General features: G+C 42.0%; 50 protein-coding genes, 1 other RNA gene and 2 pseudogenes (1 of these 53 running past the window's edge). 28 read left to right on the plus strand and 25 right to left on the minus strand.

What is annotated here, in order from left to right; genetic code table 11:
- The 3 genes and pseudogenes from tuf to rimI all read left to right on the plus strand — a co-directional run.
- Positions 1-203: pseudogene (tuf, locus tag C3420_RS07450) on the plus strand (elongation factor Tu); the annotation flags it as partial.
- A gap of 212 nt (positions 204-415) precedes the next feature.
- Positions 416-1,297: a metal-dependent hydrolase gene (locus tag C3420_RS07455; RefSeq protein WP_004811165.1), complete on the plus strand. Its 882-nt coding sequence runs from the start codon at positions 416-418 to the stop codon at positions 1,295-1,297.
- Positions 1,298-1,402: 105 nt separating this feature from the next.
- A complete protein-coding gene (gene rimI, locus C3420_RS07460) occupies positions 1,403-1,861 on the plus strand; it encodes a ribosomal protein S18-alanine N-acetyltransferase (RefSeq protein WP_004811162.1) in 459 nt (152 codons plus the stop codon).
- A gap of 34 nt (positions 1,862-1,895) precedes the next feature.
- On the opposite strand, the gene C3420_RS07465 is transcribed toward rimI, so the two are convergent.
- The 3 genes from C3420_RS07465 to trxB form a co-directional block, all read right to left on the minus strand.
- Positions 1,896-2,711 carry an arginyltransferase gene (locus C3420_RS07465; protein ID WP_004811160.1) on the minus strand — a complete coding sequence of 272 codons (816 nt, stop codon included), beginning with the start codon at positions 2,709-2,711 and terminating at the stop codon, positions 1,896-1,898.
- 21 nt (positions 2,712-2,732) lie between these two features.
- Complete coding sequence (aat, locus tag C3420_RS07470) at positions 2,733-3,464, minus strand: leucyl/phenylalanyl-tRNA--protein transferase (RefSeq protein ID WP_004811158.1); 732 nt, start codon at positions 3,462-3,464, stop codon at positions 2,733-2,735.
- Between the two features lie 83 nt (positions 3,465-3,547).
- Entirely contained in the window at positions 3,548-4,510 is a 963-nt protein-coding gene (gene trxB, locus C3420_RS07475; protein WP_004811157.1) for a thioredoxin-disulfide reductase, read from the minus strand.
- A 261-nt stretch (positions 4,511-4,771) separates the two neighbouring features.
- Between trxB and C3420_RS07480 the strand changes: the two genes are divergently transcribed.
- Positions 4,772-7,915, plus strand: coding sequence for a DNA translocase FtsK (locus C3420_RS07480; RefSeq protein ID WP_103800454.1), 3,144 nt, complete (start codon positions 4,772-4,774; stop codon positions 7,913-7,915).
- A 64-nt stretch (positions 7,916-7,979) separates the two neighbouring features.
- Here the strand turns inward: C3420_RS07480 and C3420_RS07485 are convergent, their stop codons facing one another.
- The 6 genes from C3420_RS07485 to C3420_RS07510 form a co-directional block, all read right to left on the minus strand.
- Positions 7,980-8,267, minus strand: coding sequence for a PA4642 family protein (locus tag C3420_RS07485; protein WP_005221110.1), 288 nt, complete (start codon positions 8,265-8,267; stop codon positions 7,980-7,982).
- A 304-nt stretch (positions 8,268-8,571) separates the two neighbouring features.
- Positions 8,572-8,844, minus strand: a complete 273-nt coding sequence (gene minE / locus C3420_RS07490; RefSeq protein WP_004811152.1) for a cell division topological specificity factor MinE — start codon at positions 8,842-8,844, stop codon at positions 8,572-8,574.
- 2 nt (positions 8,845-8,846) lie between these two features.
- Positions 8,847-9,659 (minus strand): septum site-determining protein MinD, encoded by an 813-nt coding sequence (gene minD, locus C3420_RS07495; protein ID WP_004811150.1) that lies wholly within the window; start codon positions 9,657-9,659, stop codon positions 8,847-8,849.
- A gap of 68 nt (positions 9,660-9,727) precedes the next feature.
- Entirely contained in the window at positions 9,728-10,450 is a 723-nt protein-coding gene (gene minC / locus C3420_RS07500) for a septum site-determining protein MinC (RefSeq protein WP_103800455.1), read from the minus strand.
- Positions 10,451-10,571: 121 nt separating this feature from the next.
- Positions 10,572-11,627: a preprotein translocase subunit SecA gene (locus C3420_RS07505; RefSeq protein WP_168381989.1), complete on the minus strand. Its 1,056-nt coding sequence runs from the start codon at positions 11,625-11,627 to the stop codon at positions 10,572-10,574.
- Positions 11,628-11,646: 19 nt separating this feature from the next.
- Positions 11,647-12,567, minus strand: coding sequence for an acyltransferase (locus C3420_RS07510; protein WP_103800456.1), 921 nt, complete (start codon positions 12,565-12,567; stop codon positions 11,647-11,649).
- A 242-nt stretch (positions 12,568-12,809) separates the two neighbouring features.
- On the opposite strand from C3420_RS07510, the gene C3420_RS07515 reads away from it, so the two are divergent.
- The 9 genes from C3420_RS07515 to C3420_RS07555 all read left to right on the plus strand — a co-directional run bounded on the left by C3420_RS07515 (position 12,810) and on the right by C3420_RS07555 (position 22,043).
- Complete coding sequence (locus tag C3420_RS07515) at positions 12,810-13,460, plus strand: OmpA family protein (protein ID WP_103800457.1); 651 nt, start codon at positions 12,810-12,812, stop codon at positions 13,458-13,460.
- A 127-nt stretch (positions 13,461-13,587) separates the two neighbouring features.
- Positions 13,588-15,627, plus strand: coding sequence for a UvrD-helicase domain-containing protein (locus tag C3420_RS07520; RefSeq protein WP_005179787.1), 2,040 nt, complete (start codon positions 13,588-13,590; stop codon positions 15,625-15,627).
- Between the two features lie 31 nt (positions 15,628-15,658).
- Positions 15,659-16,111, plus strand: coding sequence for a dUTP diphosphatase (gene dut / locus C3420_RS07525; protein WP_103800458.1), 453 nt, complete (start codon positions 15,659-15,661; stop codon positions 16,109-16,111).
- A 183-nt stretch (positions 16,112-16,294) separates the two neighbouring features.
- Positions 16,295-17,719 carry a phosphomannomutase/phosphoglucomutase gene (locus C3420_RS07530; protein WP_103800459.1) on the plus strand — a complete coding sequence of 475 codons (1,425 nt, stop codon included), beginning with the start codon at positions 16,295-16,297 and terminating at the stop codon, positions 17,717-17,719.
- Between the two features lie 10 nt (positions 17,720-17,729).
- The gene (gene argB / locus C3420_RS07535; protein WP_103800460.1) at positions 17,730-18,638 is read left to right on the plus strand and encodes an acetylglutamate kinase; all 909 of its coding nucleotides are present in this window, start codon (positions 17,730-17,732) and stop codon (positions 18,636-18,638) included.
- A 279-nt stretch (positions 18,639-18,917) separates the two neighbouring features.
- On the plus strand, positions 18,918-19,766 hold the full coding sequence (locus C3420_RS07540; protein ID WP_008305539.1) for a class II glutamine amidotransferase: 849 nt from the start codon (positions 18,918-18,920) through the stop codon (positions 19,764-19,766).
- 276 nt (positions 19,767-20,042) lie between these two features.
- Positions 20,043-20,498: a bacteriohemerythrin gene (locus C3420_RS07545; RefSeq protein WP_103800461.1), complete on the plus strand. Its 456-nt coding sequence runs from the start codon at positions 20,043-20,045 to the stop codon at positions 20,496-20,498.
- 139 nt (positions 20,499-20,637) lie between these two features.
- Positions 20,638-21,717 (plus strand): hypothetical protein, encoded by a 1,080-nt coding sequence (locus C3420_RS07550; protein ID WP_103800462.1) that lies wholly within the window; start codon positions 20,638-20,640, stop codon positions 21,715-21,717.
- Positions 21,717-22,043, plus strand: a complete 327-nt coding sequence (locus C3420_RS07555; protein ID WP_103800463.1) for an RnfH family protein — start codon at positions 21,717-21,719, stop codon at positions 22,041-22,043. The genes C3420_RS07550 and C3420_RS07555 overlap by 1 nt, the downstream gene beginning before the upstream one ends.
- Before the next feature lie 109 nt (positions 22,044-22,152).
- Here the strand turns inward: C3420_RS07555 and C3420_RS07560 are convergent, their stop codons facing one another.
- Positions 22,153-22,551: an outer membrane protein assembly factor BamE gene (locus C3420_RS07560; RefSeq protein WP_004811126.1), complete on the minus strand. Its 399-nt coding sequence runs from the start codon at positions 22,549-22,551 to the stop codon at positions 22,153-22,155.
- Between the two features lie 112 nt (positions 22,552-22,663).
- On the opposite strand from C3420_RS07560, the gene fur reads away from it, so the two are divergent.
- Positions 22,664-23,101, plus strand: coding sequence for a ferric iron uptake transcriptional regulator (gene fur, locus C3420_RS07565; RefSeq protein WP_004811125.1), 438 nt, complete (start codon positions 22,664-22,666; stop codon positions 23,099-23,101).
- A gap of 75 nt (positions 23,102-23,176) precedes the next feature.
- On the opposite strand, the gene C3420_RS07570 is transcribed toward fur, so the two are convergent.
- Positions 23,177-24,298: a PilT/PilU family type 4a pilus ATPase gene (locus C3420_RS07570; RefSeq protein WP_048881346.1), complete on the minus strand. Its 1,122-nt coding sequence runs from the start codon at positions 24,296-24,298 to the stop codon at positions 23,177-23,179.
- Between the two features lie 30 nt (positions 24,299-24,328).
- Positions 24,329-25,366, minus strand: a complete 1,038-nt coding sequence (locus C3420_RS07575) for a type IV pilus twitching motility protein PilT (protein WP_004811122.1) — start codon at positions 25,364-25,366, stop codon at positions 24,329-24,331.
- A 123-nt stretch (positions 25,367-25,489) separates the two neighbouring features.
- On the opposite strand from C3420_RS07575, the gene C3420_RS07580 reads away from it, so the two are divergent.
- Positions 25,490-26,176 carry a YggS family pyridoxal phosphate-dependent enzyme gene (locus C3420_RS07580; protein ID WP_103800464.1) on the plus strand — a complete coding sequence of 229 codons (687 nt, stop codon included), beginning with the start codon at positions 25,490-25,492 and terminating at the stop codon, positions 26,174-26,176.
- Between the two features lie 45 nt (positions 26,177-26,221).
- Here C3420_RS07580 and C3420_RS07585 read toward each other — a convergent pair whose 3' ends face one another.
- Genes C3420_RS07585 through C3420_RS07595 form a run of 3 tightly spaced genes read right to left on the minus strand, consistent with a single transcriptional unit; the run spans position 26,222 to position 32,199 of the window.
- Positions 26,222-27,328, minus strand: coding sequence for an acyltransferase family protein (locus tag C3420_RS07585; protein ID WP_103800465.1), 1,107 nt, complete (start codon positions 27,326-27,328; stop codon positions 26,222-26,224).
- 5 nt (positions 27,329-27,333) lie between these two features.
- Positions 27,334-30,939, minus strand: a complete 3,606-nt coding sequence (locus C3420_RS07590) for an AAA family ATPase (protein ID WP_103800466.1) — start codon at positions 30,937-30,939, stop codon at positions 27,334-27,336.
- 9 nt (positions 30,940-30,948) lie between these two features.
- Positions 30,949-32,199, minus strand: a complete 1,251-nt coding sequence (locus tag C3420_RS07595) for an exonuclease SbcCD subunit D (protein WP_103800467.1) — start codon at positions 32,197-32,199, stop codon at positions 30,949-30,951.
- A 519-nt stretch (positions 32,200-32,718) separates the two neighbouring features.
- Here C3420_RS07595 and C3420_RS07600 point away from each other — a divergent pair.
- Entirely contained in the window at positions 32,719-33,174 is a 456-nt protein-coding gene (locus tag C3420_RS07600) for an ABZJ_00895 family protein (protein WP_004811109.1), read from the plus strand.
- Positions 33,175-33,354: 180 nt separating this feature from the next.
- On the plus strand, positions 33,355-34,266 hold the full coding sequence (locus tag C3420_RS07605; RefSeq protein ID WP_103800468.1) for a TIGR01777 family oxidoreductase: 912 nt from the start codon (positions 33,355-33,357) through the stop codon (positions 34,264-34,266).
- Here C3420_RS07605 and thiO read toward each other — a convergent pair.
- Together thiO and hemB are read right to left on the minus strand one after the other, a co-directional pair.
- On the minus strand, positions 34,246-35,367 hold the full coding sequence (gene thiO, locus C3420_RS07610; protein WP_048881352.1) for a glycine oxidase ThiO: 1,122 nt from the start codon (positions 35,365-35,367) through the stop codon (positions 34,246-34,248). The two genes, C3420_RS07605 and thiO, sit on opposite strands and share 21 nt — an antisense overlap.
- Positions 35,368-35,443: 76 nt before the next feature.
- Entirely contained in the window at positions 35,444-36,457 is a 1,014-nt protein-coding gene (gene hemB / locus C3420_RS07615) for a porphobilinogen synthase (RefSeq protein WP_103800469.1), read from the minus strand.
- Between the two features lie 107 nt (positions 36,458-36,564).
- Here hemB and C3420_RS07620 point away from each other — a divergent pair, with 107 nt between their 5' ends.
- Positions 36,565-37,056 (plus strand): thioesterase family protein, encoded by a 492-nt coding sequence (locus C3420_RS07620; protein WP_103800470.1) that lies wholly within the window; start codon positions 36,565-36,567, stop codon positions 37,054-37,056.
- Between the two features lie 50 nt (positions 37,057-37,106).
- On the opposite strand, the gene glpK is transcribed toward C3420_RS07620, so the two are convergent.
- A complete protein-coding gene (glpK, locus tag C3420_RS07625; protein ID WP_103800471.1) occupies positions 37,107-38,591 on the minus strand; it encodes a glycerol kinase GlpK in 1,485 nt (494 codons plus the stop codon).
- A gap of 130 nt (positions 38,592-38,721) precedes the next feature.
- On the opposite strand from glpK, the gene ssrA reads away from it, so the two are divergent.
- Positions 38,722-39,082: a transfer-messenger RNA gene (gene ssrA / locus C3420_RS07630) on the plus strand.
- A 98-nt stretch (positions 39,083-39,180) separates the two neighbouring features.
- On the opposite strand, the gene C3420_RS07635 is transcribed toward ssrA, so the two are convergent.
- From C3420_RS07635 to C3420_RS07655, 5 genes are all read right to left on the minus strand, one after another.
- Positions 39,181-40,350: a site-specific integrase gene (locus tag C3420_RS07635; RefSeq protein WP_103800472.1), complete on the minus strand. Its 1,170-nt coding sequence runs from the start codon at positions 40,348-40,350 to the stop codon at positions 39,181-39,183.
- Between the two features lie 497 nt (positions 40,351-40,847).
- Complete coding sequence (locus tag C3420_RS07640; protein WP_103800473.1) at positions 40,848-41,456, minus strand: HAD family hydrolase; 609 nt, start codon at positions 41,454-41,456, stop codon at positions 40,848-40,850.
- 125 nt (positions 41,457-41,581) lie between these two features.
- Positions 41,582-42,328 (minus strand): hypothetical protein, encoded by a 747-nt coding sequence (locus C3420_RS07645; protein ID WP_103800474.1) that lies wholly within the window; start codon positions 42,326-42,328, stop codon positions 41,582-41,584.
- A gap of 19 nt (positions 42,329-42,347) precedes the next feature.
- Positions 42,348-42,680 carry a hypothetical protein gene (locus C3420_RS07650; protein ID WP_103800475.1) on the minus strand — a complete coding sequence of 111 codons (333 nt, stop codon included), beginning with the start codon at positions 42,678-42,680 and terminating at the stop codon, positions 42,348-42,350.
- 634 nt (positions 42,681-43,314) lie between these two features.
- The gene (locus tag C3420_RS07655; RefSeq protein WP_103857227.1) at positions 43,315-44,076 is read right to left on the minus strand and encodes a hypothetical protein; all 762 of its coding nucleotides are present in this window, start codon (positions 44,074-44,076) and stop codon (positions 43,315-43,317) included.
- Positions 44,077-44,704: 628 nt separating this feature from the next.
- Here C3420_RS07655 and C3420_RS07665 point away from each other — a divergent pair.
- On the plus strand, positions 44,705-45,628 hold the full coding sequence (locus C3420_RS07665) for a MobA/MobL family protein (protein ID WP_103857228.1): 924 nt from the start codon (positions 44,705-44,707) through the stop codon (positions 45,626-45,628).
- Between the two features lie 42 nt (positions 45,629-45,670).
- Here the strand turns inward: C3420_RS07665 and C3420_RS07670 are convergent.
- A pseudogene (locus C3420_RS07670) lies at positions 45,671-45,957 on the minus strand (IS3 family transposase); the annotation flags it as partial.
- Between the two features lie 329 nt (positions 45,958-46,286).
- Between C3420_RS07670 and C3420_RS07675 the strand changes: the two are divergent.
- From C3420_RS07675 to C3420_RS07695, 5 genes are read left to right on the plus strand one after another with little or no spacing between them, the layout of a single operon-like run.
- On the plus strand, positions 46,287-47,855 hold the full coding sequence (locus C3420_RS07675) for a type I restriction-modification system subunit M (RefSeq protein ID WP_103800969.1): 1,569 nt from the start codon (positions 46,287-46,289) through the stop codon (positions 47,853-47,855).
- The gene (locus tag C3420_RS07680; RefSeq protein ID WP_103800968.1) at positions 47,855-49,102 is read left to right on the plus strand and encodes a restriction endonuclease subunit S; all 1,248 of its coding nucleotides are present in this window, start codon (positions 47,855-47,857) and stop codon (positions 49,100-49,102) included. Before C3420_RS07675 ends, C3420_RS07680 begins: the two co-directional genes overlap by 1 nt.
- A gap of 10 nt (positions 49,103-49,112) precedes the next feature.
- Positions 49,113-49,964 (plus strand): HNH endonuclease, encoded by an 852-nt coding sequence (locus tag C3420_RS07685; protein ID WP_103800967.1) that lies wholly within the window; start codon positions 49,113-49,115, stop codon positions 49,962-49,964.
- A 17-nt stretch (positions 49,965-49,981) separates the two neighbouring features.
- Positions 49,982-50,893, plus strand: coding sequence for a DUF5655 domain-containing protein (locus tag C3420_RS07690; protein WP_103800966.1), 912 nt, complete (start codon positions 49,982-49,984; stop codon positions 50,891-50,893).
- Positions 50,894-50,921: 28 nt separating this feature from the next.
- A complete protein-coding gene (locus C3420_RS07695; protein ID WP_103800965.1) occupies positions 50,922-53,798 on the plus strand; it encodes a type I restriction endonuclease subunit R in 2,877 nt (958 codons plus the stop codon).
- 196 nt (positions 53,799-53,994) lie between these two features.
- On the opposite strand, the gene C3420_RS07700 is transcribed toward C3420_RS07695, so the two are convergent.
- Entirely contained in the window at positions 53,995-54,243 is a 249-nt protein-coding gene (locus C3420_RS07700) for a hypothetical protein (protein ID WP_004730515.1), read from the minus strand.
- 129 nt (positions 54,244-54,372) lie between these two features.
- Here C3420_RS07700 and C3420_RS17490 point away from each other — a divergent pair, with 129 nt between their 5' ends.
- From C3420_RS17490 to C3420_RS07715, 3 genes are all read left to right on the plus strand, one after another.
- Positions 54,373-54,585, plus strand: a complete 213-nt coding sequence (locus tag C3420_RS17490) for a hypothetical protein (protein WP_213064671.1) — start codon at positions 54,373-54,375, stop codon at positions 54,583-54,585.
- Between the two features lie 216 nt (positions 54,586-54,801).
- Positions 54,802-56,535, plus strand: a complete 1,734-nt coding sequence (locus tag C3420_RS07710; protein WP_004730510.1) for an AAA family ATPase — start codon at positions 54,802-54,804, stop codon at positions 56,533-56,535.
- A gap of 443 nt (positions 56,536-56,978) precedes the next feature.
- On the plus strand, positions 56,979-57,671 hold the 5' portion of the coding sequence (locus C3420_RS07715) for an SAVED domain-containing protein (protein ID WP_004730507.1). Its footprint extends 870 nt past the window's final position; 693 of the gene's 1,563 nt are visible here — the first part of the coding sequence; its start codon is at positions 56,979-56,981; its stop codon lies beyond the right edge, outside the window.

Here is a 57,671-nt window from a genome sequence, read left to right on the forward strand (position 1 = left end):
GTCCACAGTTCTACTTCCGTACAACTGACGTAACTGGTGCGATCGCGCTTAAAGAAGGCGTTGAAATGGTTATGCCTGGTGACAACGTTGAGATGTCAGTAGAGCTGATCCACCCAATCGCAATGGACGCAGGCCTTCGCTTCGCGATCCGTGAAGGTGGTCGTACAGTTGGTGCTGGTGTAGTGTCTCGTGTTACTGCATAATCACTGATTGTGTAAAAAAAGCGTCCCTTTGGGACGCTTTTTTTTGTTTATCTAAAGTGAAAAATAAATTGTCTAACAAAATTAGAGTGCTGTCCTAAAGTGATATTCAGCTGACCTTAACTGCAATGATGTCAAGCAGATAACTGAGTAAGATACCAATAAGAAAATAGAAAAATAGGGCCGGGTCGAGAAGATCTGTCAGGAGGCGTTATATGAATGCTGAAGTAAAAATTACTCATCGTGCCGGTGCAAGTTTTCCTGTACGTCGCATGAACTTTGATTTTGAACAGGTTCCAGAATACTGGATGAATGGTTCAGCCGGGCTGACTCATTTTATGACAGCATTGTCTGCCTTGTTTCCCGCAGGTGAAAAATTCTTTATCGACAGTGTGCGTGCGGTACGTAATCATCCCAAGCTTAAAGACAATGAAGTACTGCAAAAAGAAATCTCTGCTTTCATTGGGCAAGAAGCGATGCATACCCAGGAACATGTCGGCTTCAATGCCTCAGCGCAAAAATACGGTCATGATGTTGATACCTTGGATCGTTATACGGATAAAGTCATTCAAACAACGCGTAAAGTCATGGCAAAATTAGCCAAGCCTGTGGGAATTACTCAGGAAATGGTAGATTTGACTGCAACGACCGCACTTGAACATTTTACTGCGACTATTGCCTCTCAGTTGCTGACCAATAGTCATATTCAGGAACTGATGAAAGATGACACCATGAAAACCATGTGGTTGTGGCATGCCATTGAAGAAAATGAGCATAAAGCTGTGGCCTATGACGTGTTTGAAGGCGTGTTTGGAAAAGGCTTAAAGTCATATCTGTTACGTACCAGTTCACTGGTAATTGCTATGGTGACTTTGTTCTTTGTGCAAAGCTATTTTGTCATGCGTTTGCTAAAGGAAGATCGTCAGTTAAACCTGGAATCCCTCAAGGACATTTACGAATATGGTTATAGTCCGTCCAAAGGTGTAATTACTGGTATGGGGCGTGAAATGGCGATGTACTTCAAACCGGGTTTCCATCCAAATGACCATGATACACACAGTTTGCTGACACACTGGAAAGGCAAACTTGGTCTTTAATCCGAGACTAAAAAAGGGCGATTGAAATCGCTCTTTTTTTTTACTCGATTTTCAGTATAAAGTTTCTATAATGCGCAGGAGATTTTTATTGATAGATGAACGAACATGATTCGTTTGATGCAAATAGCAGATATAGATGCGGTCACCCAGATTGAGCAACAAGTGCAATCTCATCCTTGGACCAGAACCCAGTTCGAGGAAGCCGTTAGTGCTTATCAGAGCACTATTATTGAATATGCAGGTAAAGTGGTGGGTTTTTGTATTTTGCAACCGGTATTGGATGAAGCCAATTTATTACTCATGGCAATTGACCCAAGCCAGCAGGGTAAAGGTCTTGGTTTTCAGTTGCTAGAAAAATCTATCCAGTTACTGAAAAATAATCCGGTACAGATTTTCCTGGAAGTACGTAAATCAAATACAGCTGCAATTCGTCTTTATGAAAAGGCTGGTTTTCACCAGATTGACCTGCGCAAGAATTACTATCCAAACTCGGGCGGTGGTCGTGAACATGCCATTATTATGGTGAAGGCATGTACAGACGATTTTGCCAGCCTGTTTAAATAAATCAGATTAAAGCTTCTTTTTAGTGACGACCATCTTACTTGATGATGGGATTATTCCATCCGGAGGGTAGGGTCGTCATCAAGGAGTTTCCCAGGTGTTCAATCTCCGCCGCATTGAGCGAGTGGTTTAACCGACGCCATTGGCCATCAATCAGCAATTCAAGCGGCAGGTATTGAGACTTGTAATTCATCTTGCTGGAATGCGGGACCCAGTAACCCAGATAAATAAAAGGCAGCTCTAATTTCTGAGCATGTTCAATCTGTTTTAGAATTGCAAAAACACCGAGTGAACGTCGATTTTCATCCGGATCAAAGAAGGTATAAACCGCAGAAATTCCGTCATCGAGCAGATCACAGGTCGATACACTGATCAGCCGGTCATCTTTCCAGAGTTCCAGGAAAAAGCTATCGGTACAGCTTTGCAACAAAAACTTTTCAAACTGATCCCGGCTTGGTGGATACATATCACCATCGGCGTGGCGTTCATTGATATAGCGTTCATACAGCGCATAATGGCTATCATTTGCCTGCTGCGGTGCAGTAATGCGCAGGCTTAAGTCCTGATTTCTTTTCCATGCCTTTTTTTGTGAACTGTTCATGTTGAATTCACGCACGGGTACACGAGAGGAGAGGCATTGACGGCACAGGTGACATTCAGGACGATATACAAAATCGCCACTACGGCGGAAACCGGTACGGGATAATTCAGAAAGTGTCACCACATCTATGCGATGTGAGGGATCGAGAAAAACCATACGTGCAGACTTGTTGGGCAGATAGCTGCAATCATGTGGCGGGGTAATATAATACTGTAAATCGTTCAGTAGGGATTTTGGTTGATAGGAGTTCATGACAAATTCCCTCTGTTATTTTCATTCATTTAATCGCGCATTTAACGCTATTGTTTTACTTGAAAATACACCCTCCTGATACTTTTGCCAATTGATAGGTGGGCGTTTTATCACATCCTGTAACGAATTAAGATACGCTTGGCGAGAAATTGTACTGGCACCGAGGCTTAACAGGTGGTCATTGACCAACTGGCAGTCAATCCAAGGAAGCTGATTTTCCTGACCTATCAGCATTAAAGTATAAAATGCCATTTTCGAGACATCTGTCTGGGTGCTGAACATGGATTCACCAAAACAGCCCTGTCCAATGGTGACGCCATATAATCCGCCCACCACTTGATCTTCATCCCAGACTTCAATGCTATAGCCATAACCGGCGTCAAACATATCACAGTAACCCTGAATAATATCTTCGCTAATCCAGGTGTCATCGGCATAAGCACGAGGCAGTGAGCAGGAACGGATAACCCGTTCAAAAGCATGATTCACAGTAATTTTATAATCATACTTTTTCATATTTCGAATCAGGGATTTACTTGGATGATAATCCTGTGGTCGGATAATGCAACGTGGTTCCGGGCTCCACCAGCAGATTGGATCACCTTCAGAAAACCATGGAAAAAGGCCATGTGAATAGGCTTCAAACAGGGTAGATGGAGTGAGATCGGCGCCAATACAAATCAGGCCTTCTCCTTCAAGATCCACTTCTACAGGATTGGGGAAAATGAACTGTGAAGGAGGAAGATGTTGCATGCTTGAACCTGGTTTTAGAATCATCAGTATTTATCATACATAAAAAAACCGCCCAAGATGGACGGCTTTCTCATTTTCGCTGCTTAGTCTAACTTGCCCATCGCATCGAGATATTTTTCTGCATCCAGTGCGGCCATACAGCCCGAACCTGCAGAGGTAATTGCCTGACGGTATACGCTATCCGCAATATCACCCGCAGCAAATACGCCAGGAATAGAAGTTTGCGTTGCATTGCCCGCAGTACCGCTTTGCACCTGGATATAACCATCACGAAGCTGTAATTGACCTTCAAACATGCTGCTGTTTGGCTTATGGCCAATCGCAACGAACATGCCTGAAACTTCAACTTCTTGAGTCGAATCATCTTGAGTTGATTTCAAACGTACAGAAGTTACGCCTGCTTTGGCATCACCTAAAACTTCATCCACTTGATGATTCCAAATGATGCTGATTTTGCCTTCTTTCTCTTTTTCAAAAAGATGGTCCTGAAGAATTTTTTCAGAACGCAGGCTGTCACGACGGTGTACCAAAGTCACGTGAGATGCGATATTTGACAGGTAAAGTGCTTCTTCTACCGCAGTATTGCCACCACCGACAACCATAACTTTCTGGTTTTTATAGAAGAAACCATCACAGGTCGCACATGCACTCACACCTTGACCCATAAATGCAGCTTCAGATTCAAGACCCAAGTATTGCGCGGTCGCACCGGTACAAATGATCAAGGCGTCACAAGTGAACTCTTCCATGTCACCTTTTAATACGAAAGGACGTACGTTCAGATCTACTTCATTGATGTGGTCATATACGATTTCAGTACCGAAACGTTCCGCATGCGCCTGCATACGTTCCATCAATACTGGACCAGTCAGGCCTTCAGGATCACCTGGCCAGTTGTCCACTTCAGTCGTCGTTGTCAGCTGACCACCAAGTTGCAGACCTGCAATGAGTGTCGGTTTTAAGTTTGCACGCGCTGCATACACAGCGGCGCTATAGCCAGCAGGGCCGGAACCTAAAATAATCAGTCTTGAGTGACGTGCGCTCATCGGGCTATCCTTTTTGTATTTAGAAATTTATTGAATTATACGTGAAACTGTATAACAGTGGTGTGAGATTAAAGTCGATATTATTGATCATCCAAATCGATTTGAGCTATATAGAAGTGATAAAGAACAAGACCTATGTGCAGTTGCACAATACTGCATCTTTTTTCGTGTAACAGGTGCATAATAGGCATTTTATTGCGTCGTTTTTTTGAATCATAATAGCAAAAGAACATTCATGAAGAATTGGCTACAGGACAGTATATGACAACGGTGTCGAGTGCTTATGCACAGCGCTTAGTAATGACATTATTTTTGGTCTCATTTGGGATCTATCTGTTTCTTGCAACAGTGACCTATACGCCATTTGACCCGGGGTGGATGCACATTTCCAGTGACACCCAGACGGTTTCAAATGCCAGTGGGGTTGCAGGTGCATGGATTTCAGACTTACTGTTTGGTTTTCTGGGCTGGGCGAGCTTACTCATTCCATTCTATCTGTTCGTAGAAGCAGTACAGGTTTGGTGGCCACACAGCTTCCTGAACCGGCCATTCCGTTATGCAGCGCAATTCTTCCTGTTACTGACCACTTCTGCCTTACTGTTCCTGTTCTGGGAAGTTCCTGCTGATACACTGGATAATTCGTCGGGTGGCATTATCGGTTATGAATTAGGTCAGAGTCTTGAACAGCTATTGACGATATACGGTGCGGCAGTGTTTCTGGTGGGTTTATGGGTCATGCTGTTCACCTTGGCCTTTGGCGTGAAATGGAACAAAACCTGGAGCAGCCTGAAAGCAACGCCTGCATATTTACAGGATCTGTTTTATCGTAATGTCCCGGAAGGGGAGGGCGAATTTGATCGCTCTATGGCAGTTGCCAAGAAAGATATCGCCAGCAGCCCTGCTAAAAAGAGCATCTCAACGCCTGTGGTTCCTGTACCTGAGCATGAGCCTGTAGAAATAGATCCCGTAGTTCGTGACCATGTAGCCGAGCGCCTGTTTGATGACATTGCTGACCGTGAATTCAAGGCGCAACAGAAAAAACATATTGAACCTGAACTTAGTCCGGAAGATGAAGAATTTGAAAAAACGCTTGAAAAAGCGCATCGCCTGATTCAGGATCCAGATCGCGTAATTACTACGGGCGAAGTTTGGCGTGCCTTGCATTCTGATGATGATCAGCGCCATAAACAGGATATTGATGCTTTATTAAAAGCAGCGGAAGAACAGCAACATCCCCCTGCAGCCCCTACAACAGTTGCTTCAATTCAGGAAATCAAGGCACATCTTAAAACTGAAACACCTGTACCGTCTGTGACGACGAAAAAAGGTCTGGATTGGGATGATGATGAAATCTTTGATGAGCTATTGGCAGCTGTACCGCCGGGTAAAACTGCGACGGATGTGCATAGTCCATTTACTGCGCAAGCAGCTACTGAACAGCCAACCTTAAGAATTGTCGAAGACTTGCCCAAAGGTGCGGCAGCGACTGCAGCTGTGGCAACAGGCATCAGTATCCCACCGGTTTCTACGTCCGCAATACGTAACACGGGGCTAGAAACTGATTTTGATGATCTGGATGATTTGCTGGTCGAGGATATTGAGCCGCAAAAGCCAGCCCGTGCTTCCAGCTATGCGCAATCTTCCGCTTTTGTACAGGCACCGATTCAGCATCAAGGCATAGAAGTCTCTGCACCTGAAAGCAACTCGACTGCTCAGACAGCTCTTCAACAAAATACAAATCAGCACAATACCATTGATGCAGTCAAAGCGGCATTATCCAAAGAAGAATTTATTGAAGCATGGCATGAAACTGCGGGTGCTCCTCAAGAGGAAGATGAATTCGATTTTGATGCTCCACTGACTGACTCGATGGGTCGTCCATTGTCACGCGCCATGATGGTGGCTGAACGCCGTAAAGATCTTTCGCCATTACCAGGTCTGGAACTACTGGATGAAGTTGATCCGAACAAGAAAGTCAATTTCACTGAAGAGCAATTATCACGTCTGTCTGAATTACTGGAAATTAAACTACAGGAATTTAACGTCAAGGCCAAAGTGGTTGAAGCGCAGCCTGGCCCAGTGGTCACTCGTTTTGAACTGGATCTGGCACCAGGGGTAAAAGCCTCTAAAGTGACGAATATTTCGCGTGATCTGGCACGTTCGATGTCGATGGCATCGGTGCGTGTGGTTGAAGTGATTCCAGGCAAGCCATATATCGGGATTGAAGTACCAAACAGTACCCGTGAAATGGTACGCCTGATCGAGCTGGTTAAAACACCGAAATTTGAAGATGCAAGTGCCATCCTGTCGATGGCGATGGGTAAAGACATTTCTGGTAATCCGGTGATTACTGAACTTGGCAAGGCACCGCATATGCTGGTTGCCGGTACAACCGGCTCTGGTAAGTCGGTCGCAGTAAACTCGATGATTTTGTCGATGCTACTCAAGTACACACCTGATCAATTACGTCTGATCCTGATTGACCCGAAACAGCTGGAACTCGCAAACTATAACGATATTCCACACCTGTTGACGCCTGTAGTCACTGACATGAAAGATGCAGTCAGTGCACTGAACTGGTGTGTCAATGAAATGGAACGTCGTTATAAGCTGATGTCCTTCCTGAAAATTCGTAAGCTAAGCGACTACAACCGTAAGGTTGAAGAAGCCATTGCCAATGGTGAAGATCTGTTTGATCCAACCTGGAAAGCCAGTGAATCGGTGGCAGGGGAACGTGCACCACGTTTGACACCATTACCATCGATTGTGATTGTCGCGGACGAGTTCGCAGATATGATCATGCAGGTCGGTAAAAAAGCGGAAGAAATGATTACCCGACTGGCACAGAAATCTCGTGCTGCGGGGATTCACCTGTTACTGGCAACTCAACGCCCATCGGTGGATGTGATTACCGGTCTGATCAAAGCCAACATCCCAACACGTGTAGCACTGCGTGTAAACTCGAAAATTGATTCGCGTACCATTCTGGATGCAGGAGGTGCAGAAGACCTGCTTGGTCATGGTGACATGCTGTTTCTGGGGCCAGGTAAGATTGAGCCTGAGCGTGTGCATGGTGCCTTTATTGCCGATGATGAAGTTAACCGTATTTGTGATGCCTGGCGTGAGCGTGGTGCCCCGAACTATGTTGATGAAATTCTAACTCCATTTGATGAAGAACCAACAAGTCGTGGCTTTGAAGATGGTGGCGATGGTGCTTCTGACCGTGATCCACTGTATGACCAGTGTGTGTCTTTCGTACTGGAAACTCGTAAGGCATCTACATCATCGCTACAGCGTAAGTTTAGCCTCGGTTATAACCGTGCTGCCCGAATCATCGACCAGATGGAAGAAAATGGTGTGGTGAGCGCGATGGGCGCGAATGGTAAGCGTGAGATTCTGATCTAATTCAGCATCTCCACCGATAAAAAAGCCTGCATGAAGCAGGCTTTTTTATTGCATCAGCAAAGTCTTAAGCGAACTTGGCCAATACTTCAAGGAACTCAGCACTGTGACGCGGGAATTTCGCGATCACGTCATGAATGCGTTCACCTTCAGGGTTAGTAGCATTGATATCACGACCATCTGCAACGAATTGAGTCAACAGGCGTTCATAGTCAAAAGGACGCATGTGTTTATAAGCATGATAAAGCACATGAAAGTCTGCGTTTACGCCTGCAGGAGGTAATTGAGTGAGATAGGCAAACACACGCTCATCTGACCATTCTTCGTTAAATGTTGCCGGTTGAGACAATGCCATCACAAGCTCCTTGATATAATTTTCGACATGAAAAAGGCAAAATATGAGTACGCAAGTGACAAAGTATTTTTCATTTTCTCTGTCTACCTTGAAGCTAAACTTCGGATCTTGTGATTGGGTAAAGTAAACTTTGTATAACCAGTCCACTCGAAGCATCGCTTCTCGTCTTGCGCTTCAACAAAGCAGTAATTTACTTTCAGTCCAATCGAAGCAAAGCTTCTCGTCTTGCGACTGAACAAAGCAGTGCTTTGTTCAGTCTCATATTTTGCCTTGAATCAATTTGATTGACTAATCAAAAATCAAATTATCGTTCTTCAGGTAAATTGATATTCATTTCAAGCATTTCAATATTCGCTTCAGAACGGACCTGCATTTGAATATGCTGTTCATCTACACCGCGAACATAACGATTGACCACTTGCATGATTTCTTTCTTCATCATGTCAATCTTGTCCTGGCTTAAACGACGTCCCAGACCCTGTTCAGATGCAACAATTACCTTTAAACGGTCTTTCGCGGTTTGTGCGCTTGTTGGTTTTTCCTCACTGCTAAAAAGCTTACTCCAGAATCCAGCCATGCTTATGCTCCAAATAGTCGAGCTAACCAGCCCTTTGGTTTCACTTCAATATGACGGTAAGGACGCTCTTCACCCAGGAAGCGCGCAACCAGGTCATCATAAGCCTGACCTGCAGCAGAAGCAGTAAAGTTGATAACTGGCTTGCCTTCGTTCGATGCTTGCAGGACACTTGGACACTCAGGAATTACACCCAGAGTCGGCACACGTAAAATATCTTTAGAAATGTCATCAATGGTCAACATTTCCTGTTTATCCGCGCGTTCAGGATTGAAACGTGTGATACACAGATGTTTACGGATGCGGCCTTCATTTTGTTCTACTTTTTTAGTCTTGCTGTCGAGCATACCAATGATACGGTCAGAGTCACGTACTGAAGAAATTTCAGGGTTAGTGACAATGATGGCTTCATCAGCATGGTACATGGCCATGATGGCACCACGTTCGATCCCCGCAGGTGAGTCACAAATAATGTAGTCAAATTCCTGCGACAGTTCATCCATTACACGTGCAACACCTTCATCAGTGAGGGCATCTTTATCACGTGTTTGAGACGCTGGCAAAATATATAAGTTCTCAATATCCTTATCGCGAATAAGCGCTTGTTGTAAACGCGCTTCATTATTTAAAACATTCACAAAATCATAAACAACGCGACGTTCACAACCCATGATCAAGTCCAGGTTACGCAAACCCACGTCAAAATCGATAACAACAGTTTTGTGGCCACGTAGGGCTAAACCTGTTGCAAAAGATGCACTCGTTGTAGTTTTACCTACGCCACCTTTGCCTGACGTTACGACAACAATTTTCGCCACCGAATCCACTCCTGTTATGGTTTAAATCCCCCTTTTGTGTATGGGGTTTTTTGGTGTTTATTTATACATTAAAATTCCAGAGCTTCAAATACAAGCTCTTGGTTGTCATTTAGGTAAATATGTACCGGTTTTTTCGTTACGTGCGGGGGAATATCATCCGCCACACAGTAAGTGCCTGCAATAGATACCAATTCTGCTTCCAGGGAATGACAGAAAATTCGTGCTGAACTGTTCCCACCTGCGCCGGCAATGACTCTACCACGAACGCTACCATAAATATGTATATTTCCTGAAGCAATCACTTCCGAACCGCTGTTAATACCAGCTTTCAAGATAATATCGCCCTGGTTCTGGACCAGACATTGACCGGTACGCAGAATTTCATCGTGATAAGAGGTCACATGCGAAATTCGTGCCGGTGCAGCTTCTACCACCGCAGCTTCTGCGGCAGGCGCTTCAGGTTCTGCCGGGGTTTCAATGACCTGTTCCTGGGTGGCTTTGATCTGCTGTAACTGGCGATCTTGCGGAATTACCGGGAACTGGATGGCACGCGCCTGTTCCGACAGAATGCCTTCAACCACGGCCAGTGGCTGTACATTCAGATCAATCAGCAGTTGAATCAGGGCAATTAATTCCTGATCTACCGAACTTTCAATCACCGCCGGAATTTGGGGTGGAAACCCTTTTTGTAACATTGGGCTCAATTGCTGGCGGATCGCATCATGATCATCTGTATCTAAGCTAATGCGAATCGCATTGACCATTCTGCCTTTTATCCGTATGTCAGCCATAATGATTCCTTAAGACTTCTGACCTGTTCATTGTTGTCGAAGTAAATGTTGTAAATAGAGCAAATCCTAGAACAATTCGGCCGAATACTCTAGCCGAAGGTTTAAATATTTTTATTGCTGGCTATTCTTTGTCAGTTTCCTGCTCATTCAGGATCTGTTGCCACTTTTTCACTTTCACCTGTTTGCGAATGGCTTCCAGGGTTTCAAACACCGCAGACTCTACCAACGCATCAATATGCGGATTATGTTCAATCTCGATCTGGCTGACTTTATCCGCAATATGCGCATAGGCTACATTATCTGGCAGGCTGTCATGATGGGCAAAAGGCTGAATCAGCCCTTGGGTAATATTTTCGCCCAAACGTTGGCCAATGCTTTGAATCTGCCGTTCCATACGTCCGCCGACAATTGGCAGCAGGCGCAGTAACTGGGTCAGCTCCGGGGTATCTTCAATGGCCTGACTCACCACCTGACCGACATTTTCGGCAATGCTCTGACGCTGGCTCTGCAATTCTTTACCCAAAGATTGCTGCAAGATGTCGGCCAGTGCTGCGGCCAGCAGTTTGCGGTGCTGCTCGACCAGATCATCAATAAACTGGCGATGACCAGTGCTGCTGCTCAGTTCACGTTGCAGGTTATTGACAATGGTCAGCACAATCCGGCTCGACAGTTCTTCCATCACCAGGTTGTAATAAAAGTTGGCGCGTCGGAAGATGCTGTCCGGGATGACCTTGTAGCCATGACTATACAGGTTGTAGCCAATCGCCACGGCGCGTAATAAACGCAGAAAACGCAGCTGTGGCAGAATCGACAGCACTTCATACCAGTGCACGAAGGGGAAAAACCACCAGCGGGCATGATGCCGGAAAATAATCGCCAGGCCCCAGCGTACCAGCAATTCAATAATCAGGAAGGTGGTAAACCAGCCTTCGGTAATAATGACCCAGGGACGCAGTTCCGTGCGATAAAACTGCAGTACTTCCGGCAACTGAATAAAGTTGAAAAGCCAGTCACCAAAATCACTCATCAAAATGGCATTGGCACTCAGGCAGAACAGGTTGATGAGGATCAACGCCATCATAAAGATGTCGTATACCAGCACCACTTTCCAACTCCATGAGTCCTTTCTGACAAAGTGAAAGGAAGATTTGATCACCGGCTCTTCGCGTTTCTTCATAATTTTTTTGGGTACTCGCTTACTGCTCAGCAAATTTCTGTTTCATCTCATGAATGAGCTGATCTTTCTCTGTCCAGAGTTGATGCACCCAGTCCTGAAAACGTTCCCGATAGGCGGCATCTTCTTCATAGTCACCACCCAGCACCCAGTCTGGAATGTCAATTTTTCGCAGATTGACCGCAATACGTGGCACTTCGCCCAGCCAGAATTCGCCATAACCTGGTGCGCCGTCCGGATACACAATGGTCATATCCACCAGCGCATCAATTTCATTGCCCAGAATATTCAGCGCCAGCGCCAGACCGCCAGCTTTGGGTTTCAGCAGATGCTGATACGGCGATTGCTGCTGATCATGTTTTTCATGGGTAAAGCGCGTGCCTTCCAGATAGTTGAGCAGGGTAAACGGTTGGCTGAGCAGCTGTTCGCAGGATTTACGCGCTTCCAGCATATCGCGGTCTTTTAGCGCCGGATTTTTGGCAATCTGTTCTTTGGTATGCCGTTTCATCATCGGGAAGCCCAGAATTTTAAAGGCCTGTCCGACAAAAGGAATGAAGATCAGCTCCCATTTGGTAAAGAAACGGGTCAGCGGCATGCGGGTTAAACCGAAATACTGGTTGACGGTAGTATCGACCCAGCTCTGGTGGTTACAGGTCATTAAATAACGGCCCTGCATGCTCAGCTCTAGGCCATCTTCAATACTGATGTCCCAGTGGGTATTGGGTAATACATGGTCAATCAGCCAGTTGTTGACACTGAGCCAGCTGTTGGTAATCTGGATATTGGTTTGGTCGATCTTGGCCGATTTCTTGAACAATTTGGTCAGGCCCAAAGCCAGTACCGGCGGTCCATGTAAAAAAGTGCTGCCGGTGATCACTGAGCTGACCGTAAGCCCTTTTGTGATTTTTTTTAAGAGCGGTTGCTTATTGGTTTTAGATGACATAAACAGTCCTGAATATAAAAACAACTTATACGAAGTTCTGCCCAATATAATTGTTGTTTTTAAAATAAAAAAGTGTTGAAGTGAAACTGTGTAGGAATTATGGTGAACTTATGCGTAGAACAACATGAGATTATTGCAAATTGTAAATATAAGTTTATTTATTAACAAAAAATCAATGGTCTAAGCACTTTATTTCATCCAAACTTTCCCATATACGAAAAACACAAGTAAGGAGGCATGCGATGCGTGCACTAGCAATTTCAGCAGTAGTCGGGGCAATGGTATTAACAGGTTGTCAAACCACTGGTAATAACCTGGGCGGCGTAGAATATGACAAAACCGCATTAGGAACTACTATTGGTGCGGCAGCAGGTTATGGTATTTCTAAAGGGAACGCCAATACCAGCGCACAAAACAACCGTGCAGCAGCAATTGGTGCGGTACTCGGTGGTGCTGCAGGTGTCTACCTGGACAATAAAGAGAAAAAATTACGTCAACAAATGGCTGGTACCGGTGTAGATGTTAACCGTAACCCAGATGGTTCTGTTGGCCTGATCATGCCAGGTAACATTACTTTTGATATCAACAAGTCAAACATCAAACCAAACTTCTATGCAACTCTAGATAAAGTGGCGCAAGTCCTGACTGAAGATAACAAGAGCGGTATCTTGGTGACAGGTTATACTGACAGCACCGGTAACGACTCTATCAATATCCCGTTATCTCAGGCGCGTGCACAATCTGTAGCGAGCTACCTGGCATCTCGTGGTGTATCAACTGCACGTATCAATGCCCAAGGTCACGGTTCATCAAACCCGATCGCATCTAACGCAACTGCAGAAGGCCGTGAGCAAAACCGTCGTGTTGAGATCAGCATTTACGCGATCCAGTAATTCGGTCAAGAATTCAAAAAACCACCTTCGGGGTGGTTTTTTTATGACCAGAAAAGCAGCATTTTAGATTAGGCAACTGTGGCGGAGATGACTATAATCGAGCTCGAACCGAAATAGAGGAAACACTATGTCACTGGCAAGTCAACTCAATGACAAGCAACTTGAAGCCATGAAATATACTCAAGGACCCTTGTTAGTGCTTGCAGGTGCAGGTTCAGGTAAAACCTCGGTGATTACCCGGAAAATTGCCTATCTGGTACAGCAATGCCGTATTCCGGCGCACCGGATTACCGCCATGACCTTTACCAACAAGGCCGCGCGTGAAATGAAAGAGCGGGTTGGTAAGTTGCTGTCGCGTGAAGAAGCCAAAGGTCTTTCGGTCTCGACCTTCCATACGTTCGGTTTAAATTTACTGCGCTTAGAGCTAAAACATACTCCGCTCAAAGCCAACTTTTCGATTCTGGATGCCGACGACTGCAAACGCATTCTGATGGATCTGATGCATCGCGACAATTTATCGGGTGCAGAAAGCAAAGAGCTGATTGCGCGGGCCATGAAAATGATTTCGGACTGGAAAAATGACCTGATTCCACCGGAGCAGGCACATACCACCTGTGAAACGCCAGAAGACATCCAGATGGCGCATTTATATCAGCTGTATGAGCGTAACCTGCGTGCCTATAACGCAGTCGATTTTGATGACCTGATTGTGATGCCAACCCGTTTATTGCAGGAAAATGCCGAAGTCCGCGATAAATGGCAAAACCGGGTGCGTTATTTGCTGGTCGATGAGTATCAGGACACCAACACCGCGCAGTATATTCTGGTCAAGCTTCTGGTCGGGGTAATGGGGCAGTTCACCGCCGTAGGGGATGATGACCAGTCCATTTACGCCTGGCGCGGTGCCAAGCCGGAAAATATGGCGCTCTTAAAAGAAGATTTCCCAAATTTAAAAGTGATCAAGCTGGAGCAGAACTACCGCTCCACCAGCCGGATTCTAAAAGCCGCCAATACCGTAATTGGCAATAACCCGCATATTTTTGACAAAAAACTCTGGTCAGACAAAGGCCATGGTGAAGTCATCCGGGTGATTACCTGCCGCAATGATGATGATGAAGCAGAGCGCGTGGTCAAAGATCTGATCACGCATAAGCTGATGAACGGTAAAAACTGGAAAGATTATGCGATTTTGTATCGCGGTAACTTCCAGGCGCGTATTCTGGAAACCCAGCTGCGCCAGATGCAGATTCCATACAAGCTGTCAGGCGGTCAGTCTTTCTTCGCCCGGGCAGAAATTAAAGATGTGATGAGCTATTTACGTCTGATTATTAACCCGGAAGATGACAGTGCTTTCCTGCGCATTATCAACACGCCAAAACGTGCCATCGGTCCGGTGACCTTGGAAAAACTGGGCTTATTTGCGCAGGAAAACCATCTGTCCTTGCTGGCGGCAGCCGGTGATCAGCGTTTGACCATGGCCATTCCGAAAAAAGCCACCACGCAGTTGGCCGAGTTTGCCGACTTTATCCAGAACTTTACCCGTGAATTGCTGGAAGATGACGAACCGGTGCCAATTATCCGCCAGATGATGAACGAAGCTGGCTATATCGACTACGTCAAGGAAAGCGCCGCTACGCCTGCGCAGGAAAAAACCAAGCTGGACAATATTGAAGTGCTGTACAGCAGTATTCAAAGCCTGATTAACCGCGCTGAAGATGTGGACGAAAAAAATATTGAAAGCGTGATCCGTAAAATGGTGCTGCTGGATATGCTGGAGCAGCAGCAGGAAGAAGAAGACACTGACAAGGTCAACTTATTAACCCTGCACGCCTCCAAAGGTCTGGAATTTCCGTATGTCTATTTAATTGGACTGGAAGAGGAAATTCTGCCGCATAAAAACTCGATTGTGGCTGAAACAGTTGAAGAAGAACGCCGTTTGATGTACGTGGGCATTACCCGTGCGCGTCAAGGCCTCACCATTACCCTGGCCGAGCAGCGTAAGGCTGGCGGGCAGATGAAACAGATGACCCCAAGCCGCTTCCTGGATGAAATGCCACAAGATGAGCTGGAATGGCTGGGTCGCAAGAAAAAGCTGGCTGGCGATATCGATCCGAAACTGCAGGCCCAGCATTATCTGGAAAATTTACGTGCGTTAATTAAACGCTAAACCATATCATTGATATAAACAGGAATAACTGATGAAAGTTCAGGTCAAAGTGCTTGATGCACGTTTGGGCCAAGAATGGCCAATGCCAACCTATGCTACCTCTGGTTCGGCCGGTCTGGATTTACGTGCCTGCGTGAATGAGACCACCGTCATTGAGCCGGGTCAAACCGTATTGGTCAAAACCGGTCTGGCGATTTATATTGAAGATCCGCATTGTGCCGGTTTAATCCTGCCGCGTTCGGGTCTGGGCCATAAACACGGTATTGTGCTCGGCAACCTGGTTGGCCTGATTGATTCTGACTATCAGGGTGAATTGATGGTGTCAGTCTGGAACCGTGGTCAGACTGCATTTAGCCTGGAACCAGGTGAGCGTCTGGCGCAATATGTGCTGGTGCCGGTGGTACAAGCGCAATTTGATCTGGTCGATGAATTTGAAGCCACCGAACGTGGTGCTGGCGGTTTTGGCCATACCGGTAAAGCTTAAAATCTGCTTGAATGATAAAGCCTAAACATTAGGCTTTATCACAACACGCTAGAAAGTAACGCAACAAACACTTAAAATTACATTTTGTAGCGTGAATTCTGTTTTCGGCCGCATAGAATCAGTTCTTATATTAAAAAGCCTAAAACAATCATTCTCCCCATTCATATATAAAGTAGTTCTGCCATGGATATTCAACAGTCCAGTTTCCCTTTTCAGGTTTTCCGTGCTTACGACATTCGTGGCAAGGTGACTTTGCTGACGCCTGAACTGGTGCAAGCGGTGGCGTTGGGTTTGGCCGTACAGATTAAAAACACGGGCAGCACACGTGTGGTGATTGGTTATGATGCCCGACTCAGCAGTCCGGCCTATGCCGATCTGATCATGCAGGTGCTCCAGCAGCAGGGCTTAAGCCCGACCTTAATGGGCTGTTGTTCCAGTCCGATGCTGTATTACATTGCCCGCCAGTTTGATGGCAATGGCATTATGGTCACGGCCAGTCACAATGCCAAATCTGACAATGGCATTAAATGGATTCTGGGCGGAGAACCACCGATGCCAGACAAGATCCAGCAGGTGGCGGCCCATGCCAGCAACGATTTTCTGGCGCATCGCCAGCAGCCTGTGGCTGAACAGCCGCATCAGATTTATCCGGAATTTTGCCTGCAGTATCAGCAGGCATTACTCGATGATATTCAATTACAGCGCCATTTTAAGGTGGTGCTCGATGGTCTGCATGGTTCAGCGGGTCGCTGCGCTGCGCTGGTCTTGCAAAAACTGGGCTGCGAGCTGATCACGATTCGCTGTGAAGCCAATGGGCATTTCCCCGATCATGCCCCAGATCCATCTCAGGAAAAGCATTTAAGCAAGCTGAAACAGGCGGTACAGCAGCATCAGGCAGATTTAGGCATTGCACTGGATGGCGATGGCGACCGTCTGGTTCTGGTCGATGAACAGGCCAAAGTGATTGGTGCAGACCGTTTGCTGGCGCTGTTTGCCGAAATGTGTTTACAGCAGCATCCACAGCATGAAGTGGTGTTTGATGTGAAGTGTTCGACCATGGTGCGTAACACGGTACGCGCGCTGGGTGGCCATCCGGTGATGATTCGTACCGGCAGCACCTTCCTGCGTCAGTATCTGGCGCAATCAAAGGGACTCGCGGTGTTTGGTGGTGAATATGCCGGGCATTATGTCTTTAATGACGGGCGTGGCTTTGGCTATGATGATGGCCTGTATGCCGCGCTGCGGGTGATGGAATATTTAAGCCAGCGCCCGCAGCGAAGCCTGTCTGAACTGCTGGCCAAATATCCTGAACGCTGCTGTACCGAAGATACTTATATCAGCACTCACAACATTGCTTCAGCGCATGTTTTACATGAGCTTGAAACCTTAAGTCAGCCATTGGCCGCACAATTAAGTAAAATTGATGGCGTTCGACTTGATTTTGAAGATGGTTTTGGCATTATTCGAGCATCGAATACGGGCGAATATTTTACAGTACGTTTTGATGCCGATAATCCGGCACGATTAGCGGATATTCGTCATACCTTTGTTTCCATGCTGAGCAACCGTTATCCGCAGATTGCTCAAGACATTTTAGATGCTCAATAAGGAGAGGCGCATGCCACAGCAACAGACTGGCATCGACAAAGCACAGATTCTGACAGAAGCTTTGCCGTATATTCAACGTTTTATGGGTAAAACGCTGGTCGTGAAATATGGTGGCAATGCCATGACCGATCCTGAGCTGGAAAGTTCATTTGCACGTGACATTGTGCTGCTTAAAACGGTCGGTTTAAACCCGATTGTGGTGCATGGCGGTGGTCCGCAAGTCGATTCCTTCCTGAAACAGCTGGGCCGTGAATCTGAACGTATTGATGGCATGCGTGTTACTGATCCTGCAACCATGGAAATCGTTGAAATGGTGCTTGGCGGAAGCGTAAACAAATCGATCGTTAATCTGATCAACAAACATGGTGGACGTGCCATTGGTTTGACCGGTAAAGACGGTAACCTGATTCGTGCACAAAAACTGCTGATGGAAAAAACTGCTGAAGATGGTTCAGTGCAAAAAATTGATTTAGGACTGGTAGGCGAAGTAGTTGGTGTCAAAACTGATGTACTGGAAATGTTTACCAATAGCGATTTTATTCCTGTGATTGCACCGCTGGGTGTGGATGAGGAAGGCAATACTTACAATATCAATGCCGATCTGGTTGCAGGTAAAGTGGCTGAAGCCTTAGGTGCAGAAAAACTGATTCTGCTGACCAATATTAGCGGTGTGCTAGACGAAAATAAAAATCTGCTGACTGGCCTGACCACTCAGGAAGTTGATCGCCTGATTGAAACAGGTGTGATCTATGGCGGAATGATTCCGAAAGTGGGTTGTGCACTCGATGCCGTGAAAGGTGGTGTCATCAGTGCACACATTGTGGATGGTCGTGTACCGCATGCCAGCCTGCTAGAAATTTTTACTGATCATGGTGTTGGTACATTGATTACCAACCGTGTAAAATCAGGCCATCATTAATTTAAATGATTTAATGATTAAAAAGAGTCTCAATCGGGACTCTTTTTTATGCCTTTTATTTTTAGCTCTTGTCTTCTGAAATCATCATAATTTTTCTTGAGCAGAACCCTGTTGTCTTGAAAAAACAGCTTGAACCAGATTTATCTTTTTTTTAAATAAAGCATAAAAAAGCATTATTTAGCATTTTTAGCGCATAAGATTGCATGGATCAAGATTTGAAAAGCTCTAGGGACTCATGCACAATAACTGCATAAATACTCCGATACCTGAATGAAGATTATGTGCCAGCTGCTTGGAATGAATTGTGCGACACCAACAGATATTACCTTTTCATTTCGAGGCTTTTCACAGCGCGCAGGAATTACTTCAGATCATGCCGATGGTTTTGGGATTGCTTTCTTTGAAGATAAAGCTTGTCGCCTGTTTGTCGACAACCAGTCTGCGGTTGAATCACCGATTGCCGAGCTGATCCGCAATTACCCAATCAAATCACGTAATGTGATCGCACATATCCGTAAGGCGACTCAGGGTAAAATCAATCTGGAAAATTCGCATCCTTTTAGTCGCGAGTTGTGGGGACGTCAGTGGATCTTTGCGCATAATGGTGACCTGCATAATTTTTTTCCAGAGCTCTCAGGCCGTTTTACGCCAGTCGGTAATACCGACAGTGAACGTGCTTTCTGTTATCTGCTTGATCAGTTAGTAAAGCGCTTTGGTTATCATGAGCCAAAACAGGATCAGATCTTTGATCTGCTGACCGAGATTTCGCCATCCATCGCCGAGCATGGTACTTTTAATTTTTGTTTGTCCAATGGTCAGGCGCTGTTCACCTATGCCATTACCAAGCTACATTGGCTGGTGCGTGAATATCCGTTTAAGCCTGCACAACTCATTGATATTGAGGTAGAAGTCGATTTTAGCCAAGTGACCACTCCCGAGGACCGTGTCGCTGTGATTACCACGGAACCATTGACACAGAATGAGGAATGGACGGCTTTCCAACCCGGCGAAATGATTCTGTTCCAGCACGGAGCAAAAGTACGTTCTCAACTGACCCACGTAGAACGTCTGGAACGTGAGCAACTGGACCCTTCGCTCAAACGGGTGACACGTGCAGATCAGTACTGATCTCGAAGCTAATAAAGACAGTGAAAAATACTGTCTTTTTTGTTTAATATTCATGTAAAAATCAAAGATTAATAAGAGCTTATAGCTCTTATTGGTTAATTAATATCTGATCTTTTTGCTCAGAATAAATTAATTTTAATTATATATAACAAATACTTAAATATAAAAATACAATTTCACCACTAAAGCCGACTAATTCACTTCATTTTTATTTAAATCAATACCCTATATGCTTCAAGTTATGTGATAAATCCTCAATATTTATAGGTGGTCGTAATGAAAATGAAATGGGTTCCAGAATACAATACTGGTATCGATGTGATTGACGATCAGCATAAACGAATTCTCGATTACATTAATGAAATCGACGAAATTGATGTCAATACCAATCGTGCGCGTGTTAAGCAAATTCTAGAAAATATTATCGATTACACACAATCGCATTTCACTTTTGAAGAATCACTTCAAGAAGAGGCGGATTATAAATATCGTGTACCGCATAAACGTGTGCATGATCTGTTCATTAAGAAAATTGAGTCGTATCGTGACCGTTTTGAAATGGGACATTCGATTGAAGCTGAATTGCATGAAGTATTATCTAAATGGCTGATCAACCATATTCAGCATGATGACGCGGATTATGTGGGTGCGGTGAAGGAAAACATGATCGGCCTGATCAAAGAAAAAGAAAAGAAAAAGGGCAAAAACTGGTTCACTCGTTTCTTCTCATAAAGCAATTTTTCCCTATAACAAAAATTAAAGTCTAATGATCATTTTGCGCAGCAAATCATCTTCGGGTGGTTTGCTTTTTGTTTTTGATTTTCACCGCTATGCAAGGCAAAATAGCGCTAGATTTTTATAGGAATGCATCATGCAGGACAATGCTATGTCAAAATGGTTATCGCCTCTGATGGCTTTTTGTTTATCTTTTCTTATTATTGCGACCCTCGCACCAATAACAGGTATTCAGATTGATCGTCAGCTTGATTTCTGGATGTTGTGGTTAGCGACAATGCTGATCCTGGCGCTTCCAGTCTGTTATCTGGAAATTGCTTTAGCGAAACGTTCCAAGACCACCGCATTACAGGCATTGTCGAGCCTGACCCGTGAGGCAGACAGTTCACAGCGCTGGCGTGTTGTCGGTTGGCTGGCTGTGGTGTTTATTCCATTTCTTGCGGGTGCAATGCTGAATCATGCCTCTAATGTGGTATCGATTGCCAATTTTGAAGTGCAGCAACCAGTCATTCTGGCTGGATTGGCGATTGCGGCTTTGCTATTGTCTTTAATTCCACGTCTAATTCTGATGGGAATTACCACTGTAGGCGTGATTGCATCCTTGGTCCTTGCCAATGTCATGGGTACAGCACTGCCTGAATGGCAGATAACTCCGGTACAATTCTCTGAATGGGGCAACGCAACGGTACTGGCACTGGTGGCCAGCGGGCTAGGCATGGGCTTGTACTGGCAGTCTAGTTTGGCTGCTGTCAAACAGCAGGATGTAGCGACCAAAACAGTATTACCGATCTGGATTGCACAACTGCTTGCAGTAATTGCTTTTGGTTTCTTTGCGGTAAAAGCTGAAGTTCCTGCATTTGCCTTGGTTGCCGCGATTGTAGCTACGGCTGCACTGATGTTACAGATGGCGCGTGAACAGCTGCAACAGCGTCAGATAAATGTCATCATTCAGTGGGTAATTGTGGCGGTGGCAACACTGGTCTGGTTGATTCCAAATATCACACCGGTATTTAATAACCTGCTGATCCTTTGGGGGCTGGCGATCAGCCTGATCTATGCCTTGTTTGCTGGCTGGATCATGAAGATCAGTCATCTTCGTAAATCAATGAATTTCAGTTCAGAGGCGTTCTATAACATCTGGCGTATTGCGGTTCGGGTGGTATTACCAGTGTCGATTATTGTGGCCATTATTGCAGTGTTAGGGCAGTGGTTCTGATGAATCAGTCAGCGTTGATTTGGGTAGCGTATGCTGCCCCTGAGCAACAGTTTCATATTGCAGTACCATTTCAGCAGGGCATGACTGCACTGGATGCGATTGCTGCAAGCGGCATCCGCGATCAGGTGGAATTGCCTGAACCTTTGAATCTGGGAATATTTGGCATACGCTTGCAGGATCATGCACAGCTTTTGAATGCTGGGGACCGTATAGAAATTTACCGTGCGTTGATCATTAATCCTAAAGATATCCGCCGTAAACGTGCAGCGCAAAATCCTGTAGGACGTTATAATAAAGGTAATCGATCCAAGCTGTGGCAATCTTAAGATTGATCAAATGCGTCATAAAATCGGCAAAATGCCAGTAATTTGATAAACCTATGCAGTTAATTAGAAAAACCCCTAGAAATACAGGGGTTTTTTTATGAAAAAGCGATTATAGTGGTGGCGCTGTCAGAATCGCTTCTTTTGAACCAGGTAAACCAGGTTGTGACGCTGGAATTGTTTCTAGACCTTCAATGCGTTCCACAATACCGTTTGGATTGAAGTAGATTTTTAAGTGCTGACCACGTGCAGCAGGAATGTTGGCTTTTTTAGCATAGGTTCCTGGGGTATAATTGTAGATGTAGTCCCAGCGTAATGGATTTAAAGGATCTGTCACTGTTGGGCTGCCAAGTAGGAAGCGGACTTGTTGGTGGCTCATTCCCACCTGGATTTTAGAGGCTTGTGCTTGAGTTAAAGGTGTTCCTTGAGGAATATCAACTTTGTACACACCTAAGGTCGAACAGCCGACGAGCAATGAAGTGACGAATAACGTCAACATGATTTTTTGCATTTTGCTACACTATCCCAAATTAATTATGATGCATTTGATCCAAGGATAGATCATACTGCATCTAAACTTTGTTGCATATTCCAACTTTAATTTTGTTGAGAGACCTTTTTACATGCCTATTTCAAATCAAGATTTACGCAAAGCTGGACTGAAAGTTACCCTGCCTAGAATTAAAATATTAGAACTATTAGAAAACTCACGTCAGCACCATTTAAGCGCGGAAGATATCTATAAGACTTTACTCGATCAAGGGGAAGATGTGGGTCTTGCAACTGTATATCGTGTGTTAACACAGTTTGAAGCAGCGGGCATTATTCAGCGTCATCACTTTGAAAATAATCATTCTGTATTTGAAATTATGCAGGATGATCACCATGATCACCTGGTATGTCAAAACTGCAATAAAGTTGTTGAATTCACCAATGACGTAATTGAACATGAACAGCACGAAGTTGCGAAAAAATTCGGCTTTGAATTAACAGGCCACTCACTGAATCTGTATGGTTACTGTGATGAACCTGAATGTCAGGACGCTTATCGTAAAAAATAATGCCAGGATGTTCCTGGGTAGAAAAAAAACAGGCTTCAAAGGAAGCCTGTTTTTTTATGAGGATATTAATTAATCTTAAGATTGTCCATCAAAGGTAATATTGCTGCCGGCATTCATTAGATGTGCACCACCTTCTTCGGATAACTTGATTTGCAGACGCAGATCGTTTGGAGAGTCGGCATGTTTCAACGCATCCTTATAGCTGATCTGTTTGGCCTTGTACAGGTCATACAGTGCTTGGTCAAAGGTCTGCATTCCAAGTTCACGTGAACGCTTCATCAAGTCTTTAATTTCATGCACATCACCTTTACGGATCAGATCTGAAACTAAAGGTGAGTTGATCAGGATCTCAATTGCGGCACGACGGCCTGTACCATCAATGGTTGGGATTAGTTGCTGTGCCACCATCGCTTTGAGGTTTAAAGACAAGTCCATAAACAGCTGGTTATGACGGTCTGCCTCAAAGAAGTGAATAATCCGGTCAATGGCCTGGTTGGCGTTATTGGCGTGCAGGGTGGCAAATACCAGGTGACCGGTTTCCGCAAAGGCAATAGCATAGTCCATGGTTTCACGGGAACGGATCTCACCGATCAGAATCACGTCTGGTGCCTGACGCAGGGTATTTTTCAGGGCGATTTCAAATGAATCTGTGTCGATCCCGACTTCACGCTGGGTGATGATACAACCCTTATGCTGGTGCACAAATTCGATCGGGTCTTCGATGGTGATGATATGACCTTTGGAATTTTCATTACGATAACCAATCAAAGAGGCGAGGGAAGTCGATTTACCGGTACCTGTTGCGCCCACGAAGATGATAATCCCGCGCTTGGTCATCGCCAGTTCTTTCAGAATTGGCGGTAACTTTAAATCATCCATAGTAGGAATGACGGTTTCAATACGACGCAGAACCATACCCGGCTGATCACGCTGCTGAAATGCACTGACACGGAAACGTGCTGATTTGCTGGGATTGGTAATCGCAAAGTTACACTCACGTGTATCGGCAAATTCTTTGCGCTGTTTTTCCGTCATAATTGAATGCAGAATCTGGCCTACTGCTGGTCCAGGTAATTTGACTGATCCAATCGGCACAATTGAGCCATTCACTTTAATTGAAGGTTCTACATCTGCAGTAATGAACAGATCCGATGCCTTTTGTGCCACCATATAGTCGAGCAAGCCGTTAAAATCCATACTTCGTCCCCGAGAAAATCAAAACATTTTTTATAGGAAAGATTCAGGCTGTTTAGCAGCAGTACGCGCAACTTGTGGGCTGATCACGCCTTTAGATACCAGTGTTTTCAGGCTCTGATCCAGCGTAGTCATACCATAGTTGGCACCGGTCTGAATGGCAGAGTACATTTGAGCAACTTTGTTTTCACGGATCAGGTTACGGATGGCCGGAATACCGATCATGATTTCATGTGCAGCGACACGACCACCACCATTTTTCTTGAGCAGGGTTTGTGAGACAACCGCTTGTAATGATTCAGACAGCATGGCACGAACCATGTCTTTTTCTTCGGCCGGGAATACGTCGATCACACGGTCAATAGTTTTAGCAGCAGAAGTCGTATGCAGGGTGCCAAACACCAGGTGACCGGTTTCAGCAGCAGTGAGTGCCAGACGGATGGTTTCAAGGTCACGCATCTCACCCACCAGGATAATATCCGGGTCTTCACGTAATGCAGAACGTAATGCTTCATTGAAACCATGCGTGTCACGATGCACTTCACGCTGGTTGATCAGACATTTTTTGGATTGGTGTACAAATTCAATTGGATCTTCGACGGTCAGAATATGGTCATAACGGTTATCATTGATATAGTCCAGCATCGCTGCCAGCGTCGTTGATTTACCTGAACCGGTTGGGCCTGTGACCAGTACCAGACCACGCGGATAGTCACAAATATCTTTAAAAATCTGCCCCATGCCCAGATCTTCAATCGTTAAAACTTTAGAGGGAATGGTACGGAATACGGCACCGGCACCGCGGTTCTGGTTAAATGCGTTCACACGGAAACGGGCGACGCCAGGAACTTCAAAGGAAAAGTCAGTTTCTAGATTTTCTTCATAGTCACGGCGCTGTTTATCGTTCATGATATCGTAAACCAGCTTGTGAACTTCTTTATGTTCCAGGGCAGGCAGGTTAATACGACGAACTTCACCATCAACACGAATCAGTGGTGGCATCCCCGCAGACAAGTGTAAATCTGACGCGCCATTTTTAGCAGAAAATGCTAATAATTCTGTAATGTCCATAAAGTCCCCAAAGGCATTTAAATGTTATTTATTTTGATAGAATAATAAGGCTTTCCCACAGCTTAACCAACACTTAGTTGGGGGGCAAGGGAAAAAAATATGAACGAAATGAGAACTCCGTCAATGAAAATGTTGCAACTCGCACGAGATCAGGTATTGGCCCAAATTCACACTGCATGTCAGCAGGCTGGTCGTGATGAACAGACCGTGCAGCTGCTGGCTGTTTCAAAGACACATCCAGCGGAAATGTTGGCGGAAATGTATGCAGCCGGACAGCGCAGTTTTGGTGAAAACTATTTGCAGGAAGCGCTGGATAAGATTGAAAAGTTGCAGAATCTGGAAATTGAATGGCATTTTATTGGGCATGTTCAGCGGAACAAGACCAAGCATCTGGCAGAAAAGTTTGACTGGGTACATGGGGTAGATCGTCTGATCATTGCCGAACGTCTGTCTAATCAGCGCGAAGATAATCAAGCGCCTCTAAATATTTGTCTTCAGGTGAATATCGACGGGCAGGATACCAAAGACGGCTGTCAGCCAGAAGAAGTAGCGGATCTCGTAGCGCAAATTAGCCAGTTACCAAAACTGCGTCTGCGTGGTTTGATGGTGATTCCGGCGCCAAATAATACAGCGGCTTTTGCCGATGCCAAGGCTTTATTCGAAGCGGTTAAAATGCAACATGCCAAAGCTGAGGATTGGGATACTTTAAGCATGGGGATGTCAGGGGATATGACCGAAGCGATTGCGGCAGGTTCAACCATGGTGCGGGTCGGCACCGCCTTGTTTGGTACACGTCCTAAAAAGGATTAACGGAACCATATTTCAGACAGGTTTTTCAAATTGTTAAGAAAAGTGTTATTGCATTGAGCGGGATAACGCTTTTCTTTGTTGTGGTTCGAGTAATTTTGCCATTAAGCTAGCCAGTAGAACTAAAACCAGCATAGTAGAAATTAGGGCCAGAACAGCACCCCCTAGACCATAAGCACGGCTTTGTGGAAAGCAACCCAAAATAAACAGCAGTAATGGAAAATGAGTCACATAGAGAGTATAAGAAAAACTCGCGGACTTTACCCAGACCGGTTGATAATGACTGAGTTTTTGTTGCAGTTGAATCAGCCAGCAGACAAAAGCCAATCCCATCAACGTGTTAAATGGTACAAAATAGTTGCCACGATAAATTTTGACCTGATCGATCATATGAAAGTGATAGGCGTCTCTAAAGGCAATGAAAAAAGCCAGGCTCAGGCAGCCCAGTTTGAGTGAATTCAAATGATTTAAGACATACTGTTGAATATGACCAAATGAACTGGCAAAGGCTGTCAGCCATACAAGCAAATAAATCAGAAATTGGGGATTAAGTGCGGTAAGTGTAATTAACACTAAAGCAAAACTGAGTTTGGCAATAACGGAATGTTTTAAAAAAGGCAAAAAGCCCGCCAGCACATAAAACCAGACCTCAAGACTTAAACTCCATAGTGGCGCATTGGCAGATAGCGTGGGCGTCACAAAGCCATTTAAAAAGAACAGTGAACCCAGAAAATTGTCCCACTCCAGACTATAGGTGGTACGAATCATCATGCCAAAGCTGTTCTGAAACTGATGTGTATGAGAGCTAAAAAAGTAGGGCGCCAGAATATATAAAGTTAAGGTCAGGGCAAGGGCAAACAGGAAAGGCGGTAAAATTCTACGGCAGCGCTGCGTGATATAGTGAGACAGATTAAACTGGCTGTTTTGTTGGATATTATTCTGTATAGAGGTTCCGATCAGATAGCCACTTAGAGCAAAGAACATCATCACCGCGGCCTGACCAAGCAGCCGAACCCAGGAATACAGTGTTAAATCAAAAGGGGCGATAAAAGCCTGAAAGCAGTGACTAAATAGCACCACAATTGCACTTACTCCACGCAAGCTTTCCAGTTGTAAACTGAATTCAGCTGAAAATCTGCGTGAAGTCATATTCATGAGCGCTAGCCTATAATCTGAATAGTACTGGCACCAGAGCCAACGGGTTTAACCTGAATCTGGACTGGAATCCGTTCATGCATTTCCTGGATATGCGAGATCAGCACCACTTTACGACCCTGGCTTTGCAGATGATCGAGAGCATTCATCACCATATGTAAGGACGCTGGATCGAGTGTCCCAAAACCTTCATCAATGAACAGCGATTCCAGCTTCATCGAGCCAGACGCCATATTGGCAATGGCCAAGGCTAAGGCGAGTGATACCAGGAAAGTTTCCCCACCGGACAGCGAAAGTACAGGGCGGACCTCACTGTTCATATCCAAGTCAATAATCGCCAGACTCAGACTGTTCGGAATACGGTGCAGCTGATAGCGTGGAGCCAAAGGCTGGAGCTGCTGATTGGCATATTCAACTAGAATATCCAGATGATGTTCCTGGGCAATTTTCTGGAATTTGGTACCTTCTTTATGTCCAATCAGGTCATAAATCCGACCCCAACGATATTCCTCAGCCTTAATCTGTTCAATCTGATGCTGGTATCTGGCATACATACTCTGGTTGTTGGCATTCATACGCAGTTTGGCATCGGTTTCATTCAGTATTTCTTGTTGTGCTGTCTTTTCCTGTATCAGTGCAGCCAGTTTTTGTTCAATCTCTTCAAATTCATGTTCAGGCTGCAGTTTTAAATGTGCCTGATATTGTTCTTCGAGTAACTGCCATGCGGTTTTGGCATTTTCCAGTGCCTGTTTTTGATTGGATAAATCCTGGCGGATACGTTGATGGCTGATGAGATCAATACCCAGCCATTGTTCAATTTGCGTCGTAGTAACCTGTGGATGGTTCTGCTGCCAAGCCTGAATACTCTGCTGATATTGCTCAAGTTGCTGATCAATCTGCTTTTGTTGGGTTATAAAATCCTGCAACTTAAGATTGGCCTGATGCAGCTGTTTTTCTGCCTGACTGGTTTGTTGGCGCTGGATGTCTAGTTGCTGTTGCAAAGCTTTGGTTTGCTGATTCAAAGTCGTCTGCCACTCTGCAGCTACCCGATATACTTGTCCTGCGTGTTGCCCGGTCAATTCAGCTAGTTGCTGGCGTAAGTCCTTACCTTGCTGGATAAGCTGCTCTAAAGACTGGTGGCGTTGCGCAAAATTCTGCTGTTCAACTTGCAGCTGATATTGGGTTTTATCAACTGCTTGTTGCTGTGCTTGCAGCTCAGATTCCAGTTGCTTTTGCACACTTAAATGCTGCATGCGTTGTTGTAACTGTTGTTGTAGAGTGGATAACCATTTTATCGGATCCTGAGATGCATAGTTCTCAGGCAATACATTGATTAGGGGTTGAATAAGCTGGGTCAATTGAGTCCGCTGTTGCAGAACCAATTGCAGTTGATGTAAGTGCTGCTGCTGCTGACGCCATTGCTGTAATAGCTGCTGTAACTGCTGTTCTTGTCGTTGCAGCTGTTCAATCTGCTTTACGACACTATTGCTATGGTCTTTCAAAAGGTGGGCTAAACGATTTAAGTCATTTTCACTCTCAGTAATAACCCCTAAATTCGCCAGCTGAGTTGTATATTCAATCTGTTGCTGCTGAATTTGCTGCTGGAATGCTTGCAAACGCTGCTGTTGCTGTTCAATCACAGTTTGCAGCTTTGAGATTTCAATCTGTTTCTGTTGCTGGGTCTGACTTAGCTGATCAAGCTGTTGTCTGGCTTGCTGTAATTGCTGTTCCTGTAGCTGACATAAGCTTTTGTCCAGTAGCTCATGTTGTCCTTGAGCAAAAGGATGTTCATGACCGCCGCATACCATACAGGGTTCATCAGGTTTTAATTGGGCACGCAGTTCCTGCACGCTTTGTGTATGCAATAAACGCTGCTGAGCTAAAATCCGCTCTAGCTGTTCATAAGCCTGTTGTTCAGATTGAATCTGTTGCTGCAAAGTCTGTTCAGCATTTTGCAGCAATTTCAGCTGCTGTTGCTGGATATTTATAGAGGTTTGTAGCTGCTCTGACTCTTGAGATTGTTGCAGAGTCTGTCGTAAGCGTTGCTTTAGCCCATCAAGCTGAAGCTGTTCGGTATAATGCTGTTGGAGGGTCTGCTGAACAGATTTAAGTTGCTGGTCTAACTGTTCAATACTTTGATGTTGCTGGATCCAGTGGTTGAGCTTGGCAGATAATTCGGTAACGGTTTTTTCCAGTGCATACAAAGGCTGATTTAGGCTTTCAGGATTTTTTTGCAATAGTTGTTGATGCTGCTGTAAATAGTCCTGCATACGTTGCAGGGTACTTTGCGGCTCCTGATCAAAAACACTTAAAAATTCTGACTGGGTTAACTGCTGAGTAATCTGCTGCTGTTTAGCCTGAGCATGACTTAAGGCTAATTGTTGCTGTACTAACTGCTGTTCTAGGGGGTGCAGGTGAGTAGTTTGAAACTGATTTTGCTCCGTATTCAGTTTTTTATATTGTTCAGATACCGTATGGATAGCATGATCCAGCTTTAAGCCTGCTTCCAGATGTGGCTTGATCTGGTCTAAATGCTGCTGAAATTTCTGCTGCTGTTGCTCCAAGGCTACTAGTTTGGTTTCTTCTTCAATAAAGCGTTTTTTTAGCGTTTCAAACTCAAGGGTGAATTGTGCCTGTTGTTGCTGAATCTGAATTTTTTTCGGTTCTAAATGGGAACGCTGAATAAACTGATCACGGATAGACTGGAATTCATCCAGCTGTTCCAGTAATTGTTGCTGTCCTGCAGATTTATTTATGGCATCCAACTGGACATCATACACTTCTTTTTTTGCATGGACTTCGGCATACAGCTTATGTCGGTCCAGATGCCATTTTTTCTCATTTTCTAGCAGTTTTTCAGATTGCTGAAGATTCTGTAATTGTAAAGACAGCGCCGTCTGTTGCTGTTTTAAGGCGTTAATATCTTCTTCGGACAGGGTTTCAATATGTCCAATCAGCTTTTCCAGATCACTGCGCTTATTTTTTACTTCACTGAATTTTTGTGCTGCTTTTTGACTGACCACACTGAAAATTTGTGAATTGGTCAAATATTCCAGCAGGTCTGCACGTTCATGATCTTTGGCTTTTAAGAAGGCTCCCACTTCAGACTGGGCAAGCAGGACAGCACGGGTAAACTGCTCAAAGCTGAGTCCAATCAGTTTTTCAATAAGTGGCGTGACTTCGGATATTTTTTGGGTGAGCGTGGTGTCATCATCAAGGCATTTGATATAACGGTCGACTTTTAAATTGCCATCAATTTTATTGCGGGCACGGCGGATTTCCCAACGGGCAAGATAGCGCTTGCTATCCAGCGCAATAAATTCCAGTTCACTAAAGCCGGTGGTTGTGCCACGACGCAGAATATTTTTAGAATCTTTGATGGAAACATCCTGTCCCCCTGTATCTTTGAGACTGCCAGTTGCACCTTTTAAACGTGGAATTTCGTTATACAGTGCCAAACACATGGCATCCAGCAGGGTAGATTTGCCTGCACCAGTTTTACCGGTAATGGCAATCAGGCCGGCATGTGCTAATGGGCTATCATCAAAGCGAATATCATGAGTGCCTGCCAGAGAAGCCAGATTGTTTAAACTCAAACGTAAAATTTTCATGGCATTTCCTTATGGCTGCTGCACATCAATATCTTGCTGAGCTTCATGTAGCAGCTGCAGGAAATCACGCTTTACCGAATCATCCGGATCATAACCCATCTTTTCCCAGAGGTTGCCGAACAGGGATTCCGGGGTCGGAGGCGCCAGATCAATTTTAGAAATGTGCGTGCTTGAGTCCGCTACTTGCTGATAAATCCGGGAAATACGTAGCAGTCGGTAACGGTTTGGCGGCAAAGCCTGTTCAATCTGCTGTCTGAGATCTACTGGGGGAGGCGCAGTGGTAGTGTATTCAATTTCCAGGAAATGGCGTGCAAACAGCTGTTCAATTTCACCATTCGGCAAGGCCTTGACTTGGTCAATCAGATCATTGAGGTCGGCACGAATCCGGAGCAGATCTACAGTACGTGGAATGATCAGAGGCTCATATTGAAAGCGTTGTTCATCTGACTGCATCGGGTCAATTCGTACCTCTACAACCTGATGTTTATAATTCAATTCACTAAAAGACAAAGGAATAGGCGAACCACTATAGCGGATATGTTCCTGACCGACTTTCTGCGGTTTATGCAAATGCCCCAACGCGACATAATCAATACCCTCTTCAAAAAGCGCCGTCGATAAGGCTTCTTCATGTCCCACTACAATCGGACGTTCAGAATCCGAAGTTTCTCCGCCTTGCATATGCGCATGTGACATCAGAATCAGCGCCTGATCTGGCTGTTTACGTGCCTTGGCTTCAGCGATCAGTTGTTGATGCAGATAGCTAATCGCGTTTTGACTGTTGCTGGTATGTTCATTCAGTCCGGTAATTTCGGCACTACGCAGATAAGGCAAGGCCAGGCACCAGGCTACAATTTTCTGTTCAGGGCCATAAATCGGCACCATCAGACGATCCAGATCCAGCTGATTATTTTCCTTGCGGCTGATGACACCGACTGCACGTGCATTGAATTTGGCAAGAAAAGGCTCAACCTGCTCAATTCGATAACCGGAATCATGGTTACCGGCAATCATCAGGGTTTGCATGTGCGGTGCCAGTGTATGGGCACTGGTTAAAAATTGATAAAGCTGTTTCTGAGCGCTGGAGGACGGATTGATGACATCAAAGATATCGCCTGCAATTAGCAAGGCATTTGGCTGTTTTTGTTTAATTTGTTCCAGCAACCAGCTCAAAAAATGGCGATGTTCAAATTCACGATCATGATTATGGAAAAATTGTCCTAAATGCCAATCTGATGTGTGTAAAAAATGAACTGCCATGTCCCCTGAGCCTATAAAAGTTTAAACACCCGAAGTGGGTAAAAGCATGGATGAAACCAGCAAAAATCTTACTTCCGAAGCAGGAATGATCGTTTTGGTCTGGATGAAAAATATCAGTATAGTGAGCTCGATCTGAGAAAACCAGTATCGGGTTGGGCAACTACTTTCTATCTGACCCTAATAAGGCAATTTAATTTCTTGTTTTTTATCTATGTTTAAACTGGAGCAATACGGAATAAAAATTTAGAAGCCCAAAAAATAAAGACCGACGATTCGAGTGATGGTGAAATCGTCGGTCAAAGTATGCTGTTTAAGAAAATTTTGGCTGCTATTCAAAACTTTCTGCTGCACACGAGTCTTATTGCTTTAGCAAAGATCAAACAGATTTGTGGATGCCGGTACAAATTTGGTGACCTTGTACCCTATATAACGTCAGCTTTACAGGATCGGTTGACAATACAATGAAAAAAAATTCATTTTTTTTTATACTGACTACATCCTTTTGTGTGAGCTATGGCTATGGCGCCGCTAAAACGCTATTTTCTCTGGTTTTTTTTAATCTGTTTTGTGATGACCTGTATTTGCGGAGTGATTGCAGCCCTAATGCCGATGGGAATGGGGGCTGTACTGACCATGGTGCCATATCTGGTGGCCATGATCTGGGTATTATTTAAATTTCTTCGTCAGAACCGTCGGGCACCGACACAAGCCGAACGTAAAAAAATCACTTTAGGATTCAGTCTGATTTTCTGGGGGTATAACCTGGCATTTTTACTGTTGGGAATTCTGGTCGCAACCCGGTCCAATCCGAATGCCTGGCAGGATTTCATACTGTATCTTCAACAACCGCAGTTTATGAGTGTCGTGGTGATCATGTTCCTGTTGATTGCGATTCCATTGTATCTGCTGACTTACTGGTTCTATGGAAATCAGGCTCAGCGCATGGTCAACAAAATGTTTGGTAGCTCTCAGTAAATTATTTGCACATAAGTGACTAGAACTTTAGTCTAAAAAAAAAGCCTGAAACCCCTTAATATTCAGGCTTGATATCTTTTGCTGTAAGTCATTACGATGAATGGTATTTTTTGATAACTGCAAAGATTGGCCAGTTCAGTACAATGTTTGGGACCTAAGAAAAACAGCGACTGAATAACAATGCATAAGCCTGTCGTACTCATTACCGGAGCTAGTGGTTTTATTGGCCAATATGCGGTCAAACACTTTCTTGGACTAGATTGTCATGTCATTGGCCTGACACGTGAACACCATCGCCTGGAAATGCATCCAGATTTTCACTGGATCAATGATTTTGATGAACTGCGTACCCGTCAGATTGATTATGTTATTAATCTGGCGGGTGAAAATATCGGTACAGAGCGCTGGACTGCCGAGCGTAAAGATATTCTCTTGCAGAGCCGATTAGAAACGACCCGTCAACTCTATGAATTTTTAAAAAAGAATCAGATTTTCCCGAAATGTATTTTGTCTACATCTGCCGTGGGTTATTACGGTATTGATCCTCAAGAACAATGGCAACAGGTGTATACGGAAGAAGCTGCGCCCCAACAGATTTTCATGTCTCAGCTTTGTGCGCAGTGGGAGCAGCTGGCCTTATCCTATACTGATCAGAATACCAAGATTATGCGTTTTGGTGTGGTGCTGGGTAGAAGAGGTGGCATCTTGCCACAAATGCTGATGCCAATCAAAATGAATCTGGTGGGTCGAATCGGGAGTGGTCGGCAGCCATTCGCCTGGGTGCATATCCAGGATCTGCTTAACGTGATGGATTTTCTGCTGCATGAAAAAAGCAACGCTCACATCTTTAATGTGGTTGCGCCTGAGAAAACCAGCCAGCTGCGTTTTAGCCAGACAGCAGCAGAGCTACTGAAGCGTAAACCGCTATTCGCTTTGCCTGGAAGTATTATGCAGTGGATGTTGGGTGAGCAGTCACAACTGATTTTAAATGGTCAGTATGTCCAGCCTAAAGCACTGCAAGATGCTGGCTTTGAATTTGAGTTTCCAAGCCTCAAGGAAGCACTCACGGATCTAGTGGGCAAGCGCAGTTAAAAGCTGTAACTGATCTGGTGCATAGGCTTGTGAATCCACTAAAGTCGACTGTCCGAACATCAGCTGTCTGAGCAAAATAGCGGAGGCAGGCGCCATACATAAGCCATTGCGGAAATGGCCGAAATTGGCCCAGCCATTTTTCAAATTTGGCAGTTGACCTATATAAGGAATGCCTTGCGGTGAGCCGGGACGTAAGCCAGCCCATTCCTGGACAATCGGGAATTCTGCCAGTTCTGGAACCATCTCAAAACTGGCATCCAGAATTTTCTGACGAATCTCGACAGCAGGCGTGGTATTAAAACCAACTTCGCGCATGCTGGAACCACAGACAATATGCCCATCCTGACGTGGAATCAGGTACATGACCTGATTCATACACATGGTCGGCAGCCAGTGGTCTGGCGTTTTAAACAACACCATCTGTCCCTGAACAGGATGCACTGGGATATCTCTTGTTAGCTGCAGCGACCATTGTGCTGACCATGCGCCGGTGCTGAAGACAAACTGATCTGCTGCAATCCAGTCACCCTGTTCAGTTTGCACCGCATCAATTTGTGCACTACCAATTTTTATTTTCCGAACTGGCGTATGTTCTAGCCAACGCACGTAGGGATGCTGTTTTAAATAATGAATAATGGATTGGAGTAAGCGAGGGTTACGTACATTGGCGATGTGGGGGAAGTACAAAGCATGTTTAAATTCGGATGAAACCTGCGGATTGATCTGCTCAATCTGTTCCTGCTCGATATAAAGCGCTTGCTGCATCGGCTCATGATGTCGTTGAGCATAGTGATAGCCAATGTCGAAATCTTCTTCATCAAAAATCAGCATGCCGGTTTCATGAATTTCAAAATCAATGCCAGTAACTGGTTTTAATTTGTTATTCCAGGCCTGATATAGCGGTTTGGCATATTTGGCCAAGGCATTGACTGCCTGAGGATAACGCCATGGATACATCGGGGAAAGAATACCGCCACCGGCCCAGGAGGCAGCTTTTCCTGCCTGCTGCTGATCCAGAATCGTTACTGAACAGCCCTGTTCAATCAACTCCAGTGCAGTCATGAGTCCATTAATCCCTGCACCGATGATGGCAATATGCATCAGGTTTTAACCCTTATTTTCGAATCTTGTTTAAACCAAAAAAATGCCTTCCTTGAATCAAGAAAGGCATTCCAGACTATTTCATTTCTTTCAGTTTGATTGCAGCTTCTTCCGCAAAGTAAGTCCAGATGCCATCTGCACCAGCACGGCGGCAGCTCATCAATGATTCCAGAATCACGCTGTCAGATAGCCAGCCATTCTGGATTGCACCCGCCAGCATCGCATATTCACCGCTAACCTGATACACGAAGGTTGGAATGCCAAAAGTATCTTTGACTTCACGTACGATATCCAGATAAGGAAGGCCTGGTTTTACAATAACCATGTCGGCACCTTCCTGAATATCCAAGGCGATTTCATGCAGGGCTTCAGCACGGTTGCCGACATCCATCTGGTAATTGTACTTATTGCCGCCTTTCAGGTTGCTTGAAGAACCTACTGCATCACGGAAGGGGCCGTAGAAGCTGGAGGCATATTTGGCAGAGTAGGCCATGATAGACGTATAGATATGACCATTGGCTTCAAAAGCTTCACGAATCGCGCCGATACGGCCATCCATCATGTCACTTGGTGCAAAGATATCCGCACCGGCTTCGGCATGGCTTAAGCCCTGTTTAATCAGACATTCAACCGTTTCCTCATTTAAGACATAACCAGTTTCATCGATAATGCCATCTTGACCATGCGTGGTATAAGGGTCCAATGCACCATCGGTAATCAGTACCATTTCTGGTAATTCTTTTTTCAGCAGGCGAACAGTGGTTTGCACTAAACCATCTTCACGCCATGCCGCTTCAGCAGTCAGACTTTTGTCTTCTTGTGGCGTTACCGGGAACAGCGCTAGTTTGCTGACACCCAACTCAAGCAGGCGTTCAGCTTTTTTCACCAGCAGATCTGCCGAAAGACGCTGAATATTTGGCATACTTGGCACGTCTTGAGTCTGGTTTTGACCCGGTAAAACAAATACTGGATAAATGAGATGATCAGCCGTGAGGTGCGTTTCACGAACCATTGAGCGCAGGTGTTCATTTTTACGAATACGACGCATGCGAGTTGCAGGAAACGCGGGACGATTGAACGTATAGGTCATAAAAATCTCATTGATCAATATTAAACTATGGGTATTGTAGTGCCTTAATTTGCATTTAGGGCAAATGGATACATTTTTTTATTTAATCAAGGTTATTCGAGCAAACTATGACGGTAGCAGAGAAAAGTTGGACAGGAAATATTGATTTAGGCTCGAATAAGGACGTTCTATTCAACCAGTTGTGTGATGCTTTTAATGCTTCACCATTCTACCAATATTGCGGTATGCAAATGCGCGTTATGGATGGACAGATTGAAGCCTATGTGGAAATGCAGAAGGATCTGATTGGCAATGTGGCATTCCAGATTTTACATGGTGGTGTGGCTGCCACCATTCTGGATAGTATTGGTGGAATTACCGCAATGGGTGAGCTGTACAAAAAAGCCAGCCCTGAAGATATGCAAGAAACCAGCAAAAAAGTTTCACGTCTGGCGACTGTGGATATGCGTGTCGACTATCTGGCACCCGGGCGTGGCAAATATTTTACTGCACGTGCAGAAACCCTGCGTCTGGGGCGTAAGGGATGTACCATGCGCATGACCCTGATTAATGATGAAGCTAAACCGATTGCGACTGCGATTGCCTCTTATGCTTACTAGAAACTGAGATAATTAAAAAAACCGCTGAATATTCAGCGGTTTTTTATGGCTTATAAATCTGATTTGGCCCGTTTTAAGGCATTTTGCCATTTGGCCAAGTGAGCTTCACGTTCATCATTTTGCATTTTTGGTTCAAAGGCCTGATCCAGTTGCCAGGACTGGGCAATCTCATCCAGGCTGGAAAATACGCCTGATTTTAAGCCCGCCATCGCCGCAGCACCCCAAGCGGTGGATTCCAGCATTTTTGGACGTAGCACAGGAACATTCAGCAGATCAGCCTGGAACTGCATCAACATATCATTTGAACTTGCGCCACCATCGACACGGAGTTCTTTTAAAGGATGAGCAATATCAGATTGCATTGCAGTTAGAATATCGGATACTTGGAAGGCTATAGATTCTAAAGCAGCACGTGCAATATGGGACTTATTGGTACCGCGTGACATCCCCCAAAGTAAAGCACGTGCTTCACTGTCCCAGTGCGGTGCACCGAGACCAGTAAAGGCAGGTACCAAAACTACGCCGTCTGTATCTGGAACTTTACAGGCCAGTTTTTCTACATCTGAACTTTTTTGAATAATCCCCAGACCATCCCGTAACCATTGCACCACCGCACCCGCCATAAAGATACTGCCTTCCAGTGCGTAGGTCGTGTGACCCTGTGCTTGCCAGGCAAGTGTAGAAAGCAGCTTGTTCTGACTCGGTTGAATATCATGACCAGTATTAAACAGCATAAAACAGCCGGTTCCATAAGTGTTTTTTGCCATGCCGGGTTCAAAACAAGATTGGCCAAACAGGGCAGATTGTTGGTCGCCCAAAATACCGGTAATAGGAATGGTAGCACCTAATAAACCAGGTGCCGTATCTGCAATATGGCAATCGGAGCTGATGATTCTTGGCAGGACTGCAGCTGGAATATTAAACAGATCCAGTAGGCTCTCATCCCAACTTTGAGTTTGCAGATTCATTAGCATGGTACGGGAAGCATTACTGGCTTCAATGACATGTTCAGCGCCTTGGGTCAGGTTCCAGATCAGCCAGCTATCGATGGTGCCAAAAGCGACATGTCCCTGTTCTGCCAATGCGCGTAAACCCTCAGTATTTTCTAATAACCAGACCAGCTTTCCGGCACTGAAATAAGGGTCAATGCGTAGACCGGTTGTTTGTTGTACCTGATCCATCAGGCTTTGCTGAATCAGCTGATTACACCATTCTGTCGCACGGCGGTCCTGCCAGATAATCGCCGGCGCAAGGGGCTTGCCATTACGGCGATCCCACACAATAGTCGTTTCACGCTGATTGGTGAGTCCAATCGCTTTAATGTCTTTTGCTAGAACTCCCGCAGAAGCGATCGCTTGCTGAACGACACCAATTTGGGTAGTCCAAATTTCTAAGGCATCTTGCTCGACCCAACCCGAACGAGGAGTTTGAATATGTGTTTCTTTTTGAGCTGTCGCTTGAACCTGTCCATGTTCATTAAAAATAATTGCACGACTAGACGTCGTTCCCTGATCAAGGGCCAATAAATAGCTCATAATTTTTTTAAATACTGACTTGAATTTTTAAATATTAGCGCAATTATGTAATCAGGCGTATTCAAAAGTCTATTTGTGTAGAAAATGCATCGTATTTTTTACTAGTTATGCTATGATTGCTCTGTACTTTGGGGGTGTTCTTGGCTTCGACGCTGATGATGAAACTCATAGATGCATGCCGAGAGCGCATTTTCTCTCGTAAATAAAATTTGCATTTTAATAGTCGCAAACGACGAAACTTACGCTCTAGCTGCCTAAGGGCAGCTTGTCCGCATCCCTGAATACTTGTGGTTAGGGGTCCCGACTGAAGCGAACGCACACAAGTCCGTATGAAATCAAGCCTTGGGGTTTCGTACTAAATCTTAAAGGATCGCGATTTGTACCCTGTTCGTCGGGTCACAAAGAGCTAAACCAATAGACGATATCTAAGCATGTAGTATTCTCGAGCGTAATGTTGGCGGACGCGGGTTCAACTCCCGCCACCTCCACCAAAATTCTTGTTATAAATCAGCCACTTATATTAAGTGGCTTTTTTATTGCCACATATTTGCCACATTTTTCATTCCAAGAGCTTTCGATTTCGACGTATTTAGGCTGTACGAGTTACGCTAAGTTTCGCAATTTCTTGCTTGTTCTTATCTCCATGCAACCATTTGGTATAGCGTTTGATCAGCATTTGTAGGCTATGCCCAAGTTGATCAGCTACAAACATTGGATTGACGCCATCCATAAGCAACATCGTCGCATAAGTATGCCTTGCATTATATGCAGGGCGGTGACGTATAGAACACGCTTTCATTGCTTCTACAAGACGCTCTCTAGGTGGTTTTTCATTAAAGAATGGTTCCTTAGTCTTGGGACATAGCATTACATAATCTGTTTGGTAGCCTTGATCCTTTTTAAATTGAAGTAAAGCTTTCAAAGCCAGAGTTGATCGTTCATTCAGATAAACCTCGCGAGAAGTATGTGTTTTGGTCACTTTCTTTTCCATTCCTCTTACACGGCTTTTGCTGACCTTGAATGTTCCATTGAACCAATCGATATCGCTTTCTCTGAGAGCGATCATTTCTGAAGGTCTACAGCCTGTCCAGAAGGCAAACTCAAAATACCACCGATAAAATTTGTCCTCATCATGTAAGCTTTTGTCGAGCCAAGCTAGTAAGGCTTCCATCTCCTTACGTGTGAAGGGGTCAGGTGTTTCCACCTGAACCTTACGATTCTTAATTTTATTCATAGGGTTTACAGAAATCTGATTATGCTTAACAGCCAACTCGAAAACTCCACGTAAAGGCGTGGCGCAATTATTAAATGTTTTCGCTGTTTGAAAATTACGATCGATAATGACTTCCTCAATATCTTCAGTCGTGATATTGGCTATTGGTGTTAATGCAAAATAAGGCATCCAATGACATTCTAAAATTTTGCGATAGCCATTTTTTGAATCTTTATTGGCAATCGAAAACTTTAAAAATTTTTGTGCAACATCTTGAAATAAGACTTGCTGACCATCCATTGATTCAGTTTCTGTAACATCAAGGCCTTTTGCTTGTGCTATATCATTCTCAGTTAAAATCCCCCATTTGGCTTTATTTATGAGGTCACTTCTAATTTTAGCGGCTGTACGGATACCTTCCGCAGTCGGCGGGTGTGGGAGTGTAATGTAGTAGCGCTGCTTTTTAGAGGTGAAGTTGATTTCGAGTGCATTCTCCCTAATTCTAACGCCGGTTGGTAACGTTTTTGAGTTTGTTCTGTCAACCATTGGTTATAACCTCTAAGTGAGTAGTAAATATTTCCATCTTGTTTTGTCCAAACTAAATCTTGTGGCCAATTTTTTCGCCGATGTGTCAGTTTTTGTTCTTCAATGCCTGTAAGCTTTGAGAACACTGAAGCATCTACCCAATCGATAGCTGTAAGCCCTAGTTCTAAAAGAACATCTAAAATTTCGTTTTGCATAAAATTACTTAGCCAATTGAGCTGATCTAAAAATTATTCACGGCTAGGCATAAATTTCCCTAGTCATAAATCGTCATGTGGAAAACTTAGCACATGACATTTTTTAAAAACTCGTTTCGTTTAAAACTTCAAAAAAATGGTTATTCAAAAAAATTATGAAATAAAAAAATCATATTTATGCTTAATGAATTAATGATTTAATCCCATTTGTTAGGTACAAAATTTGGTACTTAAATCCTCAATATCATGAGTTAAGTACCAGATTTGGTATCTTAAAAATCAGCTCGAAAAATGATTTATAATTTATTTTTTTAACAAGGGTTGGAGCACATCTAAAAGACTCTCACCATTTTTACGATCAATTATTTTTGCAGACATGCCTAATTTTTGCGGCCCATCTACATCAGCAATTTGAGTATCACCAATGAAAAAAACTTCATTTGGTTGACAGTTCATTTGAGTTAAAAAATGTTGGTAGATTAAAGGATCTGGCTTATTTGCACCGACCTGAAAGCTCCATGCATAAGTATCTAAAGGTGGAAGTAGGTGCTGTGCTCGTTCACCATAAGGCGTTGCTGCATTGGAGCAGACTGCCAATTTGTAGCCTAGCTTTTTAAGCTCAAGCAGCATTGGTATAGAATCATCAAAAGCACGCATATACTTTAAATCATGTTGAAGATCGTTGTTCATTTCAGCTAACAAGGGAGCGGGTAGTTGATAACCGAAATAAGAAGCGATTGTCTCAAAATTGCCATCTAGCGACATGATCATCGCAGCATCATTTGGTTGTGGTTTTCGCCCTTGTTGTTTAATCCATTTCATCATTTTTTTATAAGGTGATTGACTATTTTTAATTTCAATTAGCGTTCCAAAAACATCAAAGGCTACTGCTTTATAAGGTCGTTTACTCACTATTCTTATCTCATTAAAAGTTTAAGCATATGGTCTAGCGTTTTATATCAACTCTTTTATTCATCAAAATTTAAGTCAGAATCATTTAAAGAGGAGGGCGAACTGAACTTTTCTGCTTTATTTGATTAACTTAAATTCAAACCTATCTGTTCAGGTGAATGCCAAAGCATTTTTAAGTGTCCTAGTTGGTCTCTGAGATGAGCGGCTTTACGGATGATATATTTTTTTTGTTTCAGCCATTCATCCAGGCGCGCATCGTCATAATGGATGTCTATCTTCAGTTGTAAAAGCTGGTTATATAAGCCACGCTTTTCAGATGACATTGCTTCTAGAATAGATGGTGGAGCCATGGGCTCTAATGGATGTAGCAACCCACCTTCAGCCTGACAAGACTTGGTCTTTGCATGTTGAGAAGAAGCAGACACTCCGCTAACGGTTAGCCCTTTTTTCATTAACTTTGATAATGGCAGAGTTGGAGATTCAGCCTGATTGTGATTTTCAGTTTCAGCATTTGCAGGTTCAGTAGATTCTTTCAATAGCTCGCTGATTTTTCGGTAATTAATGCTATAAAAGTTGGTTTGAATCCATTTATTTTGAGATAGCTTTTTGACAACCAAAATGCCCACTTTCTTTAGCTTGGAAACTATACGTTTGATCGTGGAGGGACTGTATGTACCTAAGGTCTTAGCCCATTGCTCATAGCTGTGATAAAAGTACTTCTGTTGCTGAATTACTTGAGCTTCACCACTTTGCAGGCAGTAATGAAGCTTTTGAAGGAAGATCGCTGATGGCACCCCATACGCTTGGGCAAGCGTAGGAGATGCAATAAGAGGGTAGTCGCCTTGGACTAGTAGTTTTGTTTTTTTAGTCATGAGAATACTCACTTAAGGCTTAGTAAGTGGTATTAGACGATTTGGGGTGCGGACGTTGCTGAGTTCGGCGTAGCCAATCTTCAGGATACTCCTGACTATAAGATTCATAATGCTGACCAGACCAATATTCTTGGTTGAGTTCATCATAAAATTGGTTTTGAGGGCATGCTAGATGCTGCTGTTCAGCTTGTAAGTCTTGCGGAATGTTATCTTCAGCTTGATCTAAAGTTTTGTAAATATCAAGTAAGGCTTGGCGCTGTATAGGCGATAGAATTTTTGCACTTTCAATAAGAAGTTGCTTAGCAAGTTTTTTGGGTGTGCAAAGGCTTGCACCAATGAATTTATTATTCATAGCAGGTTCCTAGATAAATATTGTAATTATCTCCATCACTTCTCACGGTAATGGAGGCAACTTAACAGGGGTGAGAATACTGAATCTAGGATCAGCCAGCACGAAGCTGCCCTGCTAAGCTACCATAGGACTGCTTAACAGTAGGCAAAAAAATAGCCGCAAGTGCGACATTTAAATGCACCTAGATTTTAACAGGTTCTCACGCCTGAACACAGATTTTGCTGTGTTGAAATAAGATTATCCCGCTATGTTAACTAGGTCAAGGCCTTGAAATGAATTATTTTTTAAAAGATGAAAAATGTAGTGAGCTCTGACATGCGCTAAATATATTAAATTATTTTATTTCTTATTTTATTTATAAAGAAGAACAGATCAATTTGACCTAATGGAGCGGATCTGTTTGAGATGATCGTAAGTTTCAGTATGGTCTTAACTGCAACTTAAGGCACTTTGTGAGTTTCCAGTTATAGAAATATTTTTATAAGAAATAGATCTACTGAGTCCTATTCTTAATTTTTGATCAATCGAACATTTGAGTGTGAGTTAAATAGAGAACAGTATTCGGCTCATTGGGTGAGCCGAATAAGATTGAATTGAAGTGCGTTATCAGAAGGTAATACAAAAATGTTGAGAGCTATTTATTTGTTGGACTCTGATCACGATCTTTTTTAAGTGATGGATTTCTAGGATCTGATGAAATCGCTTTCAGTGCTTCATTAAGTTGTGAAAAGTTAGGAAGATGCTTGTTTTTTTCAAAATCAAAAATGTCGCGTAGAGTTGGATGGTGCTCAATCTTAGATTTATATATGAAATAAACATACATCATATCTATTAGGGTATCTATTATGGGACGACCACACACAGCAAAAAATGCTTCATATATCTTATTAAAAGATGCACCTAAAAAAAATATTACACTATTTCTCTTTTTCCTTTGTTTTAATTTTTCAGCTAGAATCTGTTTGTCATATTCAGAAAGAGTATTTTTAGAAATACATTGTTTTATTTTTTCATTATTATTAATACGATAACTATTCAGTAATTCTTGCAGATTAAAGTATTCATGATGATTAAAATCTAAATACTCTTTTTCTTTTTTCAGAATGTTTTTTTCAATGTCTGTTAAATTATCAAATGGGATGGTTTTTATATATTTTAATGTTTGATGGTTTTTGATTCTTTGATTTTCCTTATATTGGCATGCATTGATTAGATTTTTATGGGTTTCTGTAAATTTTTTAAAATCTATTTTTGTTAAATCTGTATTCTCGAGAATATTAATTAAATTTATTTCACATGGATATTTAGGCGTGATAAATAATTCTTCTTTTTGTGTATAAAGAAAATTATATAAATCACTTTTTTTGATAATTTTTTTGGGTCTACCGGCTGTCATTTGAAGGCTCCTTGCCTTACGTTAGAGGAAAGCTCTATCTTTAACAGGAACCCAAAATGCATGATGAGTTTCATGCAAAATCTCAAAAAAATAGCTATCCTGCTCTCCACTTAGTTACCCGATTAATAAAGCTGGCGCTTTTAAGAATTTTTTGGGCTGCGCACAAAAAATTCTTATCTCGTCTCCGTGTCTTTTTATTCCATCATTTGCATTGCAAATGTTGTACTAAAAAGACACTACTACTCGCCCTGTGGGACCAAAAGCCCAATTAATATAATTTTAAGATTTTGATATATATGTATATATTTTAAGGGGATGCTTTCTGTATGTACGTTACACTATAAAGGGTAAAGCGTTACACTATAATTTATGGTGCGTTACACTATAAAAAATGTGCGTTACACGATAGAAATAGGCGTTACACTATAAAAATCATCTAGAGGTTCGATTTCTGATTATTGAAGATCACTTTTTGATCTTCAGATCTTGATTAAGATCATATCGCTACTGAATCAATCATGAAAAACCTATTTAGAAATATAACCACTTTCCTGAACTTTTTCTTTTAAATTAAATTATTAGAATATTTAAAAATATATTAACTCTTTGATAAGAGAGTTAATAAAAAATGTTTTATTTTGATTTAAGACATAATCGTAAACAGAGTTCTAAAAGTTCATTTAATGGCTTTTGTTATATTACTCGAACTAAGCATTTTAAGTTAAACAAGATTGAGTTAAATGAAGAAGTTGAATTTGTTTGCTCAGGTAATATGCCTAAGTGGGCAGAATATAAGCCGGATAGATTTTGGGTTGCTGCTGATAAATATGAAAAAAATAATAGTCGTACATCCAGTCATATTACTATTGCTTTACCTAAGCAATTAAATTCTGAACAGCGAATAGAATTATCAAAGAGTTTAATAAATGCTTTTTGTGAGGAATTTAAATTTCCATATAGCTGTGCCATTCACAATCATAAAGGTATTTTAGATGGTGAAAGTGATCAACCACATTTGCATTTACAATATTCCGAGCGTACAACCCTTGATGATTTTGAACGACCACCCGAGCTGTTTTTTAGGCAATACCGGCCTAAAAATCCTGAACGTGGCGGAGCACAGAAGATTACTGCTGATGTGTTGGGTTTGGGACGACATCAAATTAGACACATGCGGCAACTCACCGAAAAACTAATCAATGAGTCTTTAGAACTATATGCACCGATGAAGACAGTTCGTATATACGATATTGAACTTCAAGTGCCTAACCGAGTTTCCTGTCTATCTAATGAAGATTACAATGCCAAATTTGGAACGAAACTTAAAGATACGCCTCAAATCCCACATTGGAAGCTTTATAGTTCAGATCCTATTGATCAGTTGGATATAAAGCCCTTAATTGAAAAAGTGAAGACCATCCGACAAGAAAATTTATATGAATTATATAAAGACGAATACGAATTGGAACTCCAGCGTATGCATACGATGAAAGCTGAAATCAACAAAGTAAAAGTAAAAAATCATGATGCAGATTGTGGTATGTCTATGTGACTTTACAATTAATTATTTGGCCTAACTGTCAAGTACGATCAGTTGAATATTCAATCCTTTGAGCAGATATGGATATTTACGGTGAGCTTGATTGGCCTTACTTAGATTTGGTTTACGATATAACGCATTAATACCCATTTTCTTCATTAAAGTACGTGTATAACGTCGTCCTATATGATGTCCTTGACGGTTCAATAAATCGCGCATCATACGGCTACCTACAAAAGGGTATTGCATATGTAATTGATCCATACAGCGCATCAGCTTCAGATCTGATGCACTCACAGGTTTTGGGGGATAGTAATACAACCACGGGAGACTTTCAGCAGCAGCTTTAAAATCTTTGAATGATTTCTTCTTGGTCTACGTGCCATAAAATACTGCTTATACCGATGCTTATAACATCATTCGAGGAGCAAAATATCACTTATAGTTGTTGTTCAAATTTCCTGATCCACCTCTATTTTTCTGTAGTACAGATTACTGGAGTGGGCTGTTATAAAATTTAGATCATGTATCTGTCTAGCGCTTGAATTGATAGATTACATCGCTTGACCACGACAATTTATGTCCTTTTCCACCTTTTTACTGCTGCATGTTTTAGAATTTTAGGTAAAATCATTTTATTAATGATTTACTTATTTGGACTTCTATAACAATGACCCAAGTACAACTGCAACAACTACAAAAACAACTTTGGAATATTGCCAATACTTTGCGTGGCACCATGGGCGCCGATGAATTCCGTGATTACATACTGGGTTTTATTTTTTTTAAATATTTATCAGAAAAATCGGTGAGCTTTGCCAACGAATTGCTCGATGGTGAAGACCTCAGCTTTTTAGAATTACATGAAAATAATGCTGAGCATGTACCGTATATCGAAGAAATTAAAAAGAATGCCATTGCCGAAGTCGGTTATGCGCTCACACCAAAACAGCTATTCCATACCTTAGCCGAGCGTGGTCGTCAGGGCGAATTTATTCTAGATGATTTAACTGCAACCTTAAAATCGATTGAACAAAGCACGTTAGGCACCGACTCTGCCGATGACTTTGCCAACCTGTTTGAAGATCTGGATCTAAACTCGACCAAGCTTGGCAATAATGCCAGCGACCGTAATGCACTGGTGGCGAAAGTCCTGAGTCATTTAGATGATATTGATTTTGATATTAGTAATACCGAAGCCGATGTACTGGGTGATGCTTACGAATACCTGATTGGTGAGTTTGCATCGGGTGCAGGTAAAAAAGCAGGGGAATTCTATACCCCGCAAACGGTATCGACCTTACTGGCGAAGATTGTCACCCAAGGCAAAGAGCGTTTACGTTCAGTCTATGACCCGACTTGCGGTTCAGGTTCTTTGTTGCTACGGGTAAAGCGTGAAGTTAAAGATGTCGATATGATTTACGGTCAGGAGATGAACCGTACCACTTACAACTTGGCACGCATGAACATGATTCTGCATGATGTGCATTTTGCCAAGTTCGACATCAAGCAGGAAAATACTTTAACTCGTCCGCAGCATTTAGATAAAAAGTTTGATGCGGTGGTGGCGAATCCGCCATTTTCTGCAAAATGGTCTGCCGATCCTTTATTTTTACAAGATGAACGCTTTGCTGCGTATGGCAAACTGGCGCCAAGTTCTAAAGCCGATATGGCATTTGTACAGCACATGCTGTATCAACTGGATGACAACGGCACGATGGCGGTGGTGTTACCGCATGGCGTCTTGTTCCGTGGTTCGAGTGAGGGCGTAATTCGTCAGTATTTGATTGAACAGTTGAACGTGGTGGATGCGATTATTGGTCTACCCGCCAATATATTCTATGGCACGTCTATTCCGACCTGTATTTTGGTGTTGAAGAAAAACCGTGAGAATAGCGGCAATATTCTGTTTATTGATGCCAGCAATGATTTTGAAAAGCAGAAGAACCAAAACAAGTTATTGCCTGAGCATTTGGATAAGATTGTTGCGGCATTTGAAAAGCGTGAAAATATTGAAAAATATGCGCATGTGGCGACTTTGCAAGAAGTGAAAGATAACGATTACAACCTCAATATTCCGCGTTATGTGGATACTTTTGAAGCGGAAGCCGAGATTGATTTAGATGCGATTGCAAAACAGCTTCAAGCTTTGGAACACGACAGCCAAAAGACTGATGCCATCATTGCTGATTTCTGCAAAGAGCTAGGCATTGTTTCACCGTTTGTGGAGGTGAAGTGATGGCTACGCCAAAGTTAAGATTTAAAGAGTTTGATGGGGATTGGACGAGTAAGCAATTAGGAAAAATTATTGGAATTTCCTCAGCATCTCGTGTTTTTAAAGAACAATGGCAGGATTCTGGCGTTCCATTCTTTCGTACTAGTGATGTAGTTTCTATTTTCAAGAATAAAGAAAATGAAAAAGCATACATTTCTTTAGAGTTATTTGAAGAACTAGCTAAAAAATCAGGAAAAATTAAGCAAGGTGATTTATTGGTTACTGGCGGAGGGAGTATTGGTATTCCTTACTTAGTTCCAAATGATCAGCCTCTTTATTTTAAAGATGCCGATTTACTTTGGATGAAATCGTCAGGAATTGTTGAAGGATCTTTCCTTTATAATTTTTTTATTAGTCCTAAATTTAGAGAGTATTTAAAAAGCATTTCTCATACTGGAACAATTTCTCATTTTACGATTGAGCAAGCTAAAGCTACACCTTTTGGTTTCCCATCCAAAGAAGAACAAACCAAAATCGCCTCTTTTCTTTCTGCTGTGGATGAAAAGATTAGCCAACTTACGCAAAAACATGAACTGCTGAGCCAATATAAACAAGGCATGATGCAAAAGCTGTTTAGTCAGCAGCTTCGTTTTAAAGCGGATGATGGTAGTGAGTTTGGGGCGTGGGGAAATTTAAAAATTTTTGATTTAGCAAAAGATAAAACATTAAATAATGGTGTTTTTAATGATCAGAATAAGGTTGGGAAAGGCTACAAATTAATTAACGTTTTGGATATGTACATCAATAGAGATATTGACGAATCAAGATTGAAATTATTGGATTTAAGTAAGAAAGAGTTTGAAACAAACAAAGTTTATTATGGAGATATCTTCTTTACACGTTCCTCATTGGTAAAGGAGGGAATCGCCTTTTCAAATGTATATCTAGGGAATAGTAATGATGTTACCTACGATGGACATCTAATCAAACTGACTCCTGACCTAGATCGAGTTAGTCCTATATTTTTAAATTACGTTTTAAAAACTAATGCTGTGCGTAAACAGTTAATTAAAGGTGGTAAAACTGCAACTATGACGACTATTGGTCAACAAGAAGTGGGAAATACTATGGTTCCATTACCTTGCCTAGAAGAACAAACCAAAATCGCTAATTTCTTGTCTGCGATTGATCAAAAAATTGAAGTGGTGGCACAGCAAATTGAACAAGCGAAAATTTGGAAAAAAGGCTTGTTGCAGCAGATGTTTGTGTAGGGGGAAAGTTATGGCAAATTGGCTAGTAACCGTGAATTATGCTGAGTTTGATTTAGAAACAGCTTATGATGCTTTGTCGCAGATTTATTGGAAGAATTCAGCCACTAGTGAAGGTAAAGGGTTACAAATCAATGATATTGTTCATGTATATGTGACCCAACCCATCTCAAAGGTGATGTATCAATTCAAAGTACTGGGGCATGCGGAAAACTCAGAATACCCAGTAGCTCAGAAAGTATTTTGGTCGGATAAAAAGAAAATTGAAAGTTATCTAGGTGGATACTCTATTTTTGAAAAGTTAAACAAAGTGGATAAATCCACTTTGTCTTTTGAATATTTCAGACAGGAAAACTTAATTCCTGATGCTCCTATTCAAGGCCGTCGCACAGATCGAGATAAAGCTTCAAATGATCCAATCCGCATTTTTTTAACTCACATTTTTAATGAGTTTAAAACTGATAGTGTGAATACCGACTATCCCGATGAAGCAGGTTTAGAAAATGAAACCTTTCCAGAAGGAGCTAAGCAAACGGTTTTAGTGAATAAATATGAGCGTAACCCTGAAGCAAGGGCTAAATGTATAGAAATTCATGGAACACGTTGTTATGTCTGTGGTTTAAGCTTTGAACATATGTATGGTTCATTTGCTAAAGATTTCATACACGTACATCATCTTAAGCCTTTGCACACGATTGACGAAGAGTATCAAGTAGATCCTAAAGAAGATCTAAGACCAGTCTGTCCTAACTGTCACGCCATGCTCCATAAAACCGAAAATGGTCTTCCAATGACAATTGAGAGATTAAAACTTTTATATAGCGTTTCTTTGAGGAATCCGCTTAGACAAACATTTGAAGAATAAATAATTCGAGATTTTTAATGCAGCTTTATCAAACCCAAGCACAGTCATTAGTAGAACTTACAGAAGATCCTTTTCGTTTGGAAAGAGAAATTCAAAGTCTGTTTGAAAACAATCTTTACAGTTTTACAGGTCTGGAATTCATCAAGTCCGAGTTCACGATCAAGAATAATCGTATAGATACACTGGCTTTCGATCCCGAAAGTCAGGCGTTTGTAATTATCGAATACAAGCGTGAACGCAATTATAGCGTGATCGACCAAGGCGTTTCTTATCTGAATCTGATGCTCGACTACAAGGCAGATTTCATCGTTGAGTACAACGAGAGCCAGAGCAAACAGCTTAAACGTCACGATGTCGACTGGTCACAAAGCCGAATCATCTTTGTTTCACCGAGCTTTACCGACCGTCAAAAGCAGTCCACTAACTTTAAAGATTTAGGCATTGAACTGTGGGAAATCAAACGCTATCAAGGTGGAATTGTTTTTGTCAATCCATTGCAAAAGGCGAAGTCAGCACCGTCGATTAAACAAGTGCAAAAAATTGAGTCAGAACAAATTCAAAAGATTGCTAAAGAAATTCAGCAATATGATGAAGAACATCATTTAGGTGATAAATCTGATGATATTAGAGAGTTATATGAAAGATTCAGGGATTCTATTTTGAATCTTTCTCCAAACTTTGAACTAAATATTAAAAAAGTCTATATAGCCTTTCAAATTAACAATAAAAATCTAGTCTATTTCTCAATCAGGAAAAATCAAATCAAGATCTATTTGAATAGAAAGTACAATGAAATAGATGATCCTAAAGGATTAGTCAAAGATATGACAGGAGTTGACCATCATGGAAGTGGTGATTGTGAAATTGTAGTTATAGATACGGAAAATCTAGAATATATCTTGAGTTTAATTAAACAAACATTGAAGTGAATAATTTAAGATTTTAGAGGGGAAGGGAATGACAGTACAAAGCGAATACCAACTTGAAAACGAACTGATTAGCCAGCTCAAGCAATTGGGTTATGCCTCAGTGATGCTCAAGGACGAAAGCCAACTACTGTCTAACCTCAAAACCCAAATTGAACGTGCCAATGGACTTGCGCCACTGTCAGAAACTGAATGGAAGCAGGTCATTAGCTTTCTCAATACAGGCACGGTATTTGAACGCGCCAAGAATCTGCGTGATCTGTTCCCAGTCAAATTTGATGATGGTACAAGCAAGCACATCTTTTTTCTCTCGGATGATCCAAGCAAAAACATCTATCAGGTGACCAATCAAATTACGATTGACCACCGCGACTATAATGGCCGTACCAGCCGTTTTGATGTGACACTCTTGGTTAATGGTTTGCCTTTGGTGCAAATCGAGCTGAAAAAACGCGGCATGGAAATTGCCGAAGCCTTTAATCAAACGCAACGCTATATTCGTGAAGCCTATTGGGCTGGGCAAGGGCTGTTTGGCTTTATCCAGTTGTTTGTGATTAGTAATGGTGCCAATACCCGTTATTACTCCAACGGCACCACAGGCATCGAGTTTGCCTTTCCATGGGCCGATGTCAGCAACAAACACATCAATGAAATTGTCGACTTTGCCGAAGCTTTTTTCAATCAGCAGCATCTGACCCAAATGCTGACTCAGTACATGGTGCTGCTAGAAACCACCAAAAGCCTGATGGTGCTGCGTCCCTATCAGATTTATGCAGTACAGAAAATTGTGGAGCATGTGCAAAACTCCGATCAGAACGGCTATATCTGGCACACTACAGGTTCAGGCAAGACCCTGACTTCATTTAAAGCCAGTCAGATCATCATGCAAATGCCTGATGTGGAAAAAGTTCTGTTTGTGGTGGATCGTAACGACCTCGATACGCAAACCTCACGCGAATTTAATGCTTTTAAAGCCGACAGCGTGGACAGCACCGATAACACATCGACCTTGGTGAAACAGCTGGATCAACGTCATGACAAACTGATTGTGACCACCATCCAAAAGCTCAATCGGGCCATCAGCACTGAACGTTATTTAGAATCGATTGATTATCTTAAAAATAAAAAAGTGGTGTTTATTTTTGATGAATGTCATCGCAGTCAATTTGGTGAGACCCATCAGAACATCAAAAAATTCTTCAGCAATGCACAAATGTTTGGTTTTACTGGTACGCCTATTTTTGAAAAGAATAGCCAAAGCAAAGCAGGTTTAAAACTCACCACAGATTACCTGTTTAATGAATGTTTGCATAAATACGTGATTGTCGATGCCATCCGTGATCGAAACGTATTGCAGTTCCAGATTGATTATCGTGGCAAATACACCGCCAAAGGCATGGCGACGAATGAAAGTTATGAGGAAGATGTAGAAGGCATCGATACCAAAGAACTGTATGACAACCCGCAACGCCTAGAAATGATTGCCCGCTACATTGTCAATATCCACGATACCAAAACCCGTAATCGTGAATTTACCGCAATGTTCTGTGTCAGTTCGGTCGAAACACTGACCCAATATTACGACATCTTTGAAAAGGTGCAGGCTGAAAAGCAAATTGAAGATGAAGCACAAGGTCGGATATTTAAACCGTTGACCATTGCCACTATCTTTTCCTATGCGGCAAATGAGGCTGTACCGACTGATGACTTAACTGGCTTGATTCATGAAGAAGCCGCAGATATTCCAAGTCAGGTTAATTCATCCAGTCGGGATAAGCTGGATCGTTACATTGCCAATTACAACCGACAGTTCAAAACCAACTACAATTCTGGTGATCAATTTTATGCGTACTATCGTGATATCGCACAGCGCGTAAAAAACAGACAGATTGATATTCTAATCGTGGTCAATATGTTCCTCACGGGCTTTGACTCTAAGCCTTTAAATACCTTGTATGTCGATAAAAATCTAAAATATCATGGCTTGATTCAAGCATTCTCTCGTACCAACCGTGTCTATAACGATAAAAAACCATTTGGCAATATCATCTGTTTCCGCAATCTCAAACGCGCCACAGATGAAGCGCTGGCGCTATTTTCCAATAAAGAAACAACTAAGATCGTCCTTGTTCCAAGCTATGCGGAAATCGAACAGGATTACCAAGCAGCGGTGAGCAAACTGTTTGCCTTAACGCCCAATTACCAATCAGTCGATGATCTTGTTACTGAAGAACAGCAACTGGAATTTATTAAAGCTTTCCGTGAAGTGATGCGCTACAACGCGCAATTACAAACTTTTATTGAATATGACCAGGATCAAACCGCATTAGATAAACAGCACTTTGCCAACTTTGCTTCCAAGTATGCTGACCTATGCCGTGCCGTTAGAAAGACCACCAAGAAAGAAAAAGTATCGGTGCTGGATGATGTCGATTTTCAACTGGATTTACTGCACAGTGACCGTATCAATGTTGGCTATATTATCAATCTACTACAGCTCGTAATCGATACAGACTCAGAGGACAAGCGTAAGAAGTACCAAGCGCAAATTTACGATTTAATCAGTAGTGATATTAGCTTGCACGATAAGCATGACCTCATTCAAAAATTCATCGAAGAAAACATACCTAAGATGATCAATGGGCAAAGCGTCCAAACGGCTTTTGCTCAGTTCTGGGATACTGAAAAAGAACAGGCCTATCAGCATCTTTGTAAAGAAGAAAATCTGAAACCAGAAGCGATGAAGCAGGTTCTGGAGCATTATGAGTTCACCAAACGCCTACCACGTAAAGAAGAGTTGAAGGACTTACCAAACTATAAGGTTAAGCTGTTTGAGCGGGAGAACGTGTTTAGCAATTTGCTGGTCAAGACACGCCAGTTGATTGAGAAGTTTTATGTAGGGTTTTAACTCGCTAAAGAAGTAAAGCACTTTAGTAGTGCTTTACATCGTTGGGTGTGTGCATTTATATAAACCTTAAAAATTATTTACTAACAAAAGACCTCTTGCTTTGGTCAAAATTTAATCAGTGATAAGCGTTGATTTTTTAAATAAATATCAAAGTCTAAAATAGTCAAAAATGATACTTTCGCAAGAGGTTTAAAAATTAAAGCTTTCTAAATAATTCTTTTGCATTTAGATATTCTTGTTGGTCAATATCTAAATATCTTAATAAAGCAGGTGTTTTTATTGAATCTAAATTATATAAAGCCCAATAAAATGTTTCATATCTATTTTGCTTTTTAAAATCTTTTATTTTTCCATTTATATAGGATTCATCTAAATCATCTTCAATAAATAATTCAATTATTTTTAAAGCGATACGGTTTAAATTATTGATGTCAATATTTTTCATTTTTTCACCTATTTGTATGAATTTTAATACACAGCATTATGTATTGCCAATTATTGTTATTTAAAATTCATTGAAAAGTGAAATAGTTTTTTTTGGTTAATATTTAGAAATTGACAGGATTTTTAAATATTGTCACATTTACCACATTTACCACATTTACCACATTTACCACATTTACCACATTTACCACATTTACCACATTTACCACATTTACCACATTTACCACATTTACCACATTTACCACATTTACCACATTTACCACATTTACCACATTTACCGCATTTACCACATTTACCACATTTCAGTGAATTGATTTTGGTATTTTTATTAGTGGAAGTGTAATGCATATATCTGTTGTACCGCAGTTGCTTTATTTTTTGTAAAACATTGATTATTAAATTAAAAAAAATTTATATATACTTTTTTTTGATTTTACGAACCAAATCAATCATTGAATTTCTAAATTTGATTTAATGCTCCTGCAGACTGAATTAAAATTTAGGTATGTTGGTTAGTCTGTTTACTAAATATTTGTTTTTTAATTATTTGAGGTAAAAAGTGAATAATTTGATTAACGGTTCAGATTCTAAGCAAGAGTTAATGATTGATGGAGATGTATTTTTTTCTATTATTAATAAGAGAAAGGAGGTTGAGTATTTTAAATCAATTGAGGATTTTGAAAATAATTTTTTAATTGAGGATTATGATAGTGGATTATATAAGGTTAATCAGATGAGTAATATATATGCAAAATATCCTGATTTTGATTGTGAAGGTTGTAATGCTATAAAGTTATGTGATGAAAGTGATATTAATAAAGCAACAGGATATTTAATTAATGGTGTTGCATCTAAATGGGATGAGTTAAGTGAGCCTCAAAAAAAGATTGAGGAAATTAACGTTAATTTTTCAATCGGTAAAGGAATTCCAGTTGCTAATTTAGATATCAAATATAAATCTTGGGTTTTTACAACAGATGATGTCTCTATTTTTAAGATTTTCGCTAAAAACAGACAGCCTATTGTCTATGTTTCTGATAATGATGATGGTTTTTATATAATTAATAATAATTTTGGAGAAGATATTTTTAAAGTTATGATTGGTTCGAAACCACCAAAAATGAATGGGGATTTATTTATTAGCAGTAATAATCTTCAGCATCTTAATGATGAGCTTAAATATAATTATTTAATAGAACAGGTAAGTCATTTAAAAAATATTGAAGATGCAAGATTGAACATGATAGCTAATGCGTCACCACTTGAAGCAACAAAGCAGTTGGAAACAGCATTGGTCGTAAGAACACTGTCTCAAATTGAAGAAAAGCCAACTGATTGGATTTGGGAAGGATGGTTAGCTGCTAGAAAAATAACTGTATTAGCTGGTATTGGAGGTTGTGGTAAGACGAATCTAATGCTTTCAATTGCAGCAACAATTTCAGTTGGAGGGGTATTTCCTGATGGTAGTAAATGTGAGGAACCTGGAAAAGTCTTGATCTATTCAACAGAAGATGCGGCTGATGACACGCTTAAGCCACGAATTATGTCTTATGAAGCTAATTTAGATAATATAGCTGTGATGGATGGAGTAGTTGATAGAAAGGGGAAAATTAGGTCGTTTGGGATAGAGGATATAACAGCATTAGAAAACTATGCAAAATCTAACCCTGAACTTCGGCTGTTAATTATTGATCCTGTCGTAGGGTTGGTACAAGGTGATTTAAATAAAGCTAATACGGTACGACAAGCATTAGATCCCTTGAGTAAGTTTGCAGAAGATTATAACTGTGCGGTTGTTTGTATTACTCATCTATCTAAAAGTGCAGGTAAAGAGAATATGCCTTTAGTTGAAAGATTTTTAGGTTCTCAAGCATTTACAGCAAAAGCAAGAATGGCATTATGTGCTTTAAAAGATGAAAATGAAGACAATTTCTATTTATCTAGAGTGAAAACGAATACAACTAAACAATCAGATAGTCATATGAGATATCAAATTGAATCAACGATTGTTGGCAAAGGAATAGAAACGTCTAAAACCACTTGGCTTGAACCTTTCGTTGGCTCATTTGATACTAAATCGGGTAATAAAAAGGAAAAAGTAACTGAAATTAATAGGGCAAAAAAACTTATATTAGATCTACTGTCTAAAAACGAGACTATCGCCTCTAAGCATTTGAAATTATTATGTTCAGAAGGAGGTATATCCGATGCCACTTATGGTAGAGCAATCAGAGATATAGGTGCAATAAGCTTTAAAAGAGAGCAAGCATGGTATTGGAGACTACCTACATAAATAGTAGATTAATAAGATGCAATACATGCAATACATGCAATACATGCAATACATGCAATACATGCAATACATGCAATACATGCAATACATGCAATACATGCACTAATTAATTGACTTATTGTCTTAGGGGACTTCATATTGATTATAGTCCCCTTAATAATTTCAACTTTTCAACTTTTCAACTTTTCAACTTTTCAACTTTTCAACTTTTCAACTTTTCAACTTTTCAACTTTTCAACTTTTCAACTTTTCAACTTTTCAACTTTTCAACTTTTCAACTTTTCAACTTTTCAACTTTTTAACTTTTCAACTTTTCAACTTATCTTGAATAGTATTTTATTTAAACGACAAAACTTGTCGTAATCAGCGCTAATCTTGCTTTTTAATATTTTATATTAAAGTTAAGATACTGGAATAGAAATAAAAATTGAGATAAGTGCTTAATGTCAAATACATTTGATGATGCTGAATTTGCAGCTGCTTTAAAGGATAAGGTATCTAACACATCCTTGAATGTTTTACTTTTTGTGAATAAGTTTTATACCAAAATTTATTTAAATAACGAAAATAATGATTGGATAGAGTTGGGGTATGGAGAGTTAGGAAGAGAAACTCGTGATTATTTAAAATTACTAATAAAGGCTAAAAGAGTACTAATACTTGAGTCTGCTTCTAAAGATTTGACATTGGAGAAGCCTAAGTTTGAGGATGCGCAAACTTTATCAACTTTAAAGAAACTTGATGAATGGATTAAGATTTCTATTAATTTGACTTCAGGTAGATTGGGAGAGGTAAAAACTCAAACTAAAAATAAAGTTATGTATGATGCAGCTTGGAGATGTCAATTCTCAGGTTGTGGAGTTGATTTAAGAGAACATTTAACTTCTAGTATGAGTGGAAACTATAGCTATTATGCTCATATTGTTGCATCTTCTGAGGATGGACCAAGAGGTAATAGTGATTCTGCAAAACTTGCGGATGAACCAAGCAATATCATGCTTTTATGCGATAAGTGTCATCGTTTAATAGATAAAATTGAGCCTCATAACTACGGTGTTGAAATTCTACGAGACATGAGGGAAAAAAGTGTAAACGAAGTAAAGCGATTATTAGATTGTTTGAAATTTCCAGAAGCG

The organism is Acinetobacter sp. ACNIH3, from assembly GCF_002918965.1.
GTDB classification, from domain to species: Bacteria; Pseudomonadota; Gammaproteobacteria; order Pseudomonadales; family Moraxellaceae; genus Acinetobacter; species Acinetobacter schindleri.

What these genes read in the sequence shown, in the direction of transcription:
- C3420_RS07455 (WP_004811165.1), top strand. Translation starts at nt 416, where the DNA reads ATGAATGCTGAAGTAAAAATTACTCATCGTGCCGGTGCAAGTTTTCCT.
- rimI (WP_004811162.1), top strand. Translation starts at nt 1,403, where the DNA reads ATGATTCGTTTGATGCAAATAGCAGATATAGATGCGGTCACCCAGATT.
- C3420_RS07465 (WP_004811160.1), bottom strand. Translation starts at nt 2,711, where the DNA reads ATGAACTCCTATCAACCAAAATCCCTACTGAACGATTTACAGTATTAT.
- aat (WP_004811158.1), bottom strand. Translation starts at nt 3,464, where the DNA reads ATGCAACATCTTCCTCCTTCACAGTTCATTTTCCCCAATCCTGTAGAA.
- trxB (WP_004811157.1), bottom strand. Translation starts at nt 4,510, where the DNA reads ATGAGCGCACGTCACTCAAGACTGATTATTTTAGGTTCCGGCCCTGCT.
- C3420_RS07480 (WP_103800454.1), top strand. Translation starts at nt 4,772, where the DNA reads ATGACAACGGTGTCGAGTGCTTATGCACAGCGCTTAGTAATGACATTA.
- C3420_RS07485 (WP_005221110.1), bottom strand. Translation starts at nt 8,267, where the DNA reads ATGGCATTGTCTCAACCGGCAACATTTAACGAAGAATGGTCAGATGAG.
- minE (WP_004811152.1), bottom strand. Translation starts at nt 8,844, where the DNA reads ATGGCTGGATTCTGGAGTAAGCTTTTTAGCAGTGAGGAAAAACCAACA.
- minC (WP_103800455.1), bottom strand. Translation starts at nt 10,450, where the DNA reads ATGGCTGACATACGGATAAAAGGCAGAATGGTCAATGCGATTCGCATT.
- C3420_RS07505 (WP_168381989.1), bottom strand. Translation starts at nt 11,627, where the DNA reads ATGAAGAAACGCGAAGAGCCGGTGATCAAATCTTCCTTTCACTTTGTC.
- C3420_RS07510 (WP_103800456.1), bottom strand. Translation starts at nt 12,567, where the DNA reads ATGTCATCTAAAACCAATAAGCAACCGCTCTTAAAAAAAATCACAAAA.
- C3420_RS07515 (WP_103800457.1), top strand. Translation starts at nt 12,810, where the DNA reads ATGCGTGCACTAGCAATTTCAGCAGTAGTCGGGGCAATGGTATTAACA.
- C3420_RS07520 (WP_005179787.1), top strand. Translation starts at nt 13,588, where the DNA reads ATGTCACTGGCAAGTCAACTCAATGACAAGCAACTTGAAGCCATGAAA.
- dut (WP_103800458.1), top strand. Translation starts at nt 15,659, where the DNA reads ATGAAAGTTCAGGTCAAAGTGCTTGATGCACGTTTGGGCCAAGAATGG.
- C3420_RS07530 (WP_103800459.1), top strand. Translation starts at nt 16,295, where the DNA reads ATGGATATTCAACAGTCCAGTTTCCCTTTTCAGGTTTTCCGTGCTTAC.
- argB (WP_103800460.1), top strand. Translation starts at nt 17,730, where the DNA reads ATGCCACAGCAACAGACTGGCATCGACAAAGCACAGATTCTGACAGAA.
- C3420_RS07540 (WP_008305539.1), top strand. Translation starts at nt 18,918, where the DNA reads ATGTGCCAGCTGCTTGGAATGAATTGTGCGACACCAACAGATATTACC.
- C3420_RS07545 (WP_103800461.1), top strand. Translation starts at nt 20,043, where the DNA reads ATGAAAATGAAATGGGTTCCAGAATACAATACTGGTATCGATGTGATT.
- C3420_RS07550 (WP_103800462.1), top strand. Translation starts at nt 20,638, where the DNA reads ATGCAGGACAATGCTATGTCAAAATGGTTATCGCCTCTGATGGCTTTT.
- C3420_RS07555 (WP_103800463.1), top strand. Translation starts at nt 21,717, where the DNA reads ATGAATCAGTCAGCGTTGATTTGGGTAGCGTATGCTGCCCCTGAGCAA.
- C3420_RS07560 (WP_004811126.1), bottom strand. Translation starts at nt 22,551, where the DNA reads ATGCAAAAAATCATGTTGACGTTATTCGTCACTTCATTGCTCGTCGGC.
- fur (WP_004811125.1), top strand. Translation starts at nt 22,664, where the DNA reads ATGCCTATTTCAAATCAAGATTTACGCAAAGCTGGACTGAAAGTTACC.
- C3420_RS07570 (WP_048881346.1), bottom strand. Translation starts at nt 24,298, where the DNA reads ATGGATTTTAACGGCTTGCTCGACTATATGGTGGCACAAAAGGCATCG.
- C3420_RS07575 (WP_004811122.1), bottom strand. Translation starts at nt 25,366, where the DNA reads ATGGACATTACAGAATTATTAGCATTTTCTGCTAAAAATGGCGCGTCA.
- C3420_RS07580 (WP_103800464.1), top strand. Translation starts at nt 25,490, where the DNA reads ATGAAAATGTTGCAACTCGCACGAGATCAGGTATTGGCCCAAATTCAC.
- C3420_RS07585 (WP_103800465.1), bottom strand. Translation starts at nt 27,328, where the DNA reads ATGAATATGACTTCACGCAGATTTTCAGCTGAATTCAGTTTACAACTG.
- C3420_RS07590 (WP_103800466.1), bottom strand. Translation starts at nt 30,939, where the DNA reads ATGAAAATTTTACGTTTGAGTTTAAACAATCTGGCTTCTCTGGCAGGC.
- C3420_RS07595 (WP_103800467.1), bottom strand. Translation starts at nt 32,199, where the DNA reads ATGGCAGTTCATTTTTTACACACATCAGATTGGCATTTAGGACAATTT.
- C3420_RS07600 (WP_004811109.1), top strand. Translation starts at nt 32,719, where the DNA reads ATGGCGCCGCTAAAACGCTATTTTCTCTGGTTTTTTTTAATCTGTTTT.
- C3420_RS07605 (WP_103800468.1), top strand. Translation starts at nt 33,355, where the DNA reads ATGCATAAGCCTGTCGTACTCATTACCGGAGCTAGTGGTTTTATTGGC.
- thiO (WP_048881352.1), bottom strand. Translation starts at nt 35,367, where the DNA reads ATGCATATTGCCATCATCGGTGCAGGGATTAATGGACTCATGACTGCA.
- hemB (WP_103800469.1), bottom strand. Translation starts at nt 36,457, where the DNA reads ATGACCTATACGTTCAATCGTCCCGCGTTTCCTGCAACTCGCATGCGT.
- C3420_RS07620 (WP_103800470.1), top strand. Translation starts at nt 36,565, where the DNA reads ATGACGGTAGCAGAGAAAAGTTGGACAGGAAATATTGATTTAGGCTCG.
- glpK (WP_103800471.1), bottom strand. Translation starts at nt 38,591, where the DNA reads ATGAGCTATTTATTGGCCCTTGATCAGGGAACGACGTCTAGTCGTGCA.
- C3420_RS07635 (WP_103800472.1), bottom strand. Translation starts at nt 40,350, where the DNA reads ATGGTTGACAGAACAAACTCAAAAACGTTACCAACCGGCGTTAGAATT.
- C3420_RS07645 (WP_103800474.1), bottom strand. Translation starts at nt 42,328, where the DNA reads ATGACTAAAAAAACAAAACTACTAGTCCAAGGCGACTACCCTCTTATT.
- C3420_RS07650 (WP_103800475.1), bottom strand. Translation starts at nt 42,680, where the DNA reads ATGAATAATAAATTCATTGGTGCAAGCCTTTGCACACCCAAAAAACTT.
- C3420_RS07655 (WP_103857227.1), bottom strand. Translation starts at nt 44,076, where the DNA reads ATGACAGCCGGTAGACCCAAAAAAATTATCAAAAAAAGTGATTTATAT.
- C3420_RS07665 (WP_103857228.1), top strand. Translation starts at nt 44,705, where the DNA reads ATGTTTTATTTTGATTTAAGACATAATCGTAAACAGAGTTCTAAAAGT.
- C3420_RS07675 (WP_103800969.1), top strand. Translation starts at nt 46,287, where the DNA reads ATGACCCAAGTACAACTGCAACAACTACAAAAACAACTTTGGAATATT.
- C3420_RS07680 (WP_103800968.1), top strand. Translation starts at nt 47,855, where the DNA reads ATGGCTACGCCAAAGTTAAGATTTAAAGAGTTTGATGGGGATTGGACG.
- C3420_RS07685 (WP_103800967.1), top strand. Translation starts at nt 49,113, where the DNA reads ATGGCAAATTGGCTAGTAACCGTGAATTATGCTGAGTTTGATTTAGAA.
- C3420_RS07690 (WP_103800966.1), top strand. Translation starts at nt 49,982, where the DNA reads ATGCAGCTTTATCAAACCCAAGCACAGTCATTAGTAGAACTTACAGAA.
- C3420_RS07695 (WP_103800965.1), top strand. Translation starts at nt 50,922, where the DNA reads ATGACAGTACAAAGCGAATACCAACTTGAAAACGAACTGATTAGCCAG.
- C3420_RS07700 (WP_004730515.1), bottom strand. Translation starts at nt 54,243, where the DNA reads ATGAAAAATATTGACATCAATAATTTAAACCGTATCGCTTTAAAAATA.